This window comes from Paenibacillus taiwanensis DSM 18679 (assembly GCF_000425125.1).
Taxonomy (GTDB): Bacteria; Bacillota; Bacilli; order Paenibacillales; family Paenibacillaceae; genus Paenibacillus_B; species Paenibacillus_B taiwanensis.
Window position 1 is genome coordinate 907980 of the sequence record NZ_KE384307.1, and the last position, 57671, is coordinate 965650.

54 protein-coding genes and 1 other RNA gene (2 of these 55 cut by a window edge) are annotated in these 57671 nt (G+C 46.0%); 34 read left to right on the plus strand and 21 right to left on the minus strand.

The features are described from left to right. The 3 genes from pepF to H509_RS0118105 all read right to left on the minus strand — a co-directional run. On the minus strand, positions 1 to 273 hold the start of the coding sequence (pepF, locus tag H509_RS0118095) for an oligoendopeptidase F (RefSeq protein WP_028546329.1). It extends 1524 nt beyond the left edge of the window; only the first 273 of its 1797 coding nucleotides appear in the window; the start codon lies at positions 271 to 273; the stop codon falls past the left edge of the window. Positions 274 to 574: 301 nt separating this feature from the next. Continuing rightward, a complete protein-coding gene (locus H509_RS0118100; protein WP_028546330.1) occupies positions 575 to 754 on the minus strand; it encodes a hypothetical protein in 180 nt (59 codons plus the stop codon). Between the two features lie 13 nt (positions 755 to 767). After that, positions 768 to 1001, minus strand: coding sequence for a hypothetical protein (locus H509_RS0118105; RefSeq protein ID WP_028546331.1), 234 nt, complete (start codon positions 999 to 1001; stop codon positions 768 to 770). A gap of 217 nt (positions 1002 to 1218) precedes the next feature. On the opposite strand from H509_RS0118105, the gene H509_RS0118110 reads away from it, so the two are divergent. Further along, positions 1219 to 1416 carry a cold shock domain-containing protein gene (locus tag H509_RS0118110; RefSeq protein WP_028546332.1) on the plus strand — a complete coding sequence of 66 codons (198 nt, stop codon included), beginning with the start codon at positions 1219 to 1221 and terminating at the stop codon, positions 1414 to 1416. 113 nt (positions 1417 to 1529) lie between these two features. Here H509_RS0118110 and H509_RS0118115 read toward each other — a convergent pair whose 3' ends face one another. The 3 genes from H509_RS0118115 to H509_RS25820 all read right to left on the minus strand — a co-directional run bounded on the left by H509_RS0118115 (position 1530) and on the right by H509_RS25820 (position 5006). After that, positions 1530 to 2897 carry a M20/M25/M40 family metallo-hydrolase gene (locus H509_RS0118115; RefSeq protein ID WP_028546333.1) on the minus strand — a complete coding sequence of 456 codons (1368 nt, stop codon included), beginning with the start codon at positions 2895 to 2897 and terminating at the stop codon, positions 1530 to 1532. A gap of 120 nt (positions 2898 to 3017) precedes the next feature. Further along, positions 3018 to 3665 (minus strand): nitroreductase family protein, encoded by a 648-nt coding sequence (locus H509_RS0118120; protein WP_028546334.1) that lies wholly within the window; start codon positions 3663 to 3665, stop codon positions 3018 to 3020. A 162-nt stretch (positions 3666 to 3827) separates the two neighbouring features. Further along, complete coding sequence (locus tag H509_RS25820; protein ID WP_051287319.1) at positions 3828 to 5006, minus strand: MFS transporter; 1179 nt, start codon at positions 5004 to 5006, stop codon at positions 3828 to 3830. Positions 5007 to 5246: 240 nt separating this feature from the next. On the opposite strand from H509_RS25820, the gene H509_RS0118130 reads away from it, so the two are divergent. The 3 genes from H509_RS0118130 (at position 5247) to pfkA (ending at position 7747) form a co-directional block, all read left to right on the plus strand. Next, the gene (locus tag H509_RS0118130; RefSeq protein ID WP_028546335.1) at positions 5247 to 5564 is read left to right on the plus strand and encodes a hypothetical protein; all 318 of its coding nucleotides are present in this window, start codon (positions 5247 to 5249) and stop codon (positions 5562 to 5564) included. A gap of 101 nt (positions 5565 to 5665) precedes the next feature. Further along, positions 5666 to 6748: a tetraprenyl-beta-curcumene synthase family protein gene (locus H509_RS0118135; RefSeq protein WP_028546336.1), complete on the plus strand. Its 1083-nt coding sequence runs from the start codon at positions 5666 to 5668 to the stop codon at positions 6746 to 6748. A gap of 27 nt (positions 6749 to 6775) precedes the next feature. Then, positions 6776 to 7747, plus strand: a complete 972-nt coding sequence (pfkA, locus tag H509_RS0118140; RefSeq protein WP_028546337.1) for a 6-phosphofructokinase — start codon at positions 6776 to 6778, stop codon at positions 7745 to 7747. Between the two features lie 600 nt (positions 7748 to 8347). Here pfkA and H509_RS0118145 read toward each other — a convergent pair. Continuing rightward, a complete protein-coding gene (locus tag H509_RS0118145) occupies positions 8348 to 9175 on the minus strand; it encodes a YitT family protein (protein WP_028546338.1) in 828 nt (275 codons plus the stop codon). Between the two features lie 270 nt (positions 9176 to 9445). Here H509_RS0118145 and cshA point away from each other — a divergent pair, with 270 nt between their 5' ends. Then, positions 9446 to 11095, plus strand: a complete 1650-nt coding sequence (cshA, locus tag H509_RS25825; RefSeq protein WP_036697735.1) for a degradosome RNA helicase CshA — start codon at positions 9446 to 9448, stop codon at positions 11093 to 11095. A gap of 224 nt (positions 11096 to 11319) precedes the next feature. Next, the gene (locus tag H509_RS0118155; RefSeq protein ID WP_028546339.1) at positions 11320 to 11904 is read left to right on the plus strand and encodes a hypothetical protein; all 585 of its coding nucleotides are present in this window, start codon (positions 11320 to 11322) and stop codon (positions 11902 to 11904) included. 99 nt (positions 11905 to 12003) lie between these two features. Here the strand turns inward: H509_RS0118155 and H509_RS28215 are convergent, their stop codons facing one another. Continuing rightward, a complete protein-coding gene (locus H509_RS28215; protein ID WP_211234349.1) occupies positions 12004 to 12126 on the minus strand; it encodes a YjcZ family sporulation protein in 123 nt (40 codons plus the stop codon). Positions 12127 to 12292: 166 nt separating this feature from the next. Between H509_RS28215 and H509_RS0118165 the strand changes: the two genes are divergently transcribed. The 3 genes from H509_RS0118165 to H509_RS0118170 all read left to right on the plus strand — a co-directional run bounded on the left by H509_RS0118165 (position 12293) and on the right by H509_RS0118170 (position 13852). Continuing rightward, positions 12293 to 13057 carry a YesL family protein gene (locus tag H509_RS0118165; protein ID WP_028546340.1) on the plus strand — a complete coding sequence of 255 codons (765 nt, stop codon included), beginning with the start codon at positions 12293 to 12295 and terminating at the stop codon, positions 13055 to 13057. A gap of 52 nt (positions 13058 to 13109) precedes the next feature. Next, positions 13110 to 13292: non-coding RNA, 6S RNA (gene ssrS, locus H509_RS27295), on the plus strand. A gap of 167 nt (positions 13293 to 13459) precedes the next feature. Then, entirely contained in the window at positions 13460 to 13852 is a 393-nt protein-coding gene (locus tag H509_RS0118170) for a DUF1499 domain-containing protein (RefSeq protein ID WP_028546341.1), read from the plus strand. A 65-nt stretch (positions 13853 to 13917) separates the two neighbouring features. Here H509_RS0118170 and tpx read toward each other — a convergent pair whose 3' ends face one another. Then, positions 13918 to 14436: a thiol peroxidase gene (gene tpx, locus H509_RS0118175; RefSeq protein ID WP_028546342.1), complete on the minus strand. Its 519-nt coding sequence runs from the start codon at positions 14434 to 14436 to the stop codon at positions 13918 to 13920. A gap of 146 nt (positions 14437 to 14582) precedes the next feature. On the opposite strand from tpx, the gene H509_RS0118180 reads away from it, so the two are divergent. Beyond that, on the plus strand, positions 14583 to 15185 hold the full coding sequence (locus H509_RS0118180; RefSeq protein ID WP_028546343.1) for a rhomboid family intramembrane serine protease: 603 nt from the start codon (positions 14583 to 14585) through the stop codon (positions 15183 to 15185). 83 nt (positions 15186 to 15268) lie between these two features. Continuing rightward, entirely contained in the window at positions 15269 to 16177 is a 909-nt protein-coding gene (gltC, locus tag H509_RS0118185; RefSeq protein WP_028546344.1) for a glutamate biosynthesis transcriptional regulator GltC, read from the plus strand. 362 nt (positions 16178 to 16539) lie between these two features. Here gltC and H509_RS0118190 read toward each other — a convergent pair whose 3' ends face one another. Next, a complete protein-coding gene (locus H509_RS0118190) occupies positions 16540 to 17220 on the minus strand; it encodes a zinc metallopeptidase (protein WP_028546345.1) in 681 nt (226 codons plus the stop codon). 37 nt (positions 17221 to 17257) lie between these two features. Next, the gene (locus H509_RS0118195) at positions 17258 to 17677 is read right to left on the minus strand and encodes a MerR family transcriptional regulator (RefSeq protein ID WP_028546346.1); all 420 of its coding nucleotides are present in this window, start codon (positions 17675 to 17677) and stop codon (positions 17258 to 17260) included. Between the two features lie 392 nt (positions 17678 to 18069). Here H509_RS0118195 and H509_RS26875 point away from each other — a divergent pair, with 392 nt between their 5' ends. Both H509_RS26875 and H509_RS25835 read left to right on the plus strand, forming a co-directional pair. Beyond that, the gene (locus H509_RS26875) at positions 18070 to 19311 is read left to right on the plus strand and encodes a DUF294 nucleotidyltransferase-like domain-containing protein (protein WP_051287322.1); all 1242 of its coding nucleotides are present in this window, start codon (positions 18070 to 18072) and stop codon (positions 19309 to 19311) included. After that, positions 19301 to 20128: an exonuclease domain-containing protein gene (locus tag H509_RS25835; RefSeq protein ID WP_051287323.1), complete on the plus strand. Its 828-nt coding sequence runs from the start codon at positions 19301 to 19303 to the stop codon at positions 20126 to 20128. Before H509_RS26875 ends, H509_RS25835 begins: the two co-directional genes overlap by 11 nt. 55 nt (positions 20129 to 20183) lie before the next feature. Here H509_RS25835 and H509_RS0118210 read toward each other — a convergent pair whose 3' ends face one another. Further along, positions 20184 to 20579, minus strand: coding sequence for a M67 family metallopeptidase (locus tag H509_RS0118210; RefSeq protein WP_028546347.1), 396 nt, complete (start codon positions 20577 to 20579; stop codon positions 20184 to 20186). Between the two features lie 240 nt (positions 20580 to 20819). Here H509_RS0118210 and H509_RS0118215 point away from each other — a divergent pair, with 240 nt between their 5' ends. Continuing rightward, on the plus strand, positions 20820 to 21389 hold the full coding sequence (locus H509_RS0118215) for a TlpA family protein disulfide reductase (protein WP_028546348.1): 570 nt from the start codon (positions 20820 to 20822) through the stop codon (positions 21387 to 21389). A 70-nt stretch (positions 21390 to 21459) separates the two neighbouring features. On the opposite strand, the gene cimA is transcribed toward H509_RS0118215, so the two are convergent. Beyond that, complete coding sequence (gene cimA / locus H509_RS0118220) at positions 21460 to 23073, minus strand: citramalate synthase (protein ID WP_028546349.1); 1614 nt, start codon at positions 23071 to 23073, stop codon at positions 21460 to 21462. Between the two features lie 246 nt (positions 23074 to 23319). Between cimA and H509_RS0118225 the strand changes: the two genes are divergently transcribed. From H509_RS0118225 to H509_RS0118265, 9 genes are all read left to right on the plus strand, one after another. Beyond that, positions 23320 to 24642 carry a DNA polymerase IV gene (locus tag H509_RS0118225; RefSeq protein ID WP_028546350.1) on the plus strand — a complete coding sequence of 441 codons (1323 nt, stop codon included), beginning with the start codon at positions 23320 to 23322 and terminating at the stop codon, positions 24640 to 24642. Positions 24643 to 24876: 234 nt separating this feature from the next. After that, positions 24877 to 25110 (plus strand): ferredoxin, encoded by a 234-nt coding sequence (locus H509_RS0118230; RefSeq protein WP_028546351.1) that lies wholly within the window; start codon positions 24877 to 24879, stop codon positions 25108 to 25110. Positions 25111 to 25340: 230 nt separating this feature from the next. After that, positions 25341 to 27209, plus strand: a complete 1869-nt coding sequence (locus tag H509_RS0118235) for a CHASE2 domain-containing protein (RefSeq protein WP_028546352.1) — start codon at positions 25341 to 25343, stop codon at positions 27207 to 27209. 66 nt (positions 27210 to 27275) lie between these two features. Further along, positions 27276 to 29243, plus strand: a complete 1968-nt coding sequence (locus H509_RS25840; protein WP_051287325.1) for a FecR family protein — start codon at positions 27276 to 27278, stop codon at positions 29241 to 29243. Positions 29244 to 29275: 32 nt separating this feature from the next. Continuing rightward, positions 29276 to 31048 (plus strand): stalk domain-containing protein, encoded by a 1773-nt coding sequence (locus H509_RS0118245; protein WP_051287327.1) that lies wholly within the window; start codon positions 29276 to 29278, stop codon positions 31046 to 31048. Positions 31049 to 31103: 55 nt separating this feature from the next. After that, positions 31104 to 32522, plus strand: coding sequence for a L,D-transpeptidase (locus H509_RS0118250; protein ID WP_028546354.1), 1419 nt, complete (start codon positions 31104 to 31106; stop codon positions 32520 to 32522). Positions 32523 to 32950: 428 nt separating this feature from the next. Beyond that, the gene (locus H509_RS0118255; protein ID WP_028546355.1) at positions 32951 to 34045 is read left to right on the plus strand and encodes a quinone-dependent dihydroorotate dehydrogenase; all 1095 of its coding nucleotides are present in this window, start codon (positions 32951 to 32953) and stop codon (positions 34043 to 34045) included. A gap of 59 nt (positions 34046 to 34104) precedes the next feature. Continuing rightward, positions 34105 to 34920 carry a GTP diphosphokinase gene (gene yjbM / locus H509_RS0118260; protein ID WP_028546356.1) on the plus strand — a complete coding sequence of 272 codons (816 nt, stop codon included), beginning with the start codon at positions 34105 to 34107 and terminating at the stop codon, positions 34918 to 34920. Beyond that, positions 34871 to 35344: a DUF309 domain-containing protein gene (locus tag H509_RS0118265; protein WP_245596141.1), complete on the plus strand. Its 474-nt coding sequence runs from the start codon at positions 34871 to 34873 to the stop codon at positions 35342 to 35344. The genes yjbM and H509_RS0118265 overlap by 50 nt, the downstream gene beginning before the upstream one ends. A 113-nt stretch (positions 35345 to 35457) precedes the next feature. Here the strand turns inward: H509_RS0118265 and H509_RS0118270 are convergent, their stop codons facing one another. From H509_RS0118270 to H509_RS0118280, 3 genes are read right to left on the minus strand one after another with little or no spacing between them, the layout of a single operon-like run. Next, positions 35458 to 36546 (minus strand): efflux RND transporter periplasmic adaptor subunit, encoded by a 1089-nt coding sequence (locus tag H509_RS0118270; RefSeq protein ID WP_028546358.1) that lies wholly within the window; start codon positions 36544 to 36546, stop codon positions 35458 to 35460. Between the two features lie 42 nt (positions 36547 to 36588). Next, positions 36589 to 37944: an ABC transporter permease gene (locus H509_RS0118275; RefSeq protein WP_028546359.1), complete on the minus strand. Its 1356-nt coding sequence runs from the start codon at positions 37942 to 37944 to the stop codon at positions 36589 to 36591. Continuing rightward, complete coding sequence (locus H509_RS0118280) at positions 37941 to 38642, minus strand: ABC transporter ATP-binding protein (RefSeq protein ID WP_028546360.1); 702 nt, start codon at positions 38640 to 38642, stop codon at positions 37941 to 37943. Before H509_RS0118280 ends, H509_RS0118275 begins: the two co-directional genes overlap by 4 nt. 229 nt (positions 38643 to 38871) lie before the next feature. Here H509_RS0118280 and H509_RS0118290 point away from each other — a divergent pair, with 229 nt between their 5' ends. Genes H509_RS0118290 through H509_RS0118300 form a run of 3 tightly spaced genes read left to right on the plus strand, consistent with a single transcriptional unit; the run spans position 38872 to position 42095 of the window. Further along, a complete protein-coding gene (locus tag H509_RS0118290) occupies positions 38872 to 40506 on the plus strand; it encodes an RsmB/NOP family class I SAM-dependent RNA methyltransferase (RefSeq protein ID WP_028546431.1) in 1635 nt (544 codons plus the stop codon). Further along, entirely contained in the window at positions 40506 to 41249 is a 744-nt protein-coding gene (locus H509_RS0118295) for a pseudouridine synthase (protein ID WP_028546361.1), read from the plus strand. The genes H509_RS0118290 and H509_RS0118295 overlap by 1 nt, the downstream gene beginning before the upstream one ends. Positions 41250 to 41291: 42 nt before the next feature. After that, positions 41292 to 42095 carry a Cof-type HAD-IIB family hydrolase gene (locus tag H509_RS0118300; RefSeq protein WP_028546362.1) on the plus strand — a complete coding sequence of 268 codons (804 nt, stop codon included), beginning with the start codon at positions 41292 to 41294 and terminating at the stop codon, positions 42093 to 42095. A gap of 84 nt (positions 42096 to 42179) precedes the next feature. Here the strand turns inward: H509_RS0118300 and H509_RS28470 are convergent, their stop codons facing one another. Next, positions 42180 to 42266, minus strand: a complete 87-nt coding sequence (locus H509_RS28470; protein ID WP_157277834.1) for a sporulation protein YjcZ — start codon at positions 42264 to 42266, stop codon at positions 42180 to 42182. A gap of 241 nt (positions 42267 to 42507) precedes the next feature. On the opposite strand from H509_RS28470, the gene H509_RS0118310 reads away from it, so the two are divergent. After that, the gene (locus H509_RS0118310; RefSeq protein ID WP_036697737.1) at positions 42508 to 43254 is read left to right on the plus strand and encodes a hypothetical protein; all 747 of its coding nucleotides are present in this window, start codon (positions 42508 to 42510) and stop codon (positions 43252 to 43254) included. Between the two features lie 96 nt (positions 43255 to 43350). On the opposite strand, the gene H509_RS0118315 is transcribed toward H509_RS0118310, so the two are convergent. Further along, entirely contained in the window at positions 43351 to 44796 is a 1446-nt protein-coding gene (locus H509_RS0118315) for an RsmB/NOP family class I SAM-dependent RNA methyltransferase (RefSeq protein WP_028546364.1), read from the minus strand. Positions 44797 to 45105: 309 nt separating this feature from the next. Between H509_RS0118315 and H509_RS0118320 the strand changes: the two genes are divergently transcribed. Together H509_RS0118320 and H509_RS0118325 are read left to right on the plus strand one after the other, a co-directional pair. Next, positions 45106 to 46062, plus strand: a complete 957-nt coding sequence (locus tag H509_RS0118320) for an ABC transporter ATP-binding protein (RefSeq protein WP_051287331.1) — start codon at positions 45106 to 45108, stop codon at positions 46060 to 46062. Next, the gene (locus H509_RS0118325; protein WP_028546366.1) at positions 46059 to 46823 is read left to right on the plus strand and encodes an ABC transporter permease; all 765 of its coding nucleotides are present in this window, start codon (positions 46059 to 46061) and stop codon (positions 46821 to 46823) included. The genes H509_RS0118320 and H509_RS0118325 overlap by 4 nt, the downstream gene beginning before the upstream one ends. Positions 46824 to 46919: 96 nt before the next feature. Here H509_RS0118325 and H509_RS0118330 read toward each other — a convergent pair whose 3' ends face one another. Further along, on the minus strand, positions 46920 to 48092 hold the full coding sequence (locus H509_RS0118330) for a GGDEF domain-containing protein (RefSeq protein ID WP_051287333.1): 1173 nt from the start codon (positions 48090 to 48092) through the stop codon (positions 46920 to 46922). Positions 48093 to 48235: 143 nt separating this feature from the next. Here H509_RS0118330 and H509_RS0118335 point away from each other — a divergent pair, with 143 nt between their 5' ends. The 3 genes from H509_RS0118335 (at position 48236) to H509_RS0118345 (ending at position 54413) form a co-directional block, all read left to right on the plus strand. Continuing rightward, positions 48236 to 49369, plus strand: coding sequence for a glycosyltransferase family 4 protein (locus H509_RS0118335; RefSeq protein ID WP_028546368.1), 1134 nt, complete (start codon positions 48236 to 48238; stop codon positions 49367 to 49369). 233 nt (positions 49370 to 49602) lie between these two features. After that, on the plus strand, positions 49603 to 50946 hold the full coding sequence (locus H509_RS0118340; RefSeq protein ID WP_028546369.1) for a metallophosphoesterase family protein: 1344 nt from the start codon (positions 49603 to 49605) through the stop codon (positions 50944 to 50946). Beyond that, complete coding sequence (locus H509_RS0118345) at positions 50943 to 54413, plus strand: AAA family ATPase (RefSeq protein ID WP_028546370.1); 3471 nt, start codon at positions 50943 to 50945, stop codon at positions 54411 to 54413. Before H509_RS0118340 ends, H509_RS0118345 begins: the two co-directional genes overlap by 4 nt. A 26-nt stretch (positions 54414 to 54439) precedes the next feature. Here the strand turns inward: H509_RS0118345 and H509_RS25845 are convergent, their stop codons facing one another. Beyond that, positions 54440 to 55564: a YkvI family membrane protein gene (locus H509_RS25845; RefSeq protein WP_245596142.1), complete on the minus strand. Its 1125-nt coding sequence runs from the start codon at positions 55562 to 55564 to the stop codon at positions 54440 to 54442. Positions 55565 to 55752: 188 nt separating this feature from the next. Here H509_RS25845 and H509_RS0118355 point away from each other — a divergent pair, with 188 nt between their 5' ends. Then, entirely contained in the window at positions 55753 to 56391 is a 639-nt protein-coding gene (locus H509_RS0118355) for a DedA family protein (RefSeq protein ID WP_028546371.1), read from the plus strand. Positions 56392 to 56524: 133 nt separating this feature from the next. Here H509_RS0118355 and H509_RS0118360 read toward each other — a convergent pair whose 3' ends face one another. Further along, complete coding sequence (locus H509_RS0118360) at positions 56525 to 57157, minus strand: hypothetical protein (protein ID WP_028546372.1); 633 nt, start codon at positions 57155 to 57157, stop codon at positions 56525 to 56527. Positions 57158 to 57427: 270 nt separating this feature from the next. Between H509_RS0118360 and H509_RS0118365 the strand changes: the two genes are divergently transcribed. After that, positions 57428 to 57671, plus strand: the 5' portion of a protein-coding gene (locus H509_RS0118365; protein ID WP_028546373.1) for a hypothetical protein. Its footprint extends 83 nt past the window's final position; 244 of the gene's 327 nt are visible here — the first part of the coding sequence; it begins with the start codon at positions 57428 to 57430; its stop codon lies beyond the right edge, outside the window.

Consider the following 57671-nt stretch of genomic DNA (forward strand, 5'->3'; position numbering starts at 1 on the left):
GGCTTGGTGCGTTGGTTCTGCCGTATCTTCGTGGTGACGCATATTAGCGTATACATATAAACGTTCGGTATGTAGGGAAATATCATCCTCAAGTTCAAAGCAGGCTTTAAGAGCACTTGCTTCACCTAGTTTACCTTGAAATTGCTTCATCTTTTCCGTAAGCTGTTGAACAAGTGTATATTCTTTATCCCATTCTGCTTGAGAGCCGAATAGATCCTCCAACTTCCAGCGATCTTCTGGCAATACTTCCGATCGTTTTGTAACTTGATGCATATGTATCCTCCTCGAATCGTTATATGTTGTGTGTGCTCTTAGTACAGCCGGCGTCTCCGAAACTGGTGTTGCAAGAACGATCAAGTTGGTTGGAGACGGTACGATTGCGATAAGGAGACAACACATGATCCATCTGAATGTAGTGCGGCGAGCCATAGAGCACCTCCTGTCGTACGCTGCCAATTAACTCAGACTTTTCAGTAGTATAGCCTGAACGGTCAGATGTTATCGATCAACGAGGACGATTACAGAAAATACAGCTACCACACTCCAACTAGATGGGTAAGTCGTTAACAGGTGATTAGCTTCCTGCTGTAGCGAAAGAGTAAACGATCAGAAAAAAAGCAAACGCGATAAATGCGATCGCGCCGAGCGCCATAGAGCGCCGTAAGCGTGCAGGTACGGAATCTTTCTTCCATATAAGCACAGCGCCTAGTGAAAAGGCTAAAATAATAAATATAAGCGTAGATGTCGAATCCATAACAACCCAGCCTTTACACTTCTTTAAAAGCGGACATCAATTGCTCCCACTCTTCTTCATTGCCCACATAGTCAGACTTGGGAAAGCGTCTGTTTACCCATGCCATCATCTCAGCGCGTGCAATAAAGTTGTGGCATTCCTCGCCCCATTGGTCTGATATTTCACGGAGAACAATTTGGCGACCTTGTACTTCAACCGTCAGCATGTTCCAGTTGTCTTTCTTATAAATTACATGTTTCTTAGCCATTCCTTAAACCTCATTTCTGTGTTGCTGCAATCAGCCTGCATATAATGTAGAGCATGAACGAACTGCCCATTAAAGTTCATCATAACGCAGGGCATAATTGAAATCAAATGAAATAGCGGTAGTTGCTCTAGGGCTGAAATTTGCAATCGCTTAATCGCTCCAGTATAATGTGAATATTCGCCTACTAAAGGTGATGAAGTAAGAGGAGGTTTTGACCTTGAAAGGTACTGTTAAATGGTTTAACGCAGAGAAAGGCTATGGATTTATCCAAGCAGAAAATGGCGACGAGTTGTTCGTTCATTTCTCCGCAATCGCAACTGACGGCTTTAAGTCTTTGGATGAAGGCCAAGCGGTTGAGTTTGATGTGACAGAAGGAAATCGTGGACCACAGGCGGCTAATGTCATTAAATTATAATGATATCACCCGCTGAGGGACATCATTCATAAATAGTGTACAATAGCATCGTAGAAGCAGTTCTGTACCGTAATCCGGTCAGAACTGCTTTTTCGTATGTATAACGACTCCGATCACTCGTACCCGTACTGCTGCAGCAGACGATAAAGCACGTCTGTTCCGAATTCAATCGCTTTTGCGGGGACACGTTCATTCGCAGCATGAATAAGGGATGTGAACTGTAACTCCGCTGGTAAAGGCATAGGCAAATAGCCGTAGGTTTGAATGCCGAGTTGTGCAAAAAAACGTCCATCTGTACCTCCAGGAAGCAGCATCGGAACAGGGTGTGCATCAGAATCAGCATCTTTTAACAGACGAGCTAGCAGTGGAAATAGTCCCATATCCGGCAGCGCTGCGCCAGAATCGTACTTCATAACTTCTAATTCAATATCCTGTCCGATAATGTGGTGTAGCTCGCTTATTAACTGTTCAGGCTTATAGCCTGGAAGCAGCCGGCCATCCAAGTGGACCACGATTTTACTTGGCATCACATTAATCTTCTCACCGCCTTGAACAATCGTAGCGTTAACTGTGTTGTGGAGCAGCGGATCGAATAGACGGCCCTTGTCACCAAGCGCTCGCAAAACCTGGTTGGTTAGTCGTGGACGCAGCAGCTGACGCAGCACAGTGCCTGCTGGCCAAGACAGCGCATCCGCCATCGCATGAATCATATGTGCAGCAGCCGGAGTGACGTGTACAGGCCACTTTGCACGGTGCAGCCGCAGCAGCATGTCAGCGAGTCTAGCCATACTATTTGTTCCGCCATTGGCATTGAGGGAGCCGTGTCCGCCATCTCCCCGTATCGTTGCACGCAGCCAACAGACTTGCTTCTCTGCAATCATGATCGGATACAGCTTGCGATTGCCGACATGTAACGAGAAGCCTCCAAATTCACCGATTGCATACTTCACCCCTTCAAAAAGGTGGGAGTGCTGCTCTACCAAATATTTAGCGCCATATTCCCCGCCTGCTTCTTCATCACTTACAATGAGTAATAACACATCACCTGCTAATCGAGTTCCTTCCACAAATGCTCGCATAAAGGCGGCAATCAGCATAGCTAATCCGCCTTTCATGTCGAGCGCACCTCTACCCCAGACGAAATCATCGATCAATTGTCCTTCGAACGGGTCATGGGACCAAGTCTGATTGTCCACGCCAACAACGTCAACATGTCCATACAAGAGCAGTGGAGGGGCGCTTCTGCTGCCTTCTATACGGGCAAGCAAATTAGGCCGCTCATCGTCAGACGCAATGATGTGGCAAGGGATTCCAATGTTTTCGAGAATCGTTCGGATATAGTCGATACAGGCTGCTTCATGGCCAGGTGGGTTGGACGTATTAAATGAAATTAATCGCTGAAGTAATTGTACGGGATCACGATGGATTTGATGGTCTTCTAATAAGGAGACGTCAGAATGAGCTGGGAGTTCTAGTTTCATAAGGATTCCCTCCGTTATCTAGGTAAAGATGAAACGGATGTCAATGAGTGCAGGCTTCCAAAGAAGTAAACAAGGACATAACAGCCAAGGATATCTCCTCGGCTGCACAGAGTAGAGTGGCTATTGCACGATCGTAAGAATATCTTCGACAGGCTTCCGTGCAAGCTTGGCAGGTGTATCAGAAGGGAAGCCAAGCGAAAGCACCATATTGAGGGTACGACTTTCGTCAATCTGAAGCAGTTCTTTAATTCGCTGCTCTGCAAGCAGTACAGGTCCTGTCATGGGGCACGTCGCCATGCCACGTGCATAAGCAGCCAGCATAAGATTTTGGATCGCTAGGCAGCTGCTTTTGATACCTTCTTCTTCCCAAACAGAGTTAGGTACCAGTTCGATAGGGTCAAAGATCTTCTCCCGAAACTTGGAAGTATACGGGGTTGCAAGGCAAATGATTAAAGCCGGCGCACCGGAAAAGGCGGTTGCATAGGGGCCAAACGATTTGACTAGCATGCGCGCCTCTCTCGTCAAGCCTTTGGCTTCAGCAGTTTGTGCCCTCTCATGTAAGGCATCCCACGTTAACGATTCGATTTGCTTAATCAGTTCCGTGTTCAAAATAGCGATAAATTCCCACGTCTGTGAATTCGTATCACTTGGTGCGTAGCGGGCACAGTCGATCAGCTCTCGCACATCTTCTGCGGTCACGGGCTGCTCTGTATAATGACGTACGCTTCGTCGTCCATGAATAATATCTTTAAACGCATTGTAGTGCATAAACTTAATCGCCCTCTCACGGTGAAATGACGTCACAATTGAAATAAAATTAAGACCAAGTACTAAGACCTACTAATATTATAGCTGAGCGGTACAAAATTGCAATTGGTTCTATTCGATAAGCGATGCTGTAAATATTAATGTTAAGTTAAGGAACAGCAGTTAAGGTCTGCTTCGCAAGCCTTGATTGCATCGTGCGGAATACCAAGTGAGCAGTATAAATCCGACACATGCGCATGCAGCAAAACAGGCAGCTACAAAATAGACGATGTCTTTCCCGTAAGATTGAAGCAAAGGACCACCAATCGTTCCGCTGAGCAGTCCTGCCAAGCTGGACCATACGATTGTATAAATGGCCATACCTGTTGCTCGATATTCCTCCGGAATGACTCGGTTTAAATATCGCACAGCTACAAAGTAAAAAATGGCAAATGTAAGACTGTGCAGCAATTGAGTGCTCATCAACCACAATGGATTTTGGATGAGTCCAGCCAGCAGCAGACGAATGACATATAGAACGGCTGATAACGCTAACAATGGCAGTTCTTTAAATCGTTCACCGTAAGCGTTAAGCAGGAAGAACATCGGAATTTCGCTGATCGCTGATATCATCCAGGCATATCCGACCAATGACTCGCTTCCGCCTAACATTACAATGGACAAGCCGAGAAAGGCTTCATTTAATCGATGGGCAACTGCTAGCAGCAGGGCACATAACAGGAACAGCATGACCTCGCGCTGCTTTAATATATTCCATAACCCGCCGAACTCCATCTTTTTGACTGAGGTACGCTTGTCAGCAATCGTAAAGGCTAATGCAAGCGAGAGCAGGCTCAGCCCGAACACCACATATATCGTATAGGATGCGCCTAGCTTTCCGATCAGAAAACCGAATACAAGTGCAGATATGGCAAAGCCGATTGATCCGAATACTCGAATTCCAATAAAGCTGCGTCCTTGCATTTGTGTAGTTACGATGGACAAGCTATCCGTCAACGGATAGATCGGATAAAAGAAAAAGTTAAACGCGCACAACAATACGATTACGGCACCATAAGAGGAAGCTAGTCCAAGCAGCAGTGTCATAGCGGTTTGTGCAGCTAACAAAAGGATAAGAACTTTTTTAATAGTTTGCATGCGGTCGCTTGTGACGCCCCACATAAAGTTTGATACAATACTAATAAGTGGACCTAAGGAATACAAGAAGCCTATCTGGGTGCTGGTGAACCCAAGTGACTTAAAGTACAAGGGCATGTACGAGATAATGACCGCAGATGTCATAAAGATGGCAAATGAATAGGCACGCAAAGCGGTTGTCTCTCGACGATGCAGACTGGCCATGATGCATAACTCCTTCCAACCTCGCTCACACTTGTAAATACGAAATACGGTGATGCAGGTCAAAAAATAGGGTATGAGATTTGTCGTATTTCATATATAAATTATGGTTAAGTATAACATGGTTCTAAGCAGATGGAATAGCCGGATGAATGCGGCTGGACGGTGTGGGAACTAGTGACATGAATATGGAATACAGGCGGGAAGCTGTTGGATCTTGCTATGTTAAAGGGGATAAAAAGTATGGATCATGAACATTTTGTATGGAATGAACGCTTAGGTATTCATACGCCTTTGTTGAATTATCCTTGGGACACACTGGATATCGAAACGCAGAGTCTTATTCTGTCTCATTGGGAAGGGATTCGCGGTCGAATTCCAGAGCGTATCAAACAATTGGAACGTATTATTGTTGCAAAGCAAGAAGCGTTATACAATGAGGATGACTTTACACAGTCATGCCAGTTGAATAGCGAAATTGCAGAGCATGCCAGCATGATCGTTGATTTGCATTTGTGGTATCGGACACAGCAGGACTTAGATGTCAAAATGCACCATTGAATTGAACGTTTGTGCAATCTGTCACTTCGTAATATAATAGTTTTTGGCTAAAATGAGAACATCAATATAACCACGAATAGCGTGTAGAACGGAGGCTGTCATTGGACCGTCAGAGGCAGTATCGAAAAGGTGCGCCACAAGAGCCTATTCGATTAATGTACCGCGTATATAAATACATATTGCCAGAAGTTCGGTCTGAGCTTGCCAGATGGACACAGCACGCCCATTCGATTCCCGATGATGAATTGAAGAGACAAGCATTGGCAAGCATCGCGACCAAGCAATTTCATTGCGAAGGTGGCGCTGTATATGCTGCTCCTTATATGGATCAGCGGCAAGTATTGATTCCGCTTATAGTAGCATTTCAGACGATCAGTGATTATTTGGACAATTTGTGTGATCGCAGCACGTCTCTTGATCCAGAAGATTTTAGACTGCTGCATCAATCAATGCTGGATGCTGTACAGCCTGAAGTGGAATTGACCAACTACTACGCGCTGCGTGAGGAACAAGATGACGGCGGTTATTTACACGCGCTCGTTAAGCAGTGCCGTGCTTCTATTTCTCAATTGCCAGGTTATATATCGGTACGTCAAGAACTTGTTCCGCTTGTTCGTATGTACACGGAATTGCAAATATATAAGCATATTCATCGTAATGAGCGGGAGGCCGCCCTGCTGAACTGGTGGGAACCTTATGCTACTCGTTATGCCGAGCTTGAATGGAATGAGTTTGCGGCTGCTACAGGATCGACACTAGGCATGTTCCAGCTGTTTGCGGTAGCAGTAAACGAACATACGGATGAAGCACAAGCTCAATTGATTCGCAGCGCTTATTTTCCTTATGTTAACGGTCTACATATCTTGCTTGATTATTTAATTGATCAAGAAGAAGATCGTATCGGGGGAGATTTGAACTTTTGTAATTATTACGAAAATGATGACGCTGTTATTCGTCGCATTGAGTATTTTGCGAACACTGCAATTAAGCGTGTGGAGCAACTTGAAAATCCACGTTTTCATCGGATGATTATAGAAGGGCTGCTTGCTCTTTATTTGTCCGATCCAAAAGTGCGTGAACAGAGTGAAGTGCTTAACGTTTCCAAGCGGTTAATGAAGGGCAGTCCTTTAATGAGGATTTTCTTCTGGGTGAACAGCCGCTGGATTCGCAAACATATGTATTAGACTAGAGGATACGAGGGAGGAAACATCATGTCTGCTGTTAAAAAAATTGCCGTTCTTACGAGCGGAGGAGACTCGCAAGGAATGAATGCCGCTGTTCGCGCTGTTGTGCGTACCGCTTTGTACCACGGTATCGAGGTATATGGGGTTCAGCGAGGCTACCAAGGTTTGCTTAACAACGATATTAGACAAATGGACATTCGCAGCGTAGGAGATATTATTCAGCGCGGAGGTACTATTTTACAGTCAGCACGTTGTCAAGAGTTCCGCACAGCGGAAGGTCAGGAGAAAGGCGCGGAAATTCTTCGCTCTCACGGTATTGACGGACTTATCGTTATCGGTGGTGATGGCTCCTACCAAGGTGCTAACAAATTAAGCAAGCTTGGCATCAAAACAATGGGTCTTCCAGGTACAATTGATAATGATATTTCGTTTACAGACTTTACGATCGGATTTGATACGGCTGTTAGTGTCGTTGTAGATGCGGTTAACAAGCTTCGTGATACGATGAGTTCTCATGAGCGCTCTTCTGTAGTTGAGGTTATGGGTCGTCACTGTGGCGACATCGCCTTGTATGCAGGTCTTGCCAGTGGTGCAGAGTCTATTCTCGTACCAGAAGTACCGTTCAGCATTGACGAGGTATCTCAACGTATGAAGCACAACTTCGATTGCGGCAAACGCCATAGTATCGTACTTGTTGCTGAGGGCGTCGGCAAAGGTGAAGATATTTGCAACGGCATCATCGAACGTGTACCTTCAATTGAACCACGTGTTACTGTGCTAGGTCATATTCAACGTGGCGGCGCGCCGACTCCGGCTGACCGCATTTTGGCAAGCCGTCTGGGCGACTTTGCTGTAAGAAGCCTGATGGAAGGCATCTCCGGCAAAGGCTGCGGTATCATTAACGGTCAATTGGTTGCAACCGACATCGATCTGGTAGTAAATACGAAGAAAGAATTTAATATGGAACTATATGAATTAGCAACACGTTTGTCCCAGTAATAGCTTGTGTGTGCGTTTGGAGCAGATGAGCAAGCTTGCGTTGTCGTGCCATAGGCAATAGAACGTTAGTGAGCTTGGTCTTTAGTCATCTTTAGTCCGCTCATGCATGATGGTATGCAAGAATGTAATAGCCTTTGTCCATTAATTTGGGCAAAGGCTATTTTTTGTGGTGCTAGATGAGGATATCGCTTCGCTCGATCATGCCTTTATAAATCAAGTGGTGTAGTCCACACGACAGCCATCAGCTTCATGACAGCGAACAGTATATCCAAAGATTCCACAAAGCCCTTCATGAAGTATTCATTCGTAAGAAGAGGCAGATAAGCGCTGCTTCGATCAAGGTTGTTGAGGCGGCAGCCAAGAGCATTGTTTGTGGATAAACGGGGTGGCGTAGGTATTACTGACAAATTAGGGCATCCGGTGAGATGAGGGCTGCTTTTGCCGCCGATAGGTGATGGCGCAAGTGTAGTATTGTTTGCCTTGTTATAAGCTTAGCATGGAGTGAGTGTTAGGTTTATGAAAATGGTGTATAAAAAAAGAGCTATGCCACCATCGATAACCTCTAATGGTGACAAAGCCCTTAGCAAATTCAGGGAAGCTCTAAGTATGTTTTGGTCGGCGGAAATTGCCCATAATTCCGACCGTTTCCACAATGTTAACAAAGGCTTTAGGATCAGCTTCTTTAATTACTCGCTTCAAATCCTGTAATTCATACCGCGTAGTTACAGTCATCAGCATGTCCCGTTCGATTTCGGAAAATGCGCCCCGTGTCTTAATGACAGTAATGCCATGCGGCAGGGACAACATTCTGTCCAATAGTAAATCTTTGTTGCCTGTAATGATATATACCGTGACCTTGTAGTGGTTAATATAAATGGTGTCCATCACTTTGCCAGTTGTGAAAATCGAAACCATAGAGTACAGCGCCAATTCCCAGCTTTGCGTCAGCATGCCATGAGTGAGGATGACCAGTGCATTCAGAGATACTGATACGTTGCTAATGGGGAAATCATGAAATTTGGTAACGATAGCACCTATGATGTCAAAACCACCGGAGGAGCCTCCTACCCGGAGTGACAAACCGCTTCCGATGCCAACAAAGGTTCCACCAAACACAGCAGCAAGCAGCGGCTCTTTGGAGATGGATACAACAGGTATGATGGAGATGAACAAAGTAGTTGATACTACACTCAGCATGCTATATGTAACAAACCGTCGTCCAAGGATGAACCATCCCCATATGATTAACGGTACATTAAATGCGAAATAAAGGATGCTGATATTCCATTTTGTAAAATAACTTGTAATCATGGATACACCGGATACGCCCCCGCTCAGAAAGTGGTGCGGAACGAGAAACAGGTTAAAAGCAGAAGCAATAAGTGCGCCTCCAATTACGATTACAAAGCATTCGAGCAGTCTTTTCAAACCATTTCACCCCAAAATGTAGGAATAATATGTTCCTTACTGGTATTCCTCGTTATGATTGTGTTATAATGTGTTGGATATTCTTGAGTATGCTTTTTTTTCTGAAATGTACACATGAACGAACTAGCGAGGGAAACGATTCCGTATTCCATCTCGCATTGTATATGATGAGACGGCCGGCCCGATGTGCCATTCGTCACCAATTGATCACGCTACTTAAGAATACAGATATGGCTGTGGATTGTCCACAATGAAGGAGCTTGAATAATTTTGAAGACATTTGCAGAATTTGGCTTGGAAACGAAAGTTCTACAAGCAATCACAGAATTAGGGTTTGAAGAGTCGACTCCAATTCAGGAAAAAGCAATACCTATAGCGATGACCGGTAGTGATATGATTGGACAAGCGCAGACGGGTACAGGGAAAACGGCCGCCTTTGGTATTCCGCTTATCCAGAAGATTCAACCAGAAGAGAACCGTGTCGTTGCCTTGATTATGACACCAACACGTGAGCTTGCGATTCAAGTTGCTGAAGAAATTAGTAAATTGTCCCGCTTTAAAGGCATCCGCTCTTTGCCAATCTATGGCGGACAGGATATCGGACGTCAGATCCGTGCCCTGAAGAAAAATCCTCAAATCATTATCGGTACACCTGGTCGTCTTCTTGACCACATCAACCGTAAGACTATACGTCTTAATGATGTAAACACTGTAGTGTTGGATGAAGCAGATGAAATGCTGGACATGGGCTTCATGGAAGATATTACTTCCATCTTGAAGCTGGTACCAGACAATCGTCAAACGATGTTGTTCTCCGCAACAATGCCACCTAACATCCAGAAGTTGGCTAACACTTTCTTGACGAACCCAGAGCATGTGTCCGTTATGCCGAAGCAGATCAGTGCTCCGCTTATCGAGCAGTCTTATATTGAAGTTAACGAACGGAATAAGTTTGACGCATTAAGCCGTTTGCTTGATATGGAATCTCCTGAGCTTGCGATCGTATTCGGTCGTACGAAGCGTCGTGTTGATGAATTGGCAGAAGCATTACAAAAACGTGGCTACTCTGCTGACGGTCTCCATGGTGACTTGTCTCAGAACCAACGTGATGCGGTTATGCGTAAATTCCGTGATGGCAGCATTGATGTTCTAGTAGCGACAGATGTAGCTGCACGTGGACTTGATGTGTCTGGTGTTACTCACGTTATTAACTTTGACTTGCCGCAAGATCCAGAATCTTATGTTCACCGTATCGGCCGTACAGGTCGTGCTGGTAAAGAGGGCAGCGCATGGTCGTTTGTTACTCCGCGTGAGATCGATCATATGCACTTTATCGAGCGTGTTACACGTCATCGTATTTCCCGCAAGCCGATGCCTAGCTTGGCTGAAGCAATTGAAGGCAAGCAACGTATCGTTGGTGAGCGTTTGCTTGAAGTGCTTCAAGCTGGCGAGATTAACGAATACAAAGCAATTACAATCCAATTGCTTGAGCAATATGATTCCGTACAGCTTCTTTCAGCAGCGTTTAAGTTGTTGACAGGTGAGAAGAAGGACGTTCAAGTCCAATTAACACCAGAAGATCCGATTCGTGCAAAACGTCGCAAGCCAGATGTGCGTACGAGCGGTCGTAAAGTATCCGCTCCATACGGACGTGGACGCTCTAGCGCTCCGCGTGGTGACGGAGACCGTCGTCAAGGCAACAGTGGCGGTGGTGGTTACCGTGGTGGCTATGGCAGCCGCGATAACAACAACCGTGGTGGTTACGGTGGTGGTTCTGGTGGCAGCCGCGACAACGGTGGCCGCCGTGAGTGGAGTGACCGTGGTGGCGAACGCAGCAGTGATCGCAGCGGAAGCGGCGATCGTCGTCCGCGCCGTCCATATGAGAATCGTGAGCCACGTCGCACGCCTGACTCTGAATAATATTGCGTATGCAAAAGACAGTTCCTTTTGGAACTGTCTTTTTTGTTTGCTCAACAGCAGTACATCTATCCGCTATTGCGCATAAAGTACGTTAGGTACGTTCGGATGGCACCCGCCTCCCCCGACCATAGTCCAGAACGATTTACGTCTGAAGGTTGTGGGTGAAGTCATCTTTTTCATTTACAATTATAAAAAATGACGAATGACAAGTTGGTGGACGAACATTGGAGCAGAAACGTATTTATGTACTGTTAACAGATACAGGAACTTTGTTCTCGCAAGTAATAAAGATGTACACGAGGCATCCCTTAAATCATGCCTCCGTTGCCCTGGATGAGTCGTTAAATGAGGTATTCAGCTTTGGTCGTAAAGGCCCAGCTAATCCTTTTGTTGGCGGTTTTGTGCGTGAACGTGTTATAGGTGATCTGATTCGTGGAGAGTCGCGCCTGACGAGATGCGCATTGTATAGCTGTACGGTGAGTCCCGAGATGTACAATCGATTTCGCAGCCGGATTCAAGATATAGAACGAAATGAGCATCAATATAAATATAATTTGTTGGGCTTGCTAGGTATTGCTCTAAAAATTAGGATTGCACGCAAAAATGCTTATTTCTGCTCGCAATTTATTGCTTCGTTATTTCAGGAGTGCGGCTTGCGCTTAACGAGTAAAGAGGCTGAAATGGTTACTCCGGATGATTTTAGACATTGTCAGGCATTAAAGCTTGAATTTATTGGCGACTTAAAAGATGTGGTCAGCTCTTTAAATACGAATCGTAATCTTTTAGTATCAAATTTGGTATCGGCATAATCGGGGTCATTTTTGATTTAGCTTAATTGGTCAAAGGAGAAGGCGGGAAGCCTTCTCCTTTGAACTGCGACTTGAGAGGTGTGCCGCTTCGTTGATAAATTAGTACAAAATAGAACGGCTTATAATGACTAGTAAAATAAAGAGTACGAGGATAGAACCTGCGGAAGTAAACAAACCTCCACCACAACCGCCGCCATACCCGCCATAACCGACTTGACTCATATTGTAACCTCCTTGAAATCTGAACTGTTCTAACACGATACATCATATGGTGTAGACGTTTATTCGGCTTAGACCATAACCCAATTGTGTTAAATTAGGCACTGGCTTACACTTCATGTTTGTATTATAGTTAAAGGGACAGGATGTGTAGGAGGAGGAGTTTGTTTTGGAATATCGTGGGATAATGGGTGGGTTTTACCGCATATCCGAATGGATCATGCGATTCTCGGTTACGAACATATTGTGGTTGCTCTGTTCGTCTCCGTTTTTCTTTTTTTTGGTCACGAAGTTGTTAGTTATGCAGAGCAATTTGGCCAATGAATCTTTACAGATGAATTGGATGATGGGAATTGCGGCACCGTTTACATTGTTCCCGGCAACCGCTGCAATGTTCTCTGTGGCACGTAAATGGGTAATGGGGGACACGGATGTTAAGCTTGTAAAAACGTTCTTTAAGTCCTACAAAGACAATTACAAGCAAGCGATGATTGGTGGTTTCTTCTATACATTGTTGTTTGTTATTATGTATATTGACTATACAGTCTACATGACCCAGCTTCAGACACTGCAAGTCGTTGGTTTTGTTATGTTAGGTTTGTTGATTGTATTGTTTGTATCGTTGTTTAACTTCTTCTCGATGGTTTCACATTACCATATGAAGACGTTCCAAATATTAAAGAACAGCATCTTGCTGACGTTGTTCCGACCAGTAAGAGTGGTGTTAACTGCGGTAGTAAGTGGAATGCTGTTGTACTTTGGTATGAAGTGGCCAGTTATTTTTATTTTCTTCGCAGGGTCGATTATCGCCTATTACGCCTTCTTTAACTTCTACACAACGTACCAAAAGATGCAGGATCAACAAGATAAGCTAAACGCGAAGGACGAAGAGGAAACAACTGGCGAGGATACGATTAAAGAGGAATTGAAATAAATTCGACCTGGCCTTGGGTTTACTTTTGTCGAAAAGAACACTATAATAAAAGAACATCCTGCGATGTGCGTCACGGTTTTCGTTGTTTTGAACCAATGTTTGTTTCCCGGGAGTTCAATATTGAGTCGTTGCTGACAAGCTCTCTTGTTAGAGTAGTCAAAGGCGCCTTTGCGGACACCCACCTGCTAGAGCAGGTTCAGAAACATTAAAGCCGAACGGCATTAGCGGGTTACCTTTTAAGAAGCGCCTTCAATATGGACATTGTTCATGTTGGAGGCTTTTTTATACATATCACGTGACCATTTTGGTAATCGTGAGGTTTTGCACTTTCCTTCTATAGGCTTTCAATGATAAACTATACATAAGTGAGCAACGGCAGTCGAATAAAGGAGGAACACGCTTTTGTCACTCAAGAGAACTCTGGTAGGGATTGTTCGAAGCTTTGAATCGAGCAGTGACCGCGCCAAAGACCCGAAACTGAAAACGCATTATTACCAATTATCTAAAGACAAAGCTTGGGCAGAGGTTACATCTACGCTAAAGAAGATTCAAGGGTACAAGATACTGCATGAAGTTCCATCCGTAGGTGAAATTACGATGGAGAAGCGTACAGCTATGGGACGTGTGATGGATATTACCGTGTCCGTTATTTCGGTTAGTCCTGCCAAAACAGCAGTGGATGTTTATTCAGCTTCTCGTGGCGGTATGGGGGATCTGGGAGCTAATTATCGCGTTGTGCTGGACCTATTCGCGATTCTTGATAAGAAGATGTCTGCTAACGTTATAAAGGGCTAACATTCGGAAATAAGGCAAGCGAGAGGAGAGCCGAAACCCTTCTCTCGCTTTTGTATTGTGCATGCTTACAGGAGACCACGAACAGCTTCTAGTGCAGCTTCATAGTTCGGGTGCTCTGTCATTTCGCTTAAGTATTCAACATAAGTTACTTTGTTGTCTGCATCCAGTACGAAAATCGAACGCATATCAAGGCGAAGTTCCTTGATTAGAACGCCGTATGCAACACCAAAGTTATTGTCTTTATAATCGGACAACATTACAAGCTTGTCGACTCCAGCGGAGCCGCACCAGCGTGCTTGGGCCATTGGCAAGTCTGCGCTGACTGTCAATACAGCGACCTGCTCACCAAGGCTTGCTGCTTCTTCGTTAAAGCGGCGAGTTTGCATGTCACAAACGCCTGTGTCGATTGATGGTACAACGCTAATTAATTTGATCTTGCCAGCGAAATCTTTCAGACTTACTGTTTCCACTAACGATTTGTGAAGTTGGAAGTCTGGAGCTTGATCACCTGCTTGTAGTTGTGCGCCGAGTAGTGTAATTGGGTTGCCTTTAAGTGTGGCAACACCAGTGCGTTCTGTAGTCATTAACGGAAACCTCCTTGCGATAGGGGCTAATATTTGGTAAACCCCCTTTATTATAAGGGGTGACATCATACATTGTCCAATGTTACTGTGCTATCATTTGCACACACGAATGAGAACGATGTTAACGTAAAGGAGCTAAAAACGTTATGATCTTTATTCGCTATGAGAAATGGCGGACTTATGTGAAACAGTATCCAGTGACAACGCTCTTACTACTAGCGAACATAATCATGTTTATTGTGTTAGCGATTAGTGGTGGTTCGAAGGACGGAGAGACGCTGCTTCGTTTTGGAGCAATGTGGAAAGAAGAGCCGTACGTCCATGAAACGTGGCGTATGTTCACCTCGATGTTCCTTCATATCGGATTTGACCATTTATTGTTTAACATGTTTGCCCTGTACGTTTTTGCGCCTCCGATTGAACAGGCTCTTGGCAGCTTTAAGTATGCTGTTCTGTATCTCGCAAGTGGGGTTCTAGGGAGTGCGGTGAGCGTGTGGTTATCAGAATGGGGAACGCTGTCTGCAGGCGCGTCAGGCGCAATTTATGGTCTGTATGGTGCGTATTTCTTTATTGCTTTGTTTCAACGTTGGGCGCTTGATGAGGCATCACGTAAGACATTATATATTATTTTGGGCTTGGGCATTATTCAGTCGTTTTTGATGAGCAATGTCAGCTGGAGTGCGCACTTAGGCGGACTCGCTGCCGGATTTGTTGTGTACGGCTTGATGCGGTGGGTCCATCGCAAGTAAGATATTGTAAGGGAATTGACGTGCATCTCGAACAGTTGGATGCCAAAGTAGGAGCATAATACAGAACGGAGCGTTGAATTGTCGTGGAGCTTAGGCAGTTACACTACTTTGTTAAAGTAGCGCAAAAGGAACATGTCACACAGGCTGCAGAAGAGATGCATGTGGCACAATCCGCAGTAAGCCGCCAAATTCATCAGTTGGAAGAAGAGCTTGGCGTTAAATTATTTTTGCAGAAAGGTCGTAACCTCCAGCTGACGCCAGTAGGGCAATTGTTTCTGAAAAGAGCAGAAGTCATTCTGAAGGAGCTGGATCGGGCGGTACAGGAAGTTCAAGAATTTATGGACCCTGAATTAGGGGAAATTCGTATTGGCTTTCCGCACAGTCTGGGGGTTCACCTTATTCCTTCTGTCGTGGCGGCATTCCGCAAGCTTCATCCTAACGTGAAGTTTCGTTTTAAACAAGGGATGTATCCTTCATTGATTCGGGATATAGTTAGAGCAGAGGTTGATCTTGCGTTTATCTCTCCTTTTCCGGAAGATTGTGAGCAGGTTGACGGTGAAGTTGTGTTAACGGAGCAACTGTATGCAATCCTCCCTCCTACGCATCCACTAGCTGGGCAAGAAGAAATTCGTCTAGCGCAGCTTAAGGATGATACATTTGTACTGTTCAGTCAAGGTTATTCACTTCGTCCGCTCGTATGGGATGCTTGTATTAAGGCAGGCTTTACTCCCCATATCGGATTTGAAGGCGAAGAAACGGACACGATTCGTGGTTTGGTAGCAGCAGGAATGGGTGTCAGTTTGCTGCCTGATATGGCTTTAAAGCATATGACAGAGCTACAGCCGGTTGCAGTTCGGATTTCGGAACCTAAAGTGATGAGGACGATTGGACTTATTCGGCGAGTGGATGAGAAGCTTCCGCTTGTGGCAAAGACGTTTCATCGTTTTTTGCTGGAATACTTTAATGTACACAATCAACCATCATCCCATTAGTCATAACAAAACAGCATCATGTCGAACGGTGACCCACAAGAATCCACTTTGAAAAAGTGAACCTCTGGTGGGTCATTGTGTTTTGAGGTGTGTTTTGAAGTATATATAACGAAACAAGTAGAGTTTAATGTGGGAATCGCTTACACCTATCACCTTTGGGAAAGCATATATTTACAATTGATGATTAAGGAGTGAATAATTAAAATGCCACATCTACCATGTAACAACATGGAAATGTTCTATGAAAGAATGGGTATCGTGGGAAAGCTCCTCTTCTTATGGACGTAAAAACACCTTCAAGGTTAGTATCATATCTTACGACATGATATTAATGACTTGAAGGTGTAGTGTTGTAAGGGAACTTAATCCCTGTTGCTTGTAAAGATCATAATGTACTTAATAAGTTCAAGCAATGAGATGAGCGCTGCGGCAACATAGGTTAATGCTGCGGCATTTAACACTTTAGCGACGCCTCGTTCTTCTTCGTTAGTAATAAAACCTTCCGAAATCATCAACTCGCGAGCTCGATTGCTGGCATTAAACTCCACAGGCAGTGTAACGAGTTGGAACGCAACAGCTGCGGAGAAGAAAATAATTCCTACACCGACAAGGTTCATCGCATTAAACAAGAAACCTGCGATTAACAAAAACGGTGCAACTCCAGAAGCGAAGTTAACGACCGGAAACATCCGGTGACGCAGAACAAGCATCGGATAGGAGTGCTGATGCTGAATGGCATGCCCAACTTCGTGGCAGGCAACAGATACTGCTGAAATAGAGTTTTCGTAATATACGGGCTCCGACAAACGAACTACGCGATTGATCGGGTCATAGTGGTCTGTTAATGTGCCTTGAACAGGTTCAACAGGTACATCGTGTAATCCGTTAGAATCCAGCATTCGTCGTGCGGCGTCGTAACCCGTCATGCCACTCATAACACGTACTTCAGACCAGCGTGTAAATGTACCCTTTACCCGGAATTGGGCCCAGATGGATAGGCCAAACGCGATGAGAATCAAAAAATCCATAGGGTGAAAAAACATTGAGAAGCCTCCTTTGTGTCCCGTACATAAATAGTCGTTAAAGCAAATGCTGCTGCTTATCAAGCAAAGCAACCAATACCTCGATACATGCTGCGCTTTGAGGTCCAATTCGTTGGAATAAGGACTTTGCCTGCGTAGGCTTTAATTGTTCGAGCATTGGCTTCAATTCTTTGGCTTCACGTTCAACTTGCTGCAAGTGAACTTGCAAGTCAGTTAAACGCTTGGCAAGATCTGATTCGCTTGCAATCTGCTTAAGCTGCCTAAAGTATTCTTTGATTTCTTCTAAAGAATACTTTTCTTGCTTTAATTGATTAATACGATTGAGACGCTCTATCGTTTCGTAAGGATATAACCGATAATTGGTATCGGTGCGTGTAGCGGGTTGGATAAGTCCGATTGAAGTATAATAATCAATTGTACGTTGACTTACGGACGCGACCCGAGCTAGTTCGCCGATACGAAAAAGTTGCGTATCCCCATCGTTACCTCACCTCGATTCACTCTAGTGCCGTATGTAACCTTTCTGTTCTGGACGAGCTCGGATGTGTGTGCTACCGATCACGAATCCAAAATAAAACAAGAAAGATTCCAGTATAAACACGATAGTTCAAGTTGTAAATACTTCTCGGTAAATAATCTTACTATTATTCTATGATACTGCATAACAAACCATACAGTCAAACGTAATGGTTTTTATGTATGTCATATAACATGACATTAAATGCAGATAAAAGTTAAAAATATAAGCTTTAATCATAATTTAATTGCCAAAACTGACCTGTTTTGCTTATAATAATCATCAATAATACAGATGTATGTTAGTAATTATGACATAAAGGGCGATGCGGTATGTCTAATGGTCAAGATCTGTTGCAAGGAGAACAGTTAGCTAAGCCTTGGGTGGAGCGTATTATGCATAATCCATACACGTCTGCTGAGGAGCGGATTGAATGGTGGATACAGTTAAGGGCGGATTGGATGGCGTCCCCACTTGTTGCTGATTTTTCGACTTCAAAGTGCAACTTAACTACAGGTAACTATGTGGGTGCGTGGGAGATGCAACAAAATGAACGAAATGCGCACATTGAAAAGAAAGCTTTAATGGAGTCTAGTCGAATTGCAGCTTCAACAAGATATAAGATGGCGGCTAACATTGTAGACGCTTTTTATAAGGCTGGGGCTAGTCAAGTGGAAGCTTTGCTGAAGCAGGATGGATACGGTTCACCGCCTGCTGCCTACGCTTGCGTTATGTTTGGCAGTGGAGGACGTAGAGAGATGACGCCGTGGAGTGATCAGGACCACGGTTTGATTTGGGCGGATATACCCGCTGATCAACATACTCGTGCTGCTATCTATTTTGAACAGTGGGGGCGTGTATTTACACAACTGCTGACGCGTCTTGGATTTCCTCCTTGCTCGGGTAAAGTGTTGGCAAGCACAGCTGAATGGCGAGGTTCCATATCACAATGGCAGCAGCGTACAGAACGATGGACACAGCATCCGAATTGGGAAAACATGCGTTATTTTTCAATGTCGCTTGATATGAGAACGTGTGCTGGGGATACTTGGCTCGAGCAACAATGGCGGACCCATCTGCAACACATTTATGAGCAACGTAGCTTCTCATTAAACCAAGCGATCATAAGTAACTTGCTCCATAGCAAGCGAGCTCACAACAGCTTTGGGCAGTTCATTCGTGAACGATATGGGGCTTATGCAGGTCTTTTTGATATCAAATATCGTACTTATGTACCCTCTGCACAGCTGGCAAGAAGCAGTATGTGGCTAAGTGGTCGGCTAGATCGTGCGATGTCTACACGTGAGCGTCTGGATGCTGCAATTATGACAGCACACAGGCACGACGACGTATCCATAAAAGCTATTGTTAGCGAAGTCAATCAAGGGTGGGACGATGTATTGGAGAGTAGATGGCAGGCAGGTGGATATGAAGTAGATGGCTGTTGGAATTGCTCAGGTATGGTAGATCTCGCCATGCTGCTTCCGGCACAAAAGCGAGCGCTTAAAAGAAATTCATATGCGGTAACGAAGTGGCTTAAATATTTGGAGCGGAGGTATGCACATGAAAAATGATGAAAGAAGAGGTGGACCCGCTTGGCTCGAACGTCTGCGCGCGCGTACCGGCATGACAGGGGCGGCGCCATCTCCGAAATCGCATTCAAGCCATAAGCATGAGGCAGAAGTGATTCGCGCCGCGGCACAGCAAGAGCTGCACACTGCAGGGGCGAAACTCGCTTATGAACGTTCTATAGCTAAGCAGCAACGAGGCGCTGGCATAAAAGGACGTGCTCAACTGCTTGATATTCCACTATTAGAGCTGCCCGTTGCCGTAATTGATTTGGAGACGACAGGTTTTGAGCCCCATGCAGATGAAATTATTTCGTTTGGTGCGTGGCATATTAATGGGACTCAATGGGTGTCAGATGAGGCTGGTGCAGGGGCATTTTATACTGTTGTGAACCCAGGTATTCAGATTCCAGTCATCATCGAACAATTGACTGGGATCACAAATGCTGATGCAGGGAGTGCGGTGTCGGTCGGTGAAGGATTAACGAGATTTAGCAGTTTCGTTGATGGCCGCATGCTGATCGCTCATGCGAGTGGTCATGATAAAGCATTTCTAAGAGCGGCATTATGGCGTTACCATAAGCAGTCGTGGAAGTATCGAATGTTGGATACGATGTTGGTAGCCAAGTGGTTGTATCCACAGCAAAAACAGTTGGATTTAGACTCTTTAACTCATCTGCTTGGCATCGAAAACGAGAAACGGCATCATGCCTTGTATGATGCACAGGCTACAGGGGCATTATGGATACAATTTGTAGAACAAGCATTGGCACGGCGCGTGACTACGCTGCGCGAATTGTATATGTATCTTAGCCGCTATTAAGTAGTCTTTATGCTGGGACCAACTTTTCGTTCCTTGCTTCGTTAGCTCCGCAATCTTATACTTCGTAACAAGCATAGGTAGGATGTTCGTTACCATGCTGGAGGGACACGATCAATAGCCCACTAAAAAGACTTGATGATAAGGCAAGTCCTTGGATATCAGCTTGTGACAGGACAGGGGGAGCTGAGGGGTGTGAATGTACAAATAGGATGTCCCACTTCGATCTGGGATAACGATACACAAGGTCAATAAGCTGATGCTGCTCCAATTGAAACGTATGTGTCCGATTTGTTGCTGCATTTTGAAGCTTCACGTAGGTATGGTACACCAAGGGGGGATTGGCATGACTCCGCAGCAAGAGACCGCAGCATTCCTCAGGGGCGGCTGTTTGAGAATGATCCAGCAATTGCTGATGTGCGGGAGCGCTTAGTTGGACAGTAGCCGGCCGCATCATTAACCTCCTTTAGTCATCCTTCAACTACAATTAAATCATAGGTGTCCAAATGCAAGTCGTCAATCCATAGAGTCTGACATTGTTGCATGGGGGACAGCCTGCCTTGTTTGAAAGAAATCCTTACTTCCATATGAATGAAACCAATTGTTGTGAAACGGCCAAGACAGTCGTATTTCGATGTTAAAAAGGGTAAAATAATGATACGTAACCTGTTAACATGGAAAGGACATTGAGGATATGAGAAAAAGTACGGGCATATTGATTCTAACTGTTGTTCTAGTCGTGGTAGGTATAATAAACAATCGTGGTGTCGTGTTGGGTACTAACGATTCTGTTTCCGCGCAATCGGCAATGGTTTCAACTCAGGAATCACCTCGTATAGGATACATGGCGCCTAGTTTTAAATTGTCAAATTTAGAAGGAAATACAAATTACGAAGTGGGTGGGAAACGGAGTAAGCCTGTATTCATTAACTTCTGGGCATCCTGGTGTGGACCATGTAAAGCGGAGGCGCCTGATTTGGTGAAGTTATACGCCAAATACATGAAGCAACTGGACATGTATTCCGTAAATGTGACGACTAATGACTCGTTAGCAGATGCAAAAGGGTTTGTAGATGAATTCAGTCTTATAAATCCCATTTTAACAGATGCTAAAGGTGAAGTGTTTAAGAAATATAACGGGATTGCATTTCCCACAAATATTCTCGTTGACCGTAATGGTGTAGTTCGTGAAATATTTGTTGGGATGAGACCTGTGAGCGAGATGGAAAAGGCAATAAAGAAAGTCATTGAGGATCAACAATGAGAAACGAAACAAATAACACCGCCTCGGCAGGAAGTATGCGCTGGAGGCGGTGTTGTTTGTATGAGAGACATTAGTGGTTCACTATGCCATGATGTTCTTTGCGTTCAGAGCTGGTGGAAAGCTTCTCTTTGCCGATTAAAGCATAACGAATACTGTCAACAAGGGCTTCCCAACTTGCTTCGATCACATTGGAAGATACTCCCACTGTGCTCCATGTATGAACAAAGTCAGTAGATTCAATCAACACTCGCACTTTGGCTGCTGTGGTGTCGTTTTCGTCCAGTACACGCACTTTGTAGTCTGTTAAGTGCATTTCATGTATAAATGGGTAATGGCGCTCTAACGCCTTACGCAGAGCGTTATCTAGCGCGTTGACGGGGCCGTTGCCTTCAGCCGCCATATATATCGTCTCGTCGTCAATTGTTAACTTGACGATAGCCTCAGAGCCTACCGAGCTGTCCTGAGACTTCTCGTTAATAATCTTAAATGATTCAAATTTGAATGCCTCTTGCTCAACGCCAGTTGCTTGCCTAAGCAGCAGTTCCAATGAGGCGTCAGCACCTTCGAATTGATATCCCTGATGCTCAAGAACTTTAATACGCTCCATAATTAAGCGTGTGTCCGGATTCGTGGCATCAAGTTCATAGCCGAGCTGTTGTGCTTTGGATAAGACGTTGCTCTGTCCTGCCAGTTCCGACATCAGCACGCGCTGCGTGTTGCCTACAAGCTCTGGCTGAATATGCTCGTAGGTGCGAGGGTCCTTCAAGATGGCGGATACATGGATACCGCCTTTGTGAGCAAAAGCAGCATTGCCAACATAAGGTTGGTTAACAGGCATATGAACATTTGCAATTTCACTAACGTAACGAGCCACGCTAGTTAGCTCGCGTAGATTGTTTGCAGGCAAACAATCATATCCCATCTTCAACTGTAAGGTCGGGATGATCGAGCACAGATTAGCATTGCCACATCTTTCACCGTAGCCATTGATTGTGCCCTGAACCTGCTGTGCTCCTGCTGTAATGGCAGCTAACGCATTTGCGACAGCTAATTCACAGTCGTTGTGCGTATGGATGCCAAGCTTTACCTGTACAGTTTCAGAGACAACACGCACAATGTCAGAAATCTCATGCGGTAATGTGCCACCGTTCGTATCACACATAACAAGCCAATCGACACCTGCCTGCTCGGCCTGCTTCAGCACAGCGAGCGCATACTCAGGATTGTGTTTGTAGCCATCAAAAAAATGCTCAGCATCAAGCATTACTTCAAGGCCTGCCTGCTTTAAATAGGCGATGGAGTCCGCAATCATAGCTAGATTCTCATCTAGTGTCGTCTGCAAAGCAGTGTGTACGTGGAAATCCCATGACTTTCCAACGAGAGTTGCCGCAGGAACTTGCGCTTCGATAATCCGGTTTAGGCCGGTGTCTTGTTCTGCTCGCGACTCTTTCCGTCTTGTGCTGCCAAAGGCTGTTAGCTTGGCCTGCCAGCTATAAGATTGCACACGCTTGAAAAACTCTATATCTTTGCCGTTGCTGCCTGGAATTCCGCCTTCAATATACGGAACGCCAAGGGCATCGAGTTTACGTGCGATCTTAATTTTGTCGTCAGCTGAGAGACTAATGCCTTCGCCTTGTGTACCATCCCGAAGGGTCGTGTCGAATATGGCGATAGATTTGGACATGCGATAAACCTCCTTCAGTTCGTGCGAGGATAAACCGGATACAATTATTTTCCTATTATAGCATTCGATTTAAGATTGTATAGAGCGATCTTGCTTTTGGAATAAGTTTATTTCATTAACGCGATCATACGATGTCGTATTAAGAGGCCAAATGATGTTTATTTCAGCAAAAGAGATGCACATCAATCGTATAATCCGATAAAATAAAAATGAAAGCATGAATGAGCAGGGAAGGTGGTGAATGAGATGAGTGCTGGCAAAGAAGATCAACATCAAGATGTTCGTCAATATTATCCGACTAAAGGCCGTGTCATAATACATCTGGATATGAATGCCTTTTATTGTTCTGTCCATGAAGCGGAAGATCCAGATACGTATAAAGGGAAGCCGACGGCCGTTGCAGGCAGCATTGAACTAAGAAAAGGGATAATTGTGACCTGTTCTTATGCAGCACGAGGTCTTGGAATACGAACCGGTATGACGGTCAGGCAAGCAGAGCGAATTTGCCCGCAGCTTATACTCATTCAACCAGACTTTCACTTATATCGCCGTTACTCTCGAGCTTTTCTGGAAATTGCTAATTCATACACTCCGCTTGTCGAAGCCGTATCGATTGATGAATGTTATATGGATATAACCGGTTCTAAATCATTTGGTACACCTCAACAGATTGCAACGGAACTTCAACAGCGAATTCGAGAAGAGCTTAACATTCCATGTTCGATCGGCATAGCTCCCAATAAGCTGCTTGCCAAGATGGCCTCGGATATGAAGAAGCCAAATGGTATTACTGTGCTGCGTATTCGTGAAGTACCAAAGCTGCTATGGTCGCTGCCATGTCATGAATTGTTTGGCATTGGGCGGAAGACTGCGGATAAGTTGCTCAAGATGGGGATTCGTACAATTGGAGAACTAGCCAATGCAGACATTGAACGGCTTCACCAGACTTTTGGTGTATATGGGGATGCAATGAGGCTTGCGGCAAATGGACTGGATTATTCCCTAGTTAAGTCTGAGCGGGAGCAGAGCAAATCAATTGGTCATACGACGACGCTGCCGCAAGATATTGAATCGGAAGAAGAGGTACGGAGGGTACTGCTTAATCTCGCTGATCAAGTGACGAGGCGCATGCGCAAGCAGGCGCTGATGGCGCACACAATCCAGCTAACGATACGTAATCCAGACATGAAGACAATTACTCGATCAGTTACGATCAGTGTCCCTTCAGATGATACGAGTAGATTTATGGAAGAAGCGTGGCGGCTTTATGAGAAGCACTGGAACAAGGGAGATCCTATCCGCTTGCTTGGCATTACGGGGCAAAGCTTGGTTTCCAAAGAAGAAGCGGCCGTGCAATTGGATTTATTTGAATATGAACAGCAGCCAAAGAAGGATAAATTAAATGAAACTATGGACAAAATAAGGGATAAGTTCGGTGAAAGCGCGCTTATAACGTTAGGGATGGTAGGAGAAGACCCCTCATCACTTCTGCGCAACCATCGCCGACGGGGCACGTCGTTGCAAACTGATTTTTTAAGGGACTGGGAGCAAGGTGACAAAAGATCATAAGAGAACTTAAAACAACATCGTCTCATCGTCTATGTATAGTCCCGCAATGGTGTCACTTTTATCTGCAGCGGCGATGCTGTTGGTAAGTAGGCTACAGGGGCGCTAAAGCTATATGTACTCTAGCATTTATGTTGGATAATACTTGGAAATCGTTTGAATTTCACCCCTGTTTGTATTATATTGATTACGGAGGAATCAAGAAGATCTGTACTGATAACAGGAGGGAACTAACCAATGGCGAAATACACTTGGGTTGATAAAGACACATGCATTGCATGTGGCGCATGCGGAGCTACAGCTCCGGACATCTATGATTACGATGATGAGGGATTAGCAGAAGTTATTTTCAATGGAGATAACAATCAAGGGATTACAGACATTCCGGAAGACTTGTTTGATGATCTGCAAGATGCCGCTGACGGATGTCCTACAGACTCCATCAGAATTGCGGATGCGCCTTTTAACTAATCTGCTATTCATAAGAGGATAACATTTAGAGAGAGAACAACCAACCAAAACCCCGCCTAGGCGGGGTTTTTACATTTTACCCGGATAATCGTCAGAATGTGCATCATCAAATTGCACAAAGTACCTTTTCACTTTACAATGAATATTACAAATGTTGAATAAAGCGAAGTAAGCGTTCCTGAGAGGCATGATCATATACTTACTAATTAAGCAAGCGAAAGGAATTGCGGATGCGTAAGAAAGCGTTTCCTATTATTGTAGTGACCACGATAACGATCGTGCTGAGCTTGTCGATGACCTTGATGGGACACGGCGGCTTGTTTCGAATGGGTGAAAATTTTGTTCGAGATATACTCCTGCTCAAAACAGAGCAGGAACGCTCACCCAATGACCGTATTAAGTTAATTACAATCGATGATTATTCCATGCAACAGTTCGGTGCGTATCCGTGGCCACGGTCTGTATATGCACAATTGATTGAGCAGTTGATGAATGCAGGCGCCAAATCGGTATTGTTGGATTTACTGATGCTAGACCCCTCTGCTGACTTGTCTGATGATGAAGAGCTAGCTGCCACGATAAACAAGTGGCCACGGGTGTATGTTCCCTTACAGGTCAATTTTCCGCCGCTTCAGGATTATGCGAATCGGATGAACATTACTAGAATTGATAGACCGGCAGCTACACTGCGTGTTAATCCGAAGCAGGTAGGACATGCGAATGTCATGCCAGATAAAGACGGTGTGATTCGCAAGTTGACGATAGGGCTCCCCGATGAGTCAGGACAATGGATTCCTTCTATTGATGTATTGTTGGCTAATGAGATGCTTCCCGCTGATCAGCGCATTGAATGGCAGGAAAGCAGCCAGAGCTGGAAGCGTGGTGGAGTAGATATCCCGACAGAGGGATGGAACCAGGTAACGGTAGACTTTTATTCATCCGCTTATGACGATAAATCAACGGTTATACAAGGATATGACCGACAATCCTTTGCGGATGTGCTGTTTGGTAACATTGAACCGGAATATTACAAAGATTGTATCGTAATTATCGGACCGTCCTCCAGATCTTTAGGGGATATGCATATGACCCCGATTAGCCGCTCTATACCTCTGCATGGGCTAGAAGTACATGCCAATATGATCCAGTCCTTAGTAGAAGGACATTTTTATAAAGAAATCCCAACGGCCGCGGCATTTTTGGTCCTTTTTGTAGCCGTTATACTTGCCTATGCAAGCGGTCATATGCTACGGGGAATTCGTGGACTAGGCATGATCATTTTACTTATTGGCGCATATGTTGTGTTTGGTTATGTATGCTTCCAATGGCAATCCGTCTATATCCCGTTTTTGTATGGTTGGATAGGTATGATTTTGGGCTACATGATCGCTGCGGGCAAACGAAGTGAAGAGGAACGAAGGGGAAGAAAGCATGTCACGCATTTGTTTGGTCGTTATGTTTCTCCGCAAGTAGTCAAACAGCTGTTGGAATCCGAAGTGCCCATTAAACCAGGTGGCAATCGCATGGACGTTACGGTGATGTTTATCGATATGAGAGGGTTCACACCGCTGTCAGAGCAGCTTCCACCAGAGCAGACGATAGCTATTTTGAATGAGTATTTACATTTATGTACAGATACTATATTTCGATTTGAAGGTACGTTAGATAAGTTTCTTGGCGATGGTGTCATGGCTATATTCGGGGCGCCTTATCGTATGGAGCAGCACGCGGAACGGGCCGCTAAAGCAGCAGCGGAGCTGCTTGTTCATGCATTTGAGCTGCAAGAAAAGTTAGAGCGTGAGTCAGGGATTATCGTTCGTTTTGGCGTAGGACTTGAAAGCGGTGAAGCTGTAGTGGGGAATGTAGGCTCTGAAAAGCTGCGCATGGATTACACAGCCATCGGGGACACGGTAAATATTGCGGCAAGGCTGGAGTCAAAGGCTGGACCTGGGCAAGTGCTGATCGGCCCCAATGCTGCGAGTCGTATAGCGGATTCTTTTCCATTGCGGACAATTGGTCCGATGACGCTAAAAGGCAAGTCAGAGCCTGTGATGGTGTTTGAGCTACAGTTGGAGGAACATCTGAAAAAGCGGCTATAAATGCGTGCGCGTGATCTTGAACAATGATCCATCACAGCCGATAAATAAGTAAGGAGGCGTATACGAATGAAACGAAGTGCGTGTATCGTGTTGTCCTTTTTAATGTTGTTTGCTGCCTGTTGTGGCGGAGCAGGCATACAAACAACTGCCGCAGCAGCTAAGTTAGTTCGTGCAGCAGTTGTCACCGAATGGAAAGGTAAAGTTCTAGTTGAGAAGGTCGGGGGCAAGAAGCCTCTTCAAGTGTTTAAGAAGATGAGCATTAATCAAGGGGATCGGATTACGACGGGTGCCAAGTCCAAAGTTGTGCTGCAACTAGCAGGAGGGACGGAGAAGGACGTCGTAACGATTGGTGAAAATTCAGACGTCAGCTTTACGGAGCTTAAAAAAGATAAAGGGGTTGTGACCCGGATTAGCGTCTGGGCAGGATCGGCCTGGTTAAAGGTCAAATCGATTACAGGTGCTGATGACCGCTTTGAGTTGGAGACACCAACCACTGTTATGGCGGTGCGTGGAACGCAGTTTGGTGTTTACGTCCATCCAATGGCAGGTTGGTCGCGCCTTACGGTGTCAGCAGGTGTCGTAAGGGTGTATTATCCGTACGGGGCTGATGATGACGGGATAAAGGCAAATGAAGTATCCGGTGCGGAGCAACATACGGCTAATGCTACTGCCCCTGCCTCGTGGACGAAAGCAGGGTATTCGCTGCTTACGCTAGGAAAGCAGGATATTTATCCGGCCCAGTCCAGTACATTTATTCCAGTCGGCGGTGGCAAGACGGGTATGCTGGCACTTCAAAGCTACGCGGATACTAGTGGAGCGGCTCCTTTGGACACGGCAATTGTTCGTGCAATGGCAGAAGGATACGCTGATGCGCAAGCAGAGAATAAGGCTATGCTCGATGAGTGGAGTCGTGGCTGCCTGAATGGCGGAGGAGAGTCGATATGCTCTTCCTTATACAGCTACAGTCAATTGGGCACCTCAGGCGAAAGTAAAAATGCTGCCTTGTCTGCTGAAGCAATCAAGGCTGTAAGCGAAAGAGCAATACATAATGTGCGATCGTACCTGGATATAGTGCTGTCGATGTCTGTACGTGCAGGAATCATAACAGAGAAAGAGGCAGTAAGTTGGCGGCAGCAGGGTGGAGTTTTGCAGCAAGAAGGCACAAGTTCCGGGGAGGAACGGCTTCATTTGTCTGCTGACGAAATCAAGCAAACAGCTTATGTTACAAAGCGTCTGGTGCAGACACTCCCTGCGATAGAATTATCGGGCGAAATGCGTGATTTGAAGGATAAGTTAATGAAAGAAGTGCAGCTGCGGGAATCTGCACAAAAGAAGTTAGATAAAGAAGCAGCTCAACAACTTGTAACAAGCTATCTTGAACAACTGACCGCTAAAGAGCGCGAGCAATTTAACGAGCGGAAAAATGAGTCTCGTACTGAGCTATGCGAGAATGCGGGTCAAATGCTGAACTGCGAAACTGATGAGGATCATTTGATTGGTGGCGGGGGAGCAGTCGGCGGGAATGGCGGTGGAACGGTTACACCTCCACCCGAGACGACTCATGTATTAGAACTGAAAAGCGACAGCGCTGCTTTACAAGCTGGAAAGGCTGTGCAGGTACACGCAGTCTTAAAAAGATTCCAAGTGAGCCCACTTGTAGGTTCGTTTGAGTTGGCGATCGCAGTCGAAGGTGGTCAGCTTGATACGAAGCTGCTTGAAGCTCAATCGACGATGTATCGCCACGGCGTCAATGGCAAGTTTAAAATTGCTTATAATGCGGATCAATATGTGAGTAGTGATGCGATCGACCAATGGAGCAGCACAGGGAATGTATTTTATTATCAACTAGTAAGAACGAAGTCTGGTGCTGCTCAACTCGCAAGCGATGATGTGTTGATCAGTTTACCTTACGTAGCACAAGCCGGCAAGGAGATGAAGCTGACGATTAAGCAGCTTAAAATGTATGATGCCGAAGGTAAGGTGATAACGGCGTCAGTTGCGCAGAAGCCGCTTATTATACCGATTGTGCCTTAATTGGTTTATGAACATAAAGGAGAAAGTCAACGATGAAATGGGCTTTGAATTATTGCACCTATAGATTAACTCAACAGTCAAAGCGAATGCTCCTAGTGGGATGTGTATGCACGATGCTGGCAGCTTTCATGTTGCAGCCGCTGTCCGTATCAGCATTAGCCCCTTCTGTGGATTACGCCTCAATTCCAAATGAAAGTGCGTTGCTTCAGATGAATTCACCTGCGGTGCATTTGGAAGGATGGCTGGAAGGCCCGCAGTGGTATGAGTTGGTTCACAAGTCTGGTAGTGGTGAATCTGGTTGGCTGGATGGCGAGGGGGCTTTGGCTCGATTCCGTTACCCGACTAGTCTTGTGGTCGATAGCGCTGGTAAACTCATTGTAGCCGATACGGATAACCATCTGATTCGAGCGATAGATGTGTCAGGAACGGCTAATACAATTGCAGGTGCACAGCTCGGGTTGGATGAGCATGGAAACCCTATGGGCGGATGGCTCGATGGAAAAAGCAAACAAACACTTTTTCAATCTCCAATGGGCATGGCGATCGGAAAGGACGGAACGTTATATATTGCGGACAGCGGCAATCATGTTATTCGTAAACGAACGATAGAGGGTACGGTATCCACTATTGCGGGTGATGGATTGGCAGGCTGGCAGGATGGGGCGGGGAAGCAAGCGAGATTTCATTCGCCGCGCGGGATCGCGATTGGAGACGATGGAACGTTATATGTAGCGGATTCATTAAATCATGTTATCCGAACGATCGACCATGCAGGGAACGTCAAAACCATTACTGCGCGTTCAAATCGTACTGTCGAGTATAGTGATGGTGCACTGACAGCAGCAGGCGATTATAAGGACGGAACGATTGCAGATGCACTGTTTAATGAACCAAGCGCACTCATATGGTTAAATTCTGATACGTTGGTCGTTAGTGATACAGGCAATCAGCGAATTCGCACGCTTCATTTGAAGCTTAATAACGTATCCACACTTGCTGGCAGTGGTGTGTATGACAAGTCTACACAGCGTCTATACGGCACGCATGAGCTGTATGTGCCTGGAGGTTATCGGGATGGCGCTGCTAAGCAATCGCTGTTTAGTAGCCCGACCGGACTTGCGATAGCCGGTGACGGGAGCATTGTAGTAGCGGATCGATGGAATCATGTGCTGCGTATGATCAAGGATGATAAAGTGTACACGGTTGCCGGACAGCCAGAACAGTCAGGAGCAATAGACGGTTTTGCAGGGAAGGCGACTCTGCATGAGCCGACCGGAGTAGCTGTTCTAAAGGATGGGCGAATTGTCGTTGCAGATTCTTTTAACAACAAAATACGTGTGCTTCAGCGATATGAGCTGCCCGTAGGTGTGAAAATAAATGACCAAGGACATTCAACAGACGAAACCATTGCCCTTGTTTACAATAAGCAGCTCGTGCCTCAAGACGTTACCCCGCAGCTCAAACACGGAAGTGTATGGCTTCCCTTGCGTGCGCTTGCTGACGCTGTCGGCATAAAAGCTTCAATGAGTAAAGAGGGTACGGTCATTTTAACATATGGTTCAATTCAGTATGAATTAACAGTGGGGAGCCAGAACGCTATACGTGTGGCATATGGTCAACGGACGACAGTAAAGATGCATGCGGCCCCATATATTGAGCAAGATCGTGTCATGCTGCCTATACGTTTTGTGGCAGAACAATTCGGATTACAGGCAGATTGGCTGCCAGCCATGAGAGTGGTTGTTGTTCGAGATCCTTTATTGGTAAGATACGAGGAAACTGGATCTTCGCTGCCACCGCAGTAACAGTAGTACCTATGGTGGGTGAGCGGGCAGAGGAAGGAGATGAGCACATTAGGTGATGAAAATTCAGGGCGAATCGCCATTTTCAGAAAAAGACCAAGCATATATGAAAAAGTACCTGGAGTCTCATCCAGACAGCCGCATGGCTTGGTATTTACTGGGCAAGCAGTATGAGCGCGTCGGGGAATTTAACAAGGCCAATTATTGCTTCAATCAAGCGGGAGACATTTATAAAGCGTTTGAAAATGGACCACTGCCCGCTGAAACGGCTGCTGAGGAACGATCTTTGAGACAGCAAGCGTTTCGTCATCGTCAAATGGTGCGACAGCGACGTCAATTGGCACTCCGTTCCGTTTTGCTTCTTCTCCTTCTTAGTTCTTTACTCCTTGCTATACCAGGTGGAGAAGCAGCTTCACCTGCGTTCCAGAAGGTGGCTGAAGAAGTCAAACCGAGTGAAGTGGTCGAACGACCGGTAATTACTATGCCGATTATTGAGCTTGTTGGCAAGAACTCGCCTGATGCCGTCGGTAATGCTTTGAAGAAGGCCGTAAAGCTTGCCTCTCAAAATGAGCAGGCACAAACCAACACGCTTGTGGTTGAACAAGAACAGAAAGCGCGTTGGCTGCTGTGGAGTCGTTTCCCGGAGCCGTCAATGTCCATTCGTCCGGCAGCTACTAAAGGTCAGGCTCAAGTCGACAATTTAAAACTTCCAGAATGTGAATGTAAGCCAGAGCGGGATAAAGCCAATCGGTATGCGCAGGCTTGGGCTGCTCAAGCGGAGAGCACGCTCATTGCACGTTCCATTGTGACGGCAGTCATCCGCAGCGGAGCGGAGCCGCCTGCTCGCCTGGAGACGTTAGCAAAATCATATCCGCGTAATCGTATTGCGGGCGTTGATACGCTCGCGGCTCCTTACTACGAGGAGGCCGTGAAGCAATGGAACTCCAGTGCCAAAACAACTCCATCTCGTGATGAGCGCTTAAAACTGCTGTGGGCCTCAAAAACGAAGGCTGGGAAGCAGCCCTTTAAGGAAGCGTTGCGGATCGTTGTTGATAAGCAATCACATCGGCTTGCGCTAATAAGCGGAGATCAGATCATCCGCAGCTACAAAGTTGGATTGGGTGGCAAGCGGACGCCAGAGGGGAAATTTACGATATCGGAAAAGGTCGTGAATCCAAATGGCAGCGCTACAGGGGCTTTTGGCAGCAGAGGTATGACACTTTCCAATACGTTATATGCGATTCATGGTACGGATGAGCCGGACAGTATAGGAGCCAATCGCTCGTTAGGGTGTGTTCGAATGACGAGGCAGGATGTGGAGGAGCTATATGATCTGGTGCCGGTAGGCACGGAGGTTCAAATTACAAAAGGCGTACTTCCCGATGTAGACGTCGTTCCGAGCCCGGAGGAGAGATATCACGTGCCGCTTACTCCTAAGCAGGACAATCCTAACAAGATTTACAAATGGCTAGGATAGATGACAAAGGAGCCGCCCCCTGATAACTTAGGGGGCGGCTCCTGAAAATATATCGTAAAGGTCTAACCGTTAATGATAAGTAATACGGTAATAAGTATAATGCTTAACAATAGAATGCCGGAAATCCAGGTGATCGCTGAGCTATTGACGGGGTCTGAATTGTGAGACGTCCGAGTAGGAGGCATGCGTTTGGCTGACATAGGTCATCACCTTTCTTTATGTGGTTCTATACTATATATTGTAACCGTTTTCTTTTGTTTTGGCTAGGTCTTATGTGTGATTTGACGCTCTTTTCTTTTAGCGTCGAAACCAGTAAACTGTAACATAGGATCAGTTCCCTGCGGATGTACCAATGGAGTTCCTCTAACCAAATTTAATAATGTATGTTAGAATAAATAACATGATCACAGACGAACGGAGTGGAACCTTTGTTATATCGTTATGTTGGCAAACCGATGTTTTTTCGGATGGATCCGGAACGGGCCCATCATCTTGTGCTGGACGGAATGGCGACCGTAGCTAAAGTTCCAGGTTCACTTGCACTTTTACGAGGCATGTATGGCGTAAAGGAAGAGGCTATGCTGGCCACGGATCTATTTGGGCTGCATTTTCATAGTCCTATTGGCTTGGCTGCTGGGCTTGATAAGAATGCGACTTCTGTTGAGGCGTTATCCTCAGTTGGGTTTGGATTTATTGAAGTAGGAACTGTGACACCTGTTGGCCAATCGGGAAATGAGAAGCCTAGAATGTTCCGCTTGCCAGAGGATGAAGCTTTAATTAACCGAATGGGATTTAACAATGACGGTGCCGACATGCTGAGCACAAGACTTAAGCGGCTGCACAATTACGCTGTCCCTGTATTTGTAAACATCGGCAAAAACAAAGTAACCCCTAACGAGCAAGCTAACGAGGATTACTTAACCTGTATTCGGACGTTGTACGATGTTGCGAATCTGTTTGTGGTGAACATTAGTTCCCCGAATACGCCAAATTTGCGTAATCTCCAGCACGGTGACGAGCTCCGCTCCTTACTGGAGGCGGTAGTCCGTGAGATGGACACACAGAATAAAGCAAGTGGCAACAATAAGGCTGTACTTGTAAAGATTGCGCCGGATGTTACTGATGAAGAGTTGGCGCATATGACGGACACCATCGTAACTAGCGGTGTAAACGGTATTATTGCGACCAATACGACATTGTCCCGCATGGGAACAACACACGCCAATCGATTGGAGACTGGCGGATTAAGCGGTAAGCCGCTAACGGAAAGATCGACGGAAGTAATTCGTCAGGTGTATCGACTGACAGAAGGCAAGCTGCCTATTATCGGTTCTGGAGGTGTGTTTACAGCTAAGGATGCGTATGCACACATTTGTGCAGGAGCTAGCTTGGTTGAGATTTACACATCATTTATTTACCGGGGTCCCGAGATTACTCGTGAGCTTGCTCAAGGAATTAAACAATTACTTGAGCAGGACGGTTACAAGCATATTTCGGAGGCCGTAGGGAGAGACCATAAATAAACAGCAGTGCAACTATACAATGTGCTGGATGAACGGTTGGACGGACAGGAGGCGTTCGGATGGACGGAAGAGATTGGGGAAAATTTTTGCTGCCTTATGAACAGGCCGTCGAGGAGCTGAAGGTCAAATTCAAGACGCTACGCTCAGAGCTGAAGAAGCGGGAGGAATACGCACCTATTGAGTTTGTGACAGGTCGTGTCAAACGTATTTCGAGCATTTTGGAGAAAGCAAGGCGGCTTGATGTTCCCCGGGAACATATTGAACGTGGGATAGAGGATATTGCGGGTATCCGCATTATGTGCCAGTTTGTCGAAGATATTCGTTATGTGGCACAGCTCATTCGCAATCGTAAAGATATGAGCGTATTGTATGAGAAGGACTACATTACCAACTTCAAGGACAGTGGTTATCGAAGCTTTCATATGATCGTTGAATATCCGGTTCAGACGGCGCTAGGACAGAAGATCGTACTGGCAGAGATTCAAATACGCACGCTGGCGATGAATTTCTGGGCAACGATTGAGCACTCTCTGAATTATAAATATAGAGACAGCCTGCCAGACGATGTAAGAGATCGGCTAAAGAAGGCCGCTGAGGCTGCATTTATTCTTGATAATGAGATGACAAGTATTAGACATGAAATATTGGATGCGCAGCGGAGCTTTGAAGATAAGTCTAAGATTGTGCAAAATTGTTTGTCCTTTATCCAAGAGCTATATTTTTATCATAAGATTACAGAAGCAATTCATTTCCAACTCCGGTTTAACGAATTGTGGGAGCAAAATGATCTGCCGGGCTTAAGAAGACTCGAAGAGGATCTTATTCATGCGATTAGCACCGCCAAAAGAAGCAGTCGGAGCGCAGATGACGAATAACGGCTATGATCGGCTGTATGTGGCGTTTGTGAAGCTGTTTAATGAGGAACGGGATTATTATGCTTGTCATGATGTGATGGAGGAATTGTGGCTTGAAGAAGGACGCAAGCCGATCTATCAAGGGTTGCTGCAAGTGGCAGTTGGACTACATCATTGGCATAATGGGAACAATGCGGGTGCTGTGAAGTTATGGGAAGCCGCTTTGCATAAGCTTGATAGCTATGCAGATTTGGAACTGGGGATTCGGCTTGACCTTCTTCGCCATGATACGCTCAGGCTGCTAGAGGCGTTACAAAGGTCAGAAGATGTTGTCCCGCTGGAGCATTTGACGATTACGATAGCAGACTATGAATTAGCGGATGCAGTATTGGCATGCTCGCTTTCTGATGTGGTTGATACGGAAGACGGTCTATTAGACAAATAGCATAGTTATAAGCAACGTTCTAAGTGAAAAGAGCCAAGGAGTAGGCTTCCTTGGCTCTTTGCTTGTGCACTTTAAGTTGTATGTCTACCAGAATTATTATGTCAATTACCAGCTTATTGCAGTATAACGGTTTCCCCTGGCTTCAGGCCTTCAATAATTTCAGTTTTGTCGGGAGTTTCCATGCCAATCTTAATGTCACGGCGCTCCACTTGGCCATCTGCTTTCTGCACTTGAACGTAAGCTTTGTCCTGCTGTTTCATAATAGCAACCGTTGGCGCTACAATTACATTTGGCTTGCGTGCAGCTTCGACTTGGCCTGTTAAGCTTAATCCTGCGATAAGGTTCTGGTTCGCTTCCAAACTAATAATCACTTCGAATTGTACGGCTTGGTTTGACGTTGTTGAAGGCTGATCTGTACCACTCTTAGCAAATTTGGATACTTTTAGTACTTTACCTTTTAAAGGTACTTCCTTCATGGCATTAATTTTTACTTTTACAGGCATGCCAACTTTGATGGAGAAAATATCTTGCTCACCTACAAGGGATACTAGCTGTAGCTTCTTCGTATCTACAATTTTGCCAATGCGGGCATTTTCCTGCACTACTTGGGGCAGCTTGCTGGCCTCATCATAGAGGAAAATACCAGTAGCAGGTGAAGAGAAGCGGGCTGCCGCAATCTTCTTACGTTTCTCAGCCATCTCTTGCAGTTGAATGTCACGAGATACACTGCCAAGCTCTTGCTGCAAGCGAGCCGTTTCCTTTTGCACAAATTGCTTTTTGACCTCGTCTTCTGTCATACCCATCATACCCGTTTCGCTATTAACTGTCGCTTGGAACTTAACCAATTGCTCTTCAAGTTTCTTCTTCTTCAGCTCCGCTTCAGTTTGCGCGATCTCATGTTCTAGCTCTGTTGGATCTAGTTGGAAGAGAGTGTCACCTTTTGATACCTGTTGGGCGTCTTTTACGGTCCATTGCTTTACTTTGGCGTTAAACGGTGCATAAACAATCGTTTCGGTTTCGTATGAGGATTTACCTTTTACTTCAATGTTGCGTACTAAGTCTTCCTGTGTCACTTCAAAAGTGACGGCATTTGCGTTTTTGTTGGCTGCATCAGGCGCAGCAGGATTGGCGAAAGTGTACAACCCATAACTGATAACGGCTAGCAAGCCTAGTATGACAACCCATTTTATTGTTTTTTTCATTTGATTTTGTTTCCTCCTCGAGATCTGTTGGACGCTGCTATTCTAATCACGCTTAATAGCTGTTAATGCATCGGTGCGTGAAGCGCTGAGCGCAGGATATATACCGGATAACACACCCGTAAGCACTGCAAAAAATATGCCTAATGGAATATTGATGAGTGGGATAAAAATAAATCCTTGACCTGCTTCAGTTGCACGTGCAGCAGCCCCGTTAATGCCCCATACTAGCCAATAAGAGATCATAACGCCAATAAGTCCGCCCAATAAACCAAGCAATGCGGCTTCTATAATAAACATATTGCGTATTTGCCTCAAATTAGCGCCGAGAACTTTCATAATCCCGATTTGTCGACGGCGTTGATGGGTAGACATCGTCATCGCAACAACGATGGAAATCGAGGCTATGACGAGTACGAACAAACCGACACCGAGTGCAATCGTCCGTACCATCTTAAATGTATCTTCCAAGCGCTCTTTCTGCTTGAGATTCGTCTGTGTATTAAGCATAAGCTTCTTTATTTGCTTCTCGACTTGCTCTACATTATTCTGATCGTCTACTTTAACAAGAATAGACTTATATGTACCGACTTCACTTGCAGGGGGCGCATCCGGCCCTTGATTCAGCTTTAGCTGTTCACGGATAAGTGCGGCTGTTTCCAGTGAAGTATAGGCTTTCTTATCGTACTTGGCAGAATCGGTTGATGCGTCGGCCGGTTTCTTGATGACGCTCGTAATCCGCATCGTGCTAGTAGTAGGCTTGTGCTGATCTGCCGTGTCAGCTCGTTCGAATCGTACCTGCCGTTGAAATAACGGCGTGTGCAGCTTTTGAATATTTTCCAGTTGCTGCGTAATTTCCTCGTTAAAAGGGTCTTGATTTTGCTTCTGTATAAGTGGCTCTAATGTTGCTCTATCCAGAAGGCCATACTCCGCACCGTAATTAAGAATGATGGTGTCCGCTACGTCAGAGGGACCTCCTTGACGAAACTGATGATTGAAGTTGGCAAGCTGCTCCAAATCGGTCCCGATGACCTGCACATTGTTACTACGATCATCTGTTGTGTGCATGGAGAAGTATCCGACCTCTTCAAATGGTGACGCAGCCTTGACATGAGGAAGATTACGAACCAAATTCAGCTTCTGCTTCGTCAGTTTGCCTCTATTGTCTACATCTTTATTAACCTCGTCGCCTTTGTTTTGGATCGGGGTTACTGTAATTTCATCCATCTTGAGGAAGGAGTTAAGTTCTTTTTCGGCGTAGATCTGTGCGGATTGACCGAGGCTCATTGCAACGATGATAGCTGCACAACCGATGGAGATACCGGCGGAGCATAGTCCAGTGACGACTTTTCGTCTCCGTAGTTGGTCTATGGCAAGGCTCATATAGTCGCGTGCTCTCATGCTGTGCCTCCTTCAACAGTGACAGGGGCTTGATCTTCCACTAGATGACCATCCCTGAGCGTAATGACACGCTTGGTGTGATCGGCTACCTCACGTTCGTGGGTAACGATAATAAAGGTGGTACTCATCGTCTTGTTCAGATGTTTCAAAATGGCGATAATCTCTTCCTCCGTTCGCGTATCCAAGTTGCCTGTTGGCTCGTCTGCAAAGATGACAGAGGGCTCGGTAATTAAGGAACGTGCGATACTGACACGCTGCTGCTGACCACCAGACAACTGAGAGGTGAACAGCTCACCCTTGTCGGGTATCCCGACTTGCTCAAGCAGCTGCTTCGCTTTTTCTTTTCGTTTGCTAGGTGAAATGCCTTGGAAAACAAGCGGGAGTTCGATATTTTCCCGAACGGTAAGGTTAGGTATAAGTTCGTAAGCTTGGAAAATAAAGCCGATGTTCGAACGGCGAAACTCCGCCAGCTGGTTCTCGTTCATCTTGACGATGTCATGCCCTGCTATGTATATGGTCCCTTCTGTCGGCTTCATCAGACCTGCCATGAGATTTAGCAGCGTTGATTTGCCGGAGCCCGAACTGCCGAGCAAGGCGATCATATCACCCTTATCTACCTGAAAGTCAATATGATGAAGCACTTTCGTTAGCTCAGGTCCATTTCGGAACGTATGTGATAATTGTTCAACCTTGAGCATGCGGCGCCCCCTTTCTATATTTCGAGTATGGTTAGAATCTACTAAAGTTACATACGAGACGCAACATAAGAAGTTCCTACAATTTACCCTACATTACAATAATGTAACATTAGTCGGACGAGCAGCGATAGAGGGGGCCTTCAATCGTTTCAAAATTTGTGAAAATCATGATATGCTATGTTCAATGTTGTCTACTCGCTCAACAAGTATAAAGAGGAAGGATGAAAGCATGAAGGCGCTGCCGACAGCATTTCTAGGTGCGATGAGCTCCCGTTTAGGTGAGGAGTATCCATCGTTTATGGACAGCTATCATCACGCCCCGTATGCGGGGCTTCGTGTGAATACATTGAAGATGGAAGTTGATCAATTTAAGAAGTTGTTTCCGCTTCCGATAGAACCGATCCCTTGGACAGCGGATGGATTTTATATTTCAGAGGATGCACGGCCAGGCAAGCATCCCTTTTATTACGCAGGGATGTACTATATACAAGAGCCAAGTGCCATGACACCAGTTGAGTATCTTGGTGTGGAGCAGGGTGACCGCGTATTGGATTTATGTGCGGCACCAGGCGGAAAGTCTGTGCAAATTGCGGCACGAATGGGCCAAGACGGGATACTAGTAACTAACGATATTCATCCGGATCGGACCAAGGCACTTGTTCGTAACATGGAGTTATATGGAGTAACTCGTGCGGTGGTATTAAATGAACAGCCAGAGCGTATTGCTGACGCGCTGCCGGAGTTTTTTGATAAAGTGCTAGTGGATGCGCCTTGTTCGGGCGAAGGGATGTTCCGCAAAGACCCTGAGATGGTAAAGGCATGGGAGCGGGAGCCTGTATTGTCGTATGCTGCAATGCAGCAGGATATTTTGGACAGTGCAGCTAAATTGGTAGCGCCAGGTGGACGATTAGTTTACTCAACCTGCACGTTTTCACCAGAAGAAAACGAAGCGGCAGTTGCCCGATTTTTGACGAAGCATCCGGATTATTCGGTTGTTGAAGTACCGCTCTCGCATGGGATGAAGCCAGGTCGCCCAGAATGGGCTTCAGACTGCTTGCGTGAGCATAACTGGGAGGCGTCGTCTGATGCCGTGGCGGCTGTATCACGTACGATACGATTGTGGCCCCACCATGTTAAGGGTGAAGGACATTATGTCGCTGTGCTCACACGGGGAGGGAAACGACAACGTCAACATGCGGCGGAATTTAGTATAGCTTGTCCGTCAGACGAGCAGGCGCCATATCAATGTTATGATCTAGCTAAGGATCAGTTAACCGCCAGCAAGCAGGAGCGAGGTGGGCGATTACGTCAGCGTGGGCAAGACCATTCTCAGAATTCACGCAAGCGAACTGGAAAATTAAACCAAGATCCTCGTCAAACAAGGACGGCAAGTAACAAAAAAGGTTTATATAAGCCAGATTATGATCAATGTGAACCATTTGTACGTTTTTATAAAGAGCACTTCTCGGGTACGGTTCCCGAACTTAATGTATGCATCGGCTCATACGCTTACGTCAGTCCGTTGCCAATTGAAGTTCTCTCTACGCTGCGTGTAGTCAGACCAGGTTGGTTTGTGGGCACCTATAAGGGAGAACGCTTTGAACCTTCACATGCGTTTGCCCTTGGATTGCGTGTAGGACAAGCTAGAAGGGTATACCCGCTTACGATCGGACATGCTGATGTAGTTTCTTATTTGCGTGGTGATACACTGACTATTCACGAAAATGCACTTGAGCTGAAAGAGCAAACAGAGCCCAAAGGTTATGTGCTTGTAACCCTTCACGATTGTCCAATAGGATTTGGCAAGTGGGTCAATGGAATCCTTAAAAATGAATATCCTGCGGCTTGGAGGTGGATGTCGTAATGGCTGCTAAAATGAGACTTGATAAATTAATGGGACATATGGGATGTGGCACACGCTCTGAAATTAAAAAGTGGGCGAAGATGGGACTAATCGTCGTTAATGGAACGATTATGAAAGATAGTGGCAAGCAAGTGGATCCTGAGCAGGATGAAATCTATTTAAACGGTGAGCGGATACAGTATCGAGAATTTATCTATGTCATGCTGCATAAGCCACCAGGGGTCATCTCGGCAACCGAGGACCACAAGGAACGCACCGTACTTGATCTGCTTCCCGAGGAACTAAAAGTGTTTGAGCCATTCCCCGTAGGGCGATTGGACAAAGATACGGAAGGGCTGCTGCTGCTATCCAATGATGGCAAGCTTGCACATGCGCTGCTGTCGCCACGCAGGCATGTTGCCAAGACGTATTACGCAAAAGTACGCGGCAAGGTAGATGCGGACGACGTGGCAGCCTTTCAAGCAGGAGTGACGCTTGATGATGGTTATATGACGCAGCCTGCTGTGTTAGTCATCCAAGCGGTAGATGAGGATGAGGACATCACACTTTCCGATATCGAACTAACGATAACAGAGGGCAAATTTCATCAAGTGAAGCGTATGTTTGAAGCGGTAGGCAAGCAGGTCATTTATTTGAAAAGGCTGACGATGGGATCGCTGCGGCTTGATCCGTCCTTAAAGCTAGGTGAATGGCGGGAATTAACGTCTGAAGAGCTGGAATTGTTACAAGAGGGAACACAATAAGAGTATCAAATAATAGAGATAGAACAGGGTGGAGGGTTACAGATGAGGACAGATATTAAAATGGTTGCACTGGATATGGACGGGACACTGCTGCATGACGATCATACTTTATCGGATCAAAATGCAGAGACGATACGTAAGGTGGCACAGCAAGGCGTCGAAATTGTGTTGTGTACAGGTCGCAGTCCAAGCAGTACGCTGCCTTACCTGGAGCAGCTTGGATTAGAGGGTATTGTAATTACTCATAATGGCGCTGCTACAATCGCATCCAATGGGCGCAGAAATTTACACAATTTCACGATGGCGCGCAAACAATTGGAGGTTTACATGTCCTATTGCCGTGAGCAGCACGTTCATTTTGACGTGAATACAGCTTTTCATTTGTATGTAGATAGTGTAGAAGTGCTTACAGACGAAGTGTTGGATTTATATAAGCAATTTCTTATTACACCGCAAGTGTTTCCAGGATGGGATGGTCTTGAGGAGCCGCTGCTAAAACTGACGATGAGTGGCATGAAGGACCGAATGGATCTAGTCGAGGCAGAACTAAACCAGTGGACGCATGAATTACAGTTCATTCGTTCAGGTGACTACTTTATTGATGTTATGCATCCAGAGGCAACAAAAGGAAACGCGCTTAAACAACTCGCGCAGTCGAGAGGACTGGATCGTCACAACATTTTAGCTATCGGTAACTATTATAATGATATGACGATGATTCAATATGCTGGCATTGGGATTGCTATGGACAATTCACCGTTAGATGTTAAAACTGCTGCGGATGACATCACCTTAACGAACAATGAGAACGGGGTTCATGAAGCGCTGCTAAAATATTGCCTCTAATCCTCATATATCCTTGTTATGCCGTCAACAAAAAGGAGGGGTAGCCCCTCCCCTCCTGATCGTGGTAACGTTCTGTCGTTGGAGTTAAATAATGGCACGGGACACAATAACCAACAGGATGAACAATACCAAAATAACACCCGTGGAAGTGAAACCTGCTACAGCACTCATCGTATAATTCCTCCCTTTGCAATGTAGATGGGCCCACACCGAATCGGGTTTACGTCCCGGGCAGTTGGAGGATGCGACGGAGACGTCCGTCATTCGGTATAGTGTATAGTATGCTATCGCCTTGATCCGGTTTGGACAGTTGTCATGATTTTTGCAATTTGGGCGAATGTGCACACGTGATTAGGGGGAAGGCTAATCGCAGGCGCATTACGATTCCGTGCGCTGATCGGAGGTGTATATGATGGCAACTATTGAACTTAGGCCGGATTTTAAGACGGCTGGCGGTGAAACGATGGATGTGAGGCTGGATGACATCTACGCAGGCACCTTATTTCTGTTGTACCGTGAGCAGGTTCGTATGCAAGGTGTATTTGTAATAGATCAGGAAGCGGTAAGTGATGATGAGATACGGGAGCAGTTGGAAGCTTACGTAGAGCGGTATGTCCAGCATTTAGGTGCTGCAATAGGTGCACATGAACTGGAAGTATCCATTTTAGCAGGGGATTGTTCCAAAATAATTAGCTTACAAAGCGAGTGCGGTGATACGTTTGATGTCGGAGTCAGCTCTTGTGTCTCCTCCTACAACAACATAATGGTGGATGAGCTTAATGATGCATCTGAAGAAGAGCTATTAACAAATTTCGATGCTGAGTTAGTTCCTTCACCGCTTCAACAGGCAAGGGAACGATTTTCATTTGACGATATCCAAGTGCTGCTGGCACGGGACGATGGTGATACGCTGCTGTATGACGTATACAGCACAGCATCCGGCTCGCTTCCACTCGGAACGGCTACAATTGATACAAACGGTGAACAACTCTCGGGTTATATAGATTTTCGTATCCCTGGAACGAGCCAAGATCGAGACCGTGCTGCCAATGCGATTATGCTGGAGCTGTTAAAGGAGCAAACCTTTACTGTCTTGCATCTCAATATGATGTTTCATAATGAGATCATTGACGAGTGTCTGCTATCAGCGCGTAGATGACGATGCGATGTCTTTCTAAGATGCAAACAAACCTCCACCCCGATAACTGCAAAGCAGAAGCGGGTTGGAGGTTTATTTGCATGTGAGGACATCTGACTAAGACGTGCGAAGTCCTTTTGGATAATGATTTTTCAGGATGCCATCAGATACTTTTCCCCATCCGAGCGGGAGACCGTCCGTAGTAACTAGCGTCCACCCCTTGCAAGAGGCTGCTTTCTCGCCAGGTACTGCTGTAATCGTTTCACCTCTCAAATAGGCTTTCACTTGGTCGGAACTAGAAGTCAAGTCCCACACCGAATGGACACATGACGCGCTTTGCAGCGACAACGCGAGTGCATGGGCGGGTTCGACCCGATTTTTTCTCATATGCGCAAGATGAAGCCCTGGACGTGGAACCCGCATTCCTGATAAAAAATCCGGCGACAGCTTTAATGCGGTATCATTGAAGGGATGCGGCAGCCAATATAACTCTTCACCATATAATAGAGCTTCCCCGGGGCCTGGTGTCCATTGTGCTAAATGTTGTTGCGCCCATTCCTGAAATGCACGATAGGCGGTCTCTGCCTCTTGGCGTGCGCGCGAGTCGCCATTGTGCTTAGCCGACCTGCCTTTTGGCCGCTTGCTTATTGATGCTGACTTGCCTGCCTGACTGCTGCCGACAGCGATAACGCCGGTCAATGACTCCTCGAGACGGAGTACAGCAACAAAGTGTCCTTCTCCAGTATGAAGGTGAGGCCAAATGCGTTCCGTTTGGATAAGCCGGAACTGAGGGTATGCTTGAATCCAGCGGTCAATCAATTGTTCATTTTCCTGCTCATTAAAGGTGCAGGTTGAATATGCAATCGTGCCCCCTGGCTTCAGCATACGCACAGCGGCTTGAACGATATCCCATTGTCTTGCCGCACACATTTGCACATGGTCAGGCGACCATTCCTCGATCGCATCTGGATCTTTGCGAAACATTCCCTCGCCTGAGCAAGGGGCGTCCAACATAATACGATCAAAAGCTTCAGGGAAGCGTAGGGCTAACGAGTCAGGATCAGAATTAACCACGACTACATTTGTCATTCCCATCCGTTCTATGTTACTAGCCAGAATACGTGCCCGCTCACGATGAATTTCATTTGACACGAGCAATCCTTTGCCCTGCATTCTGCCAGCAATGTGTGTGCTTTTGCCACCAGGAGCGGCTGCCAGATCCAAAATCGTTTCACCTGGCTGCGGATCAAGCATGGCAACGGCTGACATAGCAGACGGCTCCTGAATATAATATAGTCCTGCTGCATGGTAAGGGTGTCTTCCCGGCCTTGTCTGCTCACGATACGTATAACCTTCGCTGCACCATGCAACGGGAGCAAGAGCAAATTGTTGCAACGCTTGCTGACGTGCTGTATCATGTAGGCTCCATTTGTCTGGATGGACACGCAGGCCGTATGTACGAGGATGTTCGTAACTTGCAAAAAATGCGGCAGCATCTTCCTGCAGAAGGGACGTCATTTGTTGGCGATATAAATCAGGAAGTTGTTGTTTAAGTGGATACATTCGGACTAAACCCCTTGCTCTTACAAATTTGCTGAATCATGCGTTAACATTTTACCGAAAAATTGCTCTCTTTTGCAATATGGTTAATGCGTAGGAGAAATGGGGATGGATAAAACAGTGGATGGTTACGCCTTACATGTGGATTTATAAAGAAGAAACAGGTTGCGCGAAGATATAATTATGTAATATAATGTAATATTGTGAAAACTTACGAAAATGTAAGTGGTCAAATGATAGCGAAGTTTGTAAAGTATAGATAGAGAAAAAGATTATAAAAGCAAGACATGCTAAATGAGAATAGCAATGTAAATGTGGGATCATGAGAGGGGTGGGAATGTGAACGATATCGTTGTAGAGCTAAAAAATGTGACGAAAATAATTGGCGGTAAAACGCTTATTGATAATTTATCGTTCAGTGTGCGCCGAGGTGAAGTTTATGGATTTCTAGGACCGAACGGTGCAGGTAAGACTACTACTATTCGGATGATGGTGGGCTTAATGGCAATGACTTCTGGGGAAGTTATTATTGAAGGCCACAATGTCGCGAATGAACGGTCCAAAGCGATGGCGCACGTTGGAGCAATCGTCGAGAATCCTGAATTGTACAAGTTTATGACAGGCAAGAAAAATTTGCTTCACTTTGCACGTATGAGTGGCAAACCGATCTCACAGGAACGGATTGATGAGATCGTCAAGCTTGTTGAACTGGACAAGGCGTTAGATAAAAAAGTGAAAAACTACTCGCTTGGTATGAGACAACGACTTGGTATTGCTCAAGCTTTGCTGCACAACCCGTCCATACTCATTTTGGATGAGCCTACAAACGGATTGGACCCTGCGGGTATCCGTGAACTGCGTGATTATTTGCGCCGCTTGGCGAAAGAAGAGAACATTTCAATTCTCGTATCGAGCCACTTATTGTCTGAGATCGAATTGATGTGTGATCGTGTACTTATTATCCAAAATGGTAAATTTGTTGGCGAACGTGTGCTTGACCCGAATGCGGAAGGTAATGCGACTGAGGCGCGCTCTATTCAACTGCGTGTTGGGGATGGTGAGCATGCGAAGACTGTTTTGGCGGATACAGAGTGGAACATAACCGCATCGGCGGGTTCTTCTCTCACTTTGTTGTTGATGAATGAAGATATTCCAACGGTGATCGAACACTTGGTACGTAATGGCGTTAAATTGTACGAGGTTCGCGCCGTTACACCGACTTTGGAAGATACATTCTTATCGATGACAAAAGGAGGCCATATTCAATGAGTTACTTTGCAGGTCTCGTAAGCAATGAGTGGATGAAGGCCAATAGCAAGCGGCAGCTTCCTTATTACTATGCATTTTTGTTTATTATGATTGTGGCGTTAGGAACGATTATGCGTTTATTTATTTTTAAGTCTGCTGGGGAATTCAGTTCGATGGATTTCTTGGATACGACAGTTGACATCGCTTCTATTGTAACACTGTACTTTATGATAGTCGTCTCTGCACAGATCATTACAGATGAGTACAAGGACGGGACGATCAAGCAGCTGTTAATACGCCCTGCAAGTCGGACGACAATTTTAATGTCGAAGCTTGTCAATCTAGTTGTTATCGTATTGTCTGTCTATCTCATCAGCACGATTATCGGTTATCTTACTGGGATCATATTATTTAATGGAGCAACGACAACCACTCTAGGTGGGGTGTTGGCGAAGCTTGGATTTTCCATTCCAGGGCTGCTGTTCTATTCACTGCTTGCGTTTACGGTTGCAGTATTAACCAAGAGCCTAGGAATATCGATTATTATACCGATTGCCCTCCAATCGATCGTGGGACCTTTAATGGGGATGTTTGCATCCAAGGCGTGGTATAAATTTCTAATTTTCCCTAACTTGAACTGGGGCGTATACTTTAAGGATCAAGGCGCATCATTGCCTTATGATGGCGCATCATTTGGTCTTGCGGCACTGATTTATGGAGTGTACATAATGGTGCTGCTTCTAATCACGATTTTCTTCTTTAACAAACGTGATGTACAATAAATAAATAGCAAATCCCACTGACCTTATATAACAAGATAAAGTCAGTGGGATTTTTTGATGGTAGCGCTTCATATACTAATACGACTACCGATATTATTATTTAATGTGTTTAATGGGCGAGAGGAAATGTTTGATTTCCCCATAAAAGGAGACGCGGTTTTTGCCATTTTGCTTGGAATAATACATCGCTTCATCCGCTTCCTTAACTAATTGATCGATTGACATTTTAGGTCGTAACACACTATAACCGATACTAATTGTCACCCCTGCTTCAGCTTCTATTCGCGAGCGGATCGATTCTGCAATAACAGACGGCTTCGCTTTACGTTGCGCAATAAAGGCAATAATTTCCTCTCCGCCAAAACGGCCAGCGAGCCCGATATCTTCTACCTCTTCGCGTACAATCTGAGCTACTGTTTTGAGTACCTCGTCTGCAAATAAGTGACCCTTTGTATCATTTAATCGCTTAAAATTGTCAATATCACAAAAGATCAAGGACACTTGCTTCGGCTTACCAGCGATAAATTGATTCATCCGCTGATGCATATACCTGCGGTTGTATAAGCCGGTAAGACCATCGGTAATCGAGGAACGATAGGTCGTCTGCAAATTCTCCACAATACGTTCAAAGAACAAGAAAAATAGGATCGTATAATAACAAAGAGTGACCACGTGTTGAGTCATCAGTAAAGAAGAACTGGTCCCGTTTGTTAGGGTGATGTTAAGTGTAATCGTTAATAGGATGCCAAGGTGAACAACCAGACTAAACGTATAACGTCCTTGCTGACTAATTCGTGGTGCAATCAGCACATAACATAGGACAGCGATTACGGCTTGATAAGCTATCAATGGCCACGTAGAAGTAAGCACGTTCTGCTCTGGCGCAGCGATTAGGGCAGCGATGACGGACACAAGAGGAACACCAACAATCATAAGGATAAAACGTAACCTCATTGGTCGATTAATTCGTTTATATAGTCGAAGTACGGCAATATTAACAAAAATAAACGACAGCGTAACAAGCGCAGCTCTACTTATGCTCAGCAATTGCAAGGTTCTCTCTTGTAAAGAGAAGTCCAGAAGGGCAATGGTGCGATCAACGATCATCATCACAATACCCGCAAACAGGATCACGTAAGCGGATGAACGCTGCTTTGAATACAATCGAACAGACATCAGCAGCATGATCAACATGATGTATAATAAACACATCGTGGTCAGCGCGACTACATCTCTTTCTGTAAGTAAGAAATGCAGAACTTCTTTCATGTGAGGCACTCCTAATAGGTTATTCTAGTATGATATTACGCAATTGGATAATATTCGATAATGGCCAATTACTTTACGGCAAAATATGTTCTAATATATCATAAACAATGGTAGGCGAAAAGCGAAGAAAAGGAGGAACAGCGATGAATATTTTACAGGCTTTGTTTTTCCCTCCGGAACAACCGGGTGGGGTCTCCTCCATGGTTCCTTATATTTTAGAGCGGTTTCAGACGCCAAACTGGGAAATGGAGCTGTTCTCACTTCCGAAGCGTATTCGAGGCAAGGGCTCGGAGCAGCTAACATTTGCAACTTTTGACTGGACGGCATACGGAAATTGTCCAATCGTTCAAAAGTACATGCAGACGTATCGTGACTATGTATGGTGGACGAAACTGCGCATCCAGAAATCATATGATCTTATACATGCCCATCATCCGATTGCGGCATTAGCGATGAAGCGGTTATTTCCTGATACGCCAATTGTGATGACACTTCACTCCAGCTTTGAGCGCGAGCTCATCCTGAACGGGAAGATCCAAGCGGATGGGCCTGAGCACCGTTTTCTGACCGCATTGTATCGAGAGCTTGAGTATCAAGTCGATGAGATGATGACCGTGTCAGAGGCCTTTAAACGTTATTTGACCAATTATGTGGAACAGGTCGATCGAATTACAGTATTGCCGAATGGATTCGATGAGAAACGATTTAAGCCGATTGCACATGACAACGCTGTTCCGCAGCTCATTACAGTGTCTCGACTTGTACCAGCTAAAGGAATGGACATATTGCTCGAAGCCTGTGCGGAGTTAAAAAGGCGCGGGCATGCTTATGTGTTACATATTATTGGTGACGGCCCCATAAGGGAACAATTAGAGCAGATGGCGCAGCGACTCGGTATTTATGATGAGACCATTTTTTATGGATATATGCTTCACCCTGAGGAATTTATGCCATTCGCGGATATCTTTGTCCTGCCTTCACGGGCGGAAGCTTTTGGGTCCGTTTTTGCAGAGGCAGCTCTCTGTTGGCTTGCGCTGGTTGGAACCGCTGTAGGTGGAATTCCTGAGCAGATTGAAGATGGTGTCAATGGGCTGCTTGTCCCGCCCAATCAGCCGATTGCCTTGTGTGATGCGTTGGAGCGTGTCATGATGGATTCTTCTTTCCGTTATGAGCTGGCGCGAGCAGCATGGACCAAAGCAAAGCAAACCTACTCGTTAAGCCGAATTGTGAATGAATTAAAGTGCACTTATGTCAAATACAAACCTGTATCCGAATAAATTGAAAGACCGACATGATGGGGGTGTCGGTTTTTTCGTGTCTTTTAACAACAACGGCGATGGCGACACTTTCGAGTAGGGTTGATCCTAATTTAGGGATATACATCTGGGGGATTACATTGTAAATCGTAAACAACGAAGAATGGCGTACGTGTGTTCTTGTTGTTTCGGATACGTTATAATAAGGGCAGTTCATGTAGTAAGAACTTGGCAGCGAGGAAAGGAATAGGTTTATGATCCGCAAATTAAGATTTGTACATGCAGCTGACTTACATCTCGACAGCCCTTTCAAAGGGCTTGTTCATATACCTGATACATTACGGGAACAGGTGGTTGCCTCCACATTTCAGGCATGGGACCAATTGGTCGAGCTTGCGATCCAGAAGCAAGCGGACGCCGTGTTATTGTGCGGGGATATGCACGATGGTGCCCACAGGTCACTTCGCGCACAGTGGCGATTACAGCAAGGGTTGGAGCGATTGTGCAGCGCAGGTGTACGTGTGTTTATGATTCATGGAAATCACGACCCTTTAACGCCGGATAGCAAATGGAACTGGCCGGTGGGGGTTACAGTGATGGGAGTCGAGCAGTCGGAAAGTCATTTTATTCAGAACCGTCGTGGAGAACGGGTAGCTGTCGTAACAGGAATGTCATATGGATCACAGGCTGTGTATACAAATCTGGCGTCTTTATACCCGTCTGAACCTGAGAAGCATGCTGTGCGGAGAGAAGACGACGCTGAGTCGAATAGCTATTCTACACGGTCTGAACTGTTTCGAATCGGCATGCTGCACGGTACACTTGACGGGCGAGAGGATCATGATCCCTACGCGCCTTGTTCGAAGCAAGAGTTGATAGCTAAGCGTTATCATTATTGGGCGCTCGGTCATATTCATAAGCGAGAAATTGTGAATGAATATCCACATGTAGTGTACCCTGGAAATTTACAAGGTAGACATGTCAAAGAATCAGGGGAAAAGGGTGCATATGTCGTTGATGTGGAGCACGATAATCGGGTATCCATGCAATTTTACCCCTTAGAACTAGTCCGATGGGTGGATTGCAGCATCGCAATAGAAGCAGTTAGTTCCAGACAAGAGATGTCGGACTTGCTGTTAACTTCGTTGGACGAGATGAGACAAGCCGCTGAAGGTCGGACGACACTTGCACGTGTTACACTGACTGGTCGAACGTCAATCCATCATGAGCTCACTTCTGGAACATTATTAAAAGAATTGGAAGAAACGTGGAAAGAAGCAGAAGAAGTGCGGCTGGAACAGTTGGAGTCCTGTGTATGGCCCGTCCAATTCCGAGTCGACAGTCGTGCAGTTTCGAATATGGAGGCATGGCGAGAATCGGAGCATTTTATAGGGGATCTTGTACGAATGGCACAAACACACGCTAATCTTTCAGATGATAGACATGCCCTCATAGACGAAGCATTAGCACCTTTACTACAGCAGAGGCGGCTTGTGCAATGGCTGGAGGAACAGTCGGAATCGGCTCGTGTTGCATGGTTGGATGAGGCGATGCATCTTGCTGTGGGGCTGTTGGAGGGGGAACTGGATAAGAAATGAGAATTGAGAGAATCGATATCCAATCTTTTGGTTCCCTTCAACAATATTCGCTTGAGTTCCCTGCGGCAAAATTAGCGGTTATTGTAGGTCCAAATGAGGCTGGGAAAAGTACACTTGCTGCCTTTATTCGAGCGATGCTGTATGGTCTCCCGCGTCGTCATCACACGGAGGGGGACAAATATGATTCTTTAGATGGTTCACCTATCGGAGGGCGAATGTCGGTCTTGGATGACGCAGGCGGACGATGGCAAATTGAAAGATTACAGCGATCACAAGGTATTTTTGAGTCGATCCAGTATATACAGGCTGATGGACAAGTGCTAGGAAGACAGCAATCGGATATGGAGAAAGAACTGCTTGGCGGATTAAACAGCGAAATGTATGGGAAGCTTTTTGCTATTACATTGGATGAGCTGCATACAATTCATACGCTTCAAGGGGATGATCTTCGCGCTCATCTTTACGATACGGGGTTTGACACGGTGTCTTCTATCGCACATAGTGAACGCTGGCTCCAACAAGAGATGGATAAGCTGTTTAAGCCACGTGGACGCACACAAGCGTTGTACTACACGCTGCAACATGTGGACGAGCTTGAGCGTAAACGGAAGGCAAGCATGAAGCATGTTCAAAGACTGGACACGGCGAGGCGCGAACTGGATCATGCGAACGAGTCCATTGCGGACCAGTTGACGGAGCGTGTCGAGCTGCGACAAGCGCTTGCACTTGCAGAACGTGCACTACATATCAGTGATGCCTGGATTAAGCTCGTGGCTGTAAGAAGTGAATTAGAAGCGCTGCCAGAGATGTCAGACTGGCAGCCGTTTTGGACTGAACGATGGCAGCGACTGCTTCAGTCGAGGCAAGCAGTTGAAGCCCGAATTCGCCAGTTGGAAGAGAAGCAACGTCACGTGATGCATCAGCTCCAAGTTGTTAAGCCAGACGTGAGCTTGCTTGCTCATACGGCAGAAATTAATCGTTTATGCGGCATATATGAGACAGCCAATGTCTGGGTACAAGAAGCCGGCGAAATTAGAACGGAACGGGAGCTGGCGGAAGACGAGTTATGGCGGCTTGCAAGGCTGACGGATCGACACTGGACGCCGGAGATGTTGTTAACTAGTGATATGTCACAGTCCGTTCTTGAATCTGTGCGAGCGCAAGGAAAACAGTTGGAGCAATTGACTGCACAAGTGGAACGAATGGCAGAGGCAAAGGCGCGTGCGGTCCGAGAATATAGTGTTGTCGTAGAATCGAAGCATCAAGCAGCAATAGGGATGGACCAGCATCAAGTACGAGGTGTGCTAGACAGTGGGTTCTCACCAGAGGAGACACTTCTGCAAGCCATCCACCGGAAGCGGGATAGGCTGCAACAGGCTGTGCAGCTCATTATGACACGTCAAATTAACAACCCAACTCACGTCATGGAGCCAACACGAGGTGCTGCTACTGGTATTGCAAGCAAAGGCTGGTTAACATGGCTTATCGCCATTGTAGCCGTTGCTGCCGCTGCTGCGTTGGCTGTTACAGGTCAGCGGATAGGTGCCGGAGTTATCTTGTTGTTTGGTGCTTTATCAAGTGCATTGTTTTGGATCAGTCGTCCACGGATAACCTCGCGCGAACAAAGCCGCGTGGTTGGTCGGGGAGATGCGGACAAGGTTCAGCAGGCTGAACAAGATGCATCGCAGTTAGAAAAACAACTGGCAGATGTACTAAGCGCTTTGACTCGTGTAAGGCCATACAAGGATCATGAGTCTGATAGCCAGTATATTAAAGTAACGGCTAATTATGAATTGAGCGGCCACGATCGCGCTCGTCCTGTTCCTTTCCCTGGGGAACTGGGTAACCCTTTAAAGGGGGAAGCGGTCCATGAACTGGGAGGGATTCTGCTTCAACGACTGGAGAAGCTGAATGCTGCTATTGATGCAGTGGAAGCTTGGATGCGCGAACGAGATCGTCTTGTGCAACGACATCAAGCGACTTTAGATGCTGAGCAGTCGGCCAAACGATTCGTAGAGGCGGCAGAGCAGGATGTTTCACAGGCGACTAAGCAGCTTAACGCATGTTCCGGCGCCTGGCAGCAGTGGTTGAACGCTCGGCGGCTGCCAGCACACTGGAGCCCGCCAAGCGTCATGGAGCACTTCCGCCGCGTCGAGCAGGCGGCCGAGTGCCAGCGGCAGCGTGAACGGCTGCGCGCGCGTGAACAGCGTGTACTAGCACAAGTGCGCGAGTACACCGGCGCTTGCGCAAGGCTTGCCGCAGCCGTACGAGACATATCAGCAGCTGCCAGTGAAGCCGGCACTGATGTGTCTCTGCTTGTCGGCTCGCCAGGGCCAGCTGCATCCGCCGTCGCAGTCGTGCCGGACGCTATGTCGCCTGTGTGGGGCAAGCCTGCTGTCACGCCAGAGATGGTATCGCTTTTATTAGGTGAGCTAAGCGAGTCAGACACGGAGGAGTCTTTGGCAAGCGTGTTGAGCTTAACGCATTCTATTTTGTTTACGCTGCGTGAGCGAATCGAGCAGGAGGAGCGTGAGGCGGCTCTCGAACGGCAATTAAAGCATACGCTCACAGACGCTGACGAAGAGCACCGTCAGGCTTTGGCGGAGCTAGCCGTGATGCAAACCAAGCTTAATGAGCTGTACGCTGAAGCGGGGGTACAGGATGAAGAAGCGTTCGCGCAGGCGCAAAGTCATGCAGAGCGATACATGTATGGCAGCGAATTGCTGCGTGAACTGGAAGCTGCCTGTTATCGAGGAGGTGCGCGTGACGCTTTTGCACCTGTAGAGGAGCTTCTTGTACAATTCGATGCTCGAGAGCTGGAGGAGCAACGAAACCAACTGCTGCATCGTATGGACATTATAGATGGTGAGATACGAGATAGTGAGCAGCGCGTAGGCAGGCTGCAGCAAGAAGTGGAAAGGTTAAAGCTGGAAGTGGAAGGTGAGCAGTGGCAGCAGCAGTTGGCAGATTTAGAAAGTGAGCTGCACGAGCAAGCGAGCAAGTATGCCGTGTATGCATTAGCCAAGACGTTGATCCGGCGCACACGTCAACAGTATGAGGAAGAAAAGCAGCCATTTGTCTTTAAGCGTGCCGGAGACTATTTCCGTGATATGACGGCTGGCAAATACGTTCGAATCGTATCCCCGCTAGGCACGCAGCGTATCGTCGTAGAACATCAAGATGGTAGACTGCTTGATAGTTCTCGATTGAGTCGCGGTACGGCGGAGCAGGTGTACTTAGCGATGCGTTTTGCTTTGGCGGAAGTATTGTCGGAGCGTGTGGCGCTGCCATTTATTTGGGATGACATTTTGGTCAACTTTGACGAGCAGCGATTGTTGCAGACTATCGGCTGCATGCCATCTATTTTGTGTCAGCATCAAATAATTTGGACTACATGTCATTCCTATATGGTAGAGCTGATTGCAAAAGTGATACCAGACGTACACGTACACATCATGAAACTATAAAAATTTAACGTAAACCTCGCGGCTGTTTAAGCGCGAGGTTTATGCTTTTGTTCGGATATCCAAGCCCATTTACTTTTGGGGGGAGTTTCGACTGGAGGTATTGGCTGATGTGGAGTAGGCTTGTTCATCGGCAAGCGAATTAACAGAACGAGCCAGACGACGCTAAACAACCCGAATAACGGATATAAATAAGATACTAAAGGCTTAAATCCAAATTGGCTCATCAAATAACAAAACAGCATAATAATAGCGATGATCCATTTTGAGGGGATCTGGATTCTATGTTTGAGCTGTAGGGTGATTCCAAATATGTCGGCAATAAATGTCGTGAAAATTTCGGAAAAAATAAGCACGATATAAATCATTTGGATCGCAAGCCCTAATCCGTATGCAATATGTCCCATAGGGATGTCGTATTGCATAATGCCTGGCATATGAGCGGATAAGGCAAAGTGGCCGGCAAATAGCATACAACCGATCAGTATCCCGCCGATCCAGCCTCCCCACCTGATACAGCGCTCATCGGGCATCGAGGCACCTAGAGGAACAAGTACAGCTTGCGCCATAGCTAGATTAAAAGCACCGTACAAGAGGGATGAGGACCAAGCTGCATACAGCGGTTTATCAGTTACTAAAGTAAATGCCTGCATCGTATTAGGCAGCTCAATGGTGTGCCACATAATAAAAATGGTAAAAAGCAGCATAGTGGGCACGACGATGGAGTTCAGATGAAGAATGGCATTCATGCCGCGATTGATGACCCAATAGGACGCTACAATCGTTATGAGCAGACCTGTTTGGTAATGCAAATGGAGATGCTCATGGAACACAGAGCCGGCACCGGCAAGCATGACACTGTTTACAAGGACTAGAACTATTAATGTAAATACACTAATATGACGACCAACGCGGGGGCCAAATAAGGTCGTGTTTACATCCTCATAGGAGCGTGCTTTGATTCGGTGAGATATAAGCATCAATTTTGTACCTAGCCAAATAAAGATTCCAGTCGCAATCAGAATCGTAAATGGAGCTACCTTGCCGAACTTTGTGAAAAATTGGATAATTTCTTGACCTGTGGCGAACCCAGCTCCCACGACGGTTCCGATATAAGTAAACGAGATTTGAAGCACTCGCAGCATAAACTTCATTTTTGTAAGCTCCTTTCAACGCCTATCTAGGTGACGAACAGCTTGAAATTCAGGCTTGTACGGCACTATTAGACTGTATGCAGAAGCGTGAAAGGACATGCCTATCTAAATATGTTACAATATTCCTGTTGTTTTAAAATAGCGGGAATTGAACGTGCGTTAGATGGTCATAAAGGGGAGGCGACACTATGTCCGATATGATGTGGGTTATATCACATTATGGATATATGGCTTTATTCGTACTGTTGGCCCTGGGTATTGTAGGTCTGCCAGTGCCAGACGAGACGATTATGGTTTTTGTGGGCAGTTTAACGGCGAGTGGGCCGTTTCATTATATCAAGGCATTTATCGTTTGTTTACTGGGCAGCATGACGGGGATGTTAATTAGTTATACAGTAGGACGAAAAGTAGGCAAGCCACTGCTCGATCGTTATGGTAAATGGGTGAAGCTTACACCGCAGCGCTTGGCAAAGTCTGAGGCTTGGTTTAAAAAGTACGGCCCAATCAGTATTGCATTCGGATATTTTGTGCCAGGATTCAGACATTTGACTTGTTACTTTGCAGGTATGTCCCGTTTGAAGTTCCCTATTTATTTAGCATCTGCATTTGCAGGCGCTGTCATATGGGTAACGACGTTCCTAACACTTGGCCATTTTGTGGGCATGCATTGGAAAGAAACGGTGAAGTGGCTCCATCAGCAATTGGGACCAACACTTCTAATTGCGCTTGTTGTCGCTGGCTTAGTTACCTTGGTCTTGTTGCTAGTGCGTAAGAAGAAGCGGCAGCGTGCGTCACAGTCCAAGCAGGCAATTAATGAGCTGCAGTAAATAGAGACAGGATGGTAATTCTTATATGCCACCTTGTAGTAGCGCATATAAATGCAAAACGCCTTGAGAACAATGGCAGTCTCAAGGCGTTACGTATCGAAACGGTCAGGCCATGTATCTAACGTGGCTCTGCTTAGGTGTGAAATAACTTGACCGATTGAATCTTGCTTGTCTTTGGGTCAAGGTCAAGTCGCAGCAGTGAATTGCCAGACTTATAACTCCATACATAGCCGGTATCTTGATCGGGCTTGCCAAGTGCTGTAACAGCGGAGGAATCGTGATCTCCAACTTTAAGACCGATAATGCCAGTTGGAGTTCCTGAACCAGAAACTTCGATAAAGGCGACACGTCCTTTGGAGTTGCAGCCGAAAGAATAACCTTCATACTCAAGCACTTCTATCGGATCGGTCTCATCCATCGTATAACGTGCAGCGGGTGATCCCCACGCTTTAGTAACGTCCTGTTCTGTATCTGAAAGAGAAATGCCCTTTAGCTTCATGCTTTTACGATCGAAGTCAAATTCAGGATCATTATGGTTCGCCTGATCTGAAGGTGCATCCTTGGAACTGGATGCAATAGAAGTTTTCTCCGATTTCGTATGAGGCGAATCCTGAATGGAATTAGACGCTTCCTTGTGACTGGATAAAGCTTGATCTGGGGAGTGCGGGGGCAAACTGTCGTTTACGGATTGACACCCAAGCGTTAAGGAGACGAACAATGCGCTCGCGACAAGCACTTGAACACTCTTCGTTATGGGTCGTTGCATCTTTTTGGTTCCTCCTTTACCGCCTCGCGACGGACATACATCATATTACCCTGTTACAAATATGTGAATCAACTTCAGCCTGAGGTTGAATTGGTGCAAAATAAACGTTAAGGGGCTTTTATTCCTAGAAAGCACCCATTTTTCATGCTCTACATTAGTAAGACGTGATTCCCGCCCATTTGTTGCAGTGAACTAAATAAAAAGTCTGCTTTTCTCCTTTGACGCAAATAGCATATAATAAGAGTAAGTGTTGAGAGGGGGGCGAAGAGGATGGTTCATGAGCCGACGGCTGAGTTTCTGCAAGGTAAAGTATCGGATGCGAAGGTGCATTTTGAACGCGCGCTTGATTGTAAGCATACAGAGTTCGATGACCTGTACCCATATATGATTGAACACCCGCAATTTTTTTGGTACAAACGCTATGTGGCGTGGTCAGAATTGCTGACAGTGGTCAAACTATGTAACGAACTGAATGTAGCGTGGCGTCAATTATTTTCGGTACAGCAGGCAGATT

Excerpts from the sequence above, each read along its gene's own strand:
- H509_RS25840 (WP_051287325.1), top strand. The coding sequence starts at position 27,276 with ATGAAACGAAGTGCGTGTATCGTGTTGTCCTTTTTAATGTTGTTTGCT.
- H509_RS0118295 (WP_028546361.1), top strand. The coding sequence starts at position 40,506 with ATGGCTGCTAAAATGAGACTTGATAAATTAATGGGACATATGGGATGT.
- H509_RS28470 (WP_157277834.1), bottom strand. The coding sequence starts at position 42,266 with ATGAGTGCTGTAGCAGGTTTCACTTCCACGGGTGTTATTTTGGTATTG.
- H509_RS0118355 (WP_028546371.1), top strand. The coding sequence starts at position 55,753 with ATGTCCGATATGATGTGGGTTATATCACATTATGGATATATGGCTTTA.
- H509_RS0118115 (WP_028546333.1), bottom strand. The coding sequence starts at position 2,897 with ATGAAACTAGAACTCCCAGCTCATTCTGACGTCTCCTTATTAGAAGAC.
- H509_RS0118300 (WP_028546362.1), top strand. The coding sequence starts at position 41,292 with ATGAGGACAGATATTAAAATGGTTGCACTGGATATGGACGGGACACTG.
- H509_RS0118275 (WP_028546359.1), bottom strand. The coding sequence starts at position 37,944 with ATGAGAGCACGCGACTATATGAGCCTTGCCATAGACCAACTACGGAGA.
- H509_RS0118130 (WP_028546335.1), top strand. The coding sequence starts at position 5,247 with ATGGATCATGAACATTTTGTATGGAATGAACGCTTAGGTATTCATACG.
- H509_RS0118105 (WP_028546331.1), bottom strand. The coding sequence starts at position 1,001 with ATGGCTAAGAAACATGTAATTTATAAGAAAGACAACTGGAACATGCTG.
- H509_RS25820 (WP_051287319.1), bottom strand. The coding sequence starts at position 5,006 with ATGGCCAGTCTGCATCGTCGAGAGACAACCGCTTTGCGTGCCTATTCA.
- H509_RS0118250 (WP_028546354.1), top strand. The coding sequence starts at position 31,104 with ATGAAAATTCAGGGCGAATCGCCATTTTCAGAAAAAGACCAAGCATAT.
- H509_RS25845 (WP_245596142.1), bottom strand. The coding sequence starts at position 55,564 with ATGAAGTTTATGCTGCGAGTGCTTCAAATCTCGTTTACTTATATCGGA.
- H509_RS0118235 (WP_028546352.1), top strand. The coding sequence starts at position 25,341 with ATGCGTAAGAAAGCGTTTCCTATTATTGTAGTGACCACGATAACGATC.
- H509_RS0118225 (WP_028546350.1), top strand. The coding sequence starts at position 23,320 with ATGAGTGCTGGCAAAGAAGATCAACATCAAGATGTTCGTCAATATTAT.
- H509_RS28215 (WP_211234349.1), bottom strand. The coding sequence starts at position 12,126 with ATGAGTCAAGTCGGTTATGGCGGGTATGGCGGCGGTTGTGGTGGAGGT.
- tpx (WP_028546342.1), bottom strand. The coding sequence starts at position 14,436 with ATGACTACAGAACGCACTGGTGTTGCCACACTTAAAGGCAACCCAATT.
- H509_RS26875 (WP_051287322.1), top strand. The coding sequence starts at position 18,070 with ATGTCTAATGGTCAAGATCTGTTGCAAGGAGAACAGTTAGCTAAGCCT.
- yjbM (WP_028546356.1), top strand. The coding sequence starts at position 34,105 with ATGGACGGAAGAGATTGGGGAAAATTTTTGCTGCCTTATGAACAGGCC.
- H509_RS0118210 (WP_028546347.1), bottom strand. The coding sequence starts at position 20,579 with ATGCGGCCGGCTACTGTCCAACTAAGCGCTCCCGCACATCAGCAATTG.
- H509_RS0118325 (WP_028546366.1), top strand. The coding sequence starts at position 46,059 with ATGAGTTACTTTGCAGGTCTCGTAAGCAATGAGTGGATGAAGGCCAAT.
- H509_RS0118360 (WP_028546372.1), bottom strand. The coding sequence starts at position 57,157 with ATGCAACGACCCATAACGAAGAGTGTTCAAGTGCTTGTCGCGAGCGCA.
- H509_RS0118290 (WP_028546431.1), top strand. The coding sequence starts at position 38,872 with ATGAAGGCGCTGCCGACAGCATTTCTAGGTGCGATGAGCTCCCGTTTA.
- H509_RS0118340 (WP_028546369.1), top strand. The coding sequence starts at position 49,603 with ATGATCCGCAAATTAAGATTTGTACATGCAGCTGACTTACATCTCGAC.
- H509_RS0118245 (WP_051287327.1), top strand. The coding sequence starts at position 29,276 with ATGAAATGGGCTTTGAATTATTGCACCTATAGATTAACTCAACAGTCA.
- H509_RS0118230 (WP_028546351.1), top strand. The coding sequence starts at position 24,877 with ATGGCGAAATACACTTGGGTTGATAAAGACACATGCATTGCATGTGGC.
- H509_RS0118215 (WP_028546348.1), top strand. The coding sequence starts at position 20,820 with ATGAGAAAAAGTACGGGCATATTGATTCTAACTGTTGTTCTAGTCGTG.
- H509_RS0118190 (WP_028546345.1), bottom strand. The coding sequence starts at position 17,220 with ATGTTTTTTCACCCTATGGATTTTTTGATTCTCATCGCGTTTGGCCTA.
- H509_RS0118270 (WP_028546358.1), bottom strand. The coding sequence starts at position 36,546 with ATGAAAAAAACAATAAAATGGGTTGTCATACTAGGCTTGCTAGCCGTT.
- H509_RS0118345 (WP_028546370.1), top strand. The coding sequence starts at position 50,943 with ATGAGAATTGAGAGAATCGATATCCAATCTTTTGGTTCCCTTCAACAA.
- H509_RS0118310 (WP_036697737.1), top strand. The coding sequence starts at position 42,508 with ATGGCAACTATTGAACTTAGGCCGGATTTTAAGACGGCTGGCGGTGAA.
- H509_RS0118315 (WP_028546364.1), bottom strand. The coding sequence starts at position 44,796 with ATGTATCCACTTAAACAACAACTTCCTGATTTATATCGCCAACAAATG.
- H509_RS0118335 (WP_028546368.1), top strand. The coding sequence starts at position 48,236 with ATGAATATTTTACAGGCTTTGTTTTTCCCTCCGGAACAACCGGGTGGG.
- H509_RS0118100 (WP_028546330.1), bottom strand. The coding sequence starts at position 754 with ATGGATTCGACATCTACGCTTATATTTATTATTTTAGCCTTTTCACTA.
- H509_RS25835 (WP_051287323.1), top strand. The coding sequence starts at position 19,301 with ATGAAAAATGATGAAAGAAGAGGTGGACCCGCTTGGCTCGAACGTCTG.
- H509_RS0118330 (WP_051287333.1), bottom strand. The coding sequence starts at position 48,092 with ATGAAAGAAGTTCTGCATTTCTTACTTACAGAAAGAGATGTAGTCGCG.
- pfkA (WP_028546337.1), top strand. The coding sequence starts at position 6,776 with ATGTCTGCTGTTAAAAAAATTGCCGTTCTTACGAGCGGAGGAGACTCG.
- H509_RS0118280 (WP_028546360.1), bottom strand. The coding sequence starts at position 38,642 with ATGCTCAAGGTTGAACAATTATCACATACGTTCCGAAATGGACCTGAG.
- cimA (WP_028546349.1), bottom strand. The coding sequence starts at position 23,073 with ATGTCCAAATCTATCGCCATATTCGACACGACCCTTCGGGATGGTACA.
- H509_RS0118180 (WP_028546343.1), top strand. The coding sequence starts at position 14,583 with ATGATCTTTATTCGCTATGAGAAATGGCGGACTTATGTGAAACAGTAT.
- H509_RS0118265 (WP_245596141.1), top strand. The coding sequence starts at position 34,871 with ATGCGATTAGCACCGCCAAAAGAAGCAGTCGGAGCGCAGATGACGAAT.
- H509_RS0118320 (WP_051287331.1), top strand. The coding sequence starts at position 45,106 with ATGTGGGATCATGAGAGGGGTGGGAATGTGAACGATATCGTTGTAGAG.
- H509_RS0118120 (WP_028546334.1), bottom strand. The coding sequence starts at position 3,665 with ATGCACTACAATGCGTTTAAAGATATTATTCATGGACGACGAAGCGTA.